Origin of the sequence: Amycolatopsis sp. NPDC023774 (assembly GCF_040639695.1) — a bacterium.
Lineage (GTDB): Bacteria > Actinomycetota > Actinomycetes > Mycobacteriales > Pseudonocardiaceae > Amycolatopsis.
This window is the reverse complement of sequence record NZ_JBFAAJ010000045.1, coordinates 1-43017: the sequence shown is the minus strand read 5'-3', so window position 1 is coordinate 43017 and position 43017 is coordinate 1. Positions and strand designations below refer to the sequence as shown.

Annotated in this window: 47 protein-coding genes and 3 pseudogenes; 25 read left to right on the top strand and 25 right to left on the bottom strand. The window is 70.2% G+C overall.

The genetic code is table 11. The annotated features are described in order from the left end of the window. Positions 1-106: 106 nt before the first annotated feature. On the bottom strand, positions 107-1453 hold the full coding sequence (locus AB0F91_RS43195) for an MFS transporter (RefSeq protein ID WP_360607663.1): 1347 nt from the start codon (positions 1451-1453) through the stop codon (positions 107-109). 238 nt (positions 1454-1691) lie between these two features. Between AB0F91_RS43195 and AB0F91_RS43190 the strand changes: the two genes are divergently transcribed. The 3 genes from AB0F91_RS43190 to AB0F91_RS43180 all read left to right on the top strand — a co-directional run bounded on the left by AB0F91_RS43190 (position 1692) and on the right by AB0F91_RS43180 (position 3862). Further along, complete coding sequence (locus AB0F91_RS43190; protein ID WP_360607661.1) at positions 1692-2189, top strand: pyridoxamine 5'-phosphate oxidase family protein; 498 nt, start codon at positions 1692-1694, stop codon at positions 2187-2189. A gap of 111 nt (positions 2190-2300) precedes the next feature. Continuing rightward, complete coding sequence (locus tag AB0F91_RS43185) at positions 2301-2708, top strand: YciI family protein (RefSeq protein WP_360607659.1); 408 nt, start codon at positions 2301-2303, stop codon at positions 2706-2708. Beyond that, complete coding sequence (locus tag AB0F91_RS43180) at positions 2705-3862, top strand: DUF6596 domain-containing protein (RefSeq protein WP_360607658.1); 1158 nt, start codon at positions 2705-2707, stop codon at positions 3860-3862. The genes AB0F91_RS43185 and AB0F91_RS43180 overlap by 4 nt, the downstream gene beginning before the upstream one ends. On the opposite strand, the gene AB0F91_RS43175 is transcribed toward AB0F91_RS43180, so the two are convergent. The 3 genes from AB0F91_RS43175 to AB0F91_RS43165 all read right to left on the bottom strand — a co-directional run bounded on the left by AB0F91_RS43175 (position 3840) and on the right by AB0F91_RS43165 (position 4969). Further along, a complete protein-coding gene (locus AB0F91_RS43175) occupies positions 3840-4301 on the bottom strand; it encodes a hypothetical protein (protein WP_360607656.1) in 462 nt (153 codons plus the stop codon). The two genes, AB0F91_RS43180 and AB0F91_RS43175, sit on opposite strands and share 23 nt — an antisense overlap. 64 nt (positions 4302-4365) lie before the next feature. After that, positions 4366-4794 (bottom strand): FAD-dependent oxidoreductase, encoded by a 429-nt coding sequence (locus AB0F91_RS43170; protein ID WP_360607654.1) that lies wholly within the window; start codon positions 4792-4794, stop codon positions 4366-4368. After that, the gene (locus AB0F91_RS43165) at positions 4700-4969 is read right to left on the bottom strand and encodes a hypothetical protein (protein ID WP_360607652.1); all 270 of its coding nucleotides are present in this window, start codon (positions 4967-4969) and stop codon (positions 4700-4702) included. Before AB0F91_RS43165 ends, AB0F91_RS43170 begins: the two co-directional genes overlap by 95 nt. Positions 4970-5066: 97 nt before the next feature. Between AB0F91_RS43165 and AB0F91_RS43160 the strand changes: the two genes are divergently transcribed. The 4 genes from AB0F91_RS43160 (at position 5067) to AB0F91_RS43145 (ending at position 6662) form a co-directional block, all read left to right on the top strand. Continuing rightward, a complete protein-coding gene (locus tag AB0F91_RS43160) occupies positions 5067-5198 on the top strand; it encodes a hypothetical protein (RefSeq protein WP_360607650.1) in 132 nt (43 codons plus the stop codon). Positions 5199-5268: 70 nt separating this feature from the next. After that, positions 5269-5586, top strand: a complete 318-nt coding sequence (locus AB0F91_RS43155; RefSeq protein WP_360607648.1) for a metalloregulator ArsR/SmtB family transcription factor — start codon at positions 5269-5271, stop codon at positions 5584-5586. Next, on the top strand, positions 5583-6035 hold the full coding sequence (locus tag AB0F91_RS43150; RefSeq protein WP_360607646.1) for an SRPBCC domain-containing protein: 453 nt from the start codon (positions 5583-5585) through the stop codon (positions 6033-6035). The genes AB0F91_RS43155 and AB0F91_RS43150 overlap by 4 nt, the downstream gene beginning before the upstream one ends. Before the next feature lie 21 nt (positions 6036-6056). Next, the gene (locus AB0F91_RS43145) at positions 6057-6662 is read left to right on the top strand and encodes a TetR/AcrR family transcriptional regulator (RefSeq protein WP_360607645.1); all 606 of its coding nucleotides are present in this window, start codon (positions 6057-6059) and stop codon (positions 6660-6662) included. Here the strand turns inward: AB0F91_RS43145 and AB0F91_RS43140 are convergent. Next, positions 6630-7448, bottom strand: coding sequence for an SGNH/GDSL hydrolase family protein (locus AB0F91_RS43140; protein ID WP_360607643.1), 819 nt, complete (start codon positions 7446-7448; stop codon positions 6630-6632). The genes AB0F91_RS43145 and AB0F91_RS43140 overlap by 33 nt on opposite strands. 125 nt (positions 7449-7573) lie before the next feature. Here AB0F91_RS43140 and AB0F91_RS43135 point away from each other — a divergent pair, with 125 nt between their 5' ends. Continuing rightward, a complete protein-coding gene (locus AB0F91_RS43135; protein WP_360607641.1) occupies positions 7574-8464 on the top strand; it encodes a trypsin-like serine protease in 891 nt (296 codons plus the stop codon). 1 nt (position 8465) lies between these two features. Here the strand turns inward: AB0F91_RS43135 and AB0F91_RS43130 are convergent, their stop codons facing one another. From AB0F91_RS43130 to AB0F91_RS43115, 4 genes are all read right to left on the bottom strand, one after another. Beyond that, positions 8466-8990 carry a CGNR zinc finger domain-containing protein gene (locus AB0F91_RS43130; RefSeq protein WP_360607639.1) on the bottom strand — a complete coding sequence of 175 codons (525 nt, stop codon included), beginning with the start codon at positions 8988-8990 and terminating at the stop codon, positions 8466-8468. Between the two features lie 188 nt (positions 8991-9178). Further along, complete coding sequence (locus tag AB0F91_RS43125) at positions 9179-9982, bottom strand: pentapeptide repeat-containing protein (RefSeq protein WP_360607637.1); 804 nt, start codon at positions 9980-9982, stop codon at positions 9179-9181. A 307-nt stretch (positions 9983-10289) separates the two neighbouring features. After that, positions 10290-11741, bottom strand: a complete 1452-nt coding sequence (locus tag AB0F91_RS43120) for an amidase (RefSeq protein ID WP_360607635.1) — start codon at positions 11739-11741, stop codon at positions 10290-10292. Between the two features lie 488 nt (positions 11742-12229). Then, a complete protein-coding gene (locus AB0F91_RS43115; RefSeq protein WP_360607633.1) occupies positions 12230-13489 on the bottom strand; it encodes a tyrosine-type recombinase/integrase in 1260 nt (419 codons plus the stop codon). Positions 13490-13622: 133 nt separating this feature from the next. Between AB0F91_RS43115 and AB0F91_RS43110 the strand changes: the two genes are divergently transcribed. Beyond that, positions 13623-14738, top strand: a complete 1116-nt coding sequence (locus tag AB0F91_RS43110) for a response regulator receiver protein (RefSeq protein ID WP_360607631.1) — start codon at positions 13623-13625, stop codon at positions 14736-14738. A gap of 277 nt (positions 14739-15015) precedes the next feature. Then, entirely contained in the window at positions 15016-16437 is a 1422-nt protein-coding gene (locus AB0F91_RS43105; protein ID WP_360607629.1) for a selenium-binding protein SBP56-related protein, read from the top strand. A gap of 30 nt (positions 16438-16467) precedes the next feature. On the opposite strand, the gene AB0F91_RS43100 is transcribed toward AB0F91_RS43105, so the two are convergent. The 5 genes and pseudogenes from AB0F91_RS43100 to AB0F91_RS43080 form a co-directional block, all read right to left on the bottom strand. Then, positions 16468-17214 carry a hypothetical protein gene (locus AB0F91_RS43100; RefSeq protein ID WP_360607627.1) on the bottom strand — a complete coding sequence of 249 codons (747 nt, stop codon included), beginning with the start codon at positions 17212-17214 and terminating at the stop codon, positions 16468-16470. A gap of 16 nt (positions 17215-17230) precedes the next feature. Beyond that, positions 17231-17413 (bottom strand): annotated as a pseudogene (locus AB0F91_RS43095) (TetR/AcrR family transcriptional regulator C-terminal domain-containing protein); the annotation flags it as partial. A gap of 94 nt (positions 17414-17507) precedes the next feature. After that, a pseudogene (locus tag AB0F91_RS43090) lies at positions 17508-17630 on the bottom strand (TetR/AcrR family transcriptional regulator); the annotation flags it as partial. Between the two features lie 885 nt (positions 17631-18515). Further along, positions 18516-19358 (bottom strand): TIGR03621 family F420-dependent LLM class oxidoreductase, encoded by an 843-nt coding sequence (locus tag AB0F91_RS43085; protein ID WP_360607625.1) that lies wholly within the window; start codon positions 19356-19358, stop codon positions 18516-18518. Positions 19359-19457: 99 nt separating this feature from the next. Continuing rightward, positions 19458-19943 carry a MarR family winged helix-turn-helix transcriptional regulator gene (locus tag AB0F91_RS43080; RefSeq protein WP_360607623.1) on the bottom strand — a complete coding sequence of 162 codons (486 nt, stop codon included), beginning with the start codon at positions 19941-19943 and terminating at the stop codon, positions 19458-19460. A gap of 172 nt (positions 19944-20115) precedes the next feature. Between AB0F91_RS43080 and AB0F91_RS43075 the strand changes: the two are divergent. Next, positions 20116-20718 (top strand): annotated as a pseudogene (locus AB0F91_RS43075) (ATP-dependent Clp protease proteolytic subunit); the annotation flags it as partial. A 54-nt stretch (positions 20719-20772) separates the two neighbouring features. Here AB0F91_RS43075 and AB0F91_RS43070 read toward each other — a convergent pair. Continuing rightward, positions 20773-21714 carry an AraC family transcriptional regulator gene (locus tag AB0F91_RS43070; RefSeq protein ID WP_360607621.1) on the bottom strand — a complete coding sequence of 314 codons (942 nt, stop codon included), beginning with the start codon at positions 21712-21714 and terminating at the stop codon, positions 20773-20775. Between the two features lie 82 nt (positions 21715-21796). Between AB0F91_RS43070 and AB0F91_RS43065 the strand changes: the two genes are divergently transcribed. Together AB0F91_RS43065 and AB0F91_RS43060 are read left to right on the top strand one after the other, a co-directional pair. Then, a complete protein-coding gene (locus tag AB0F91_RS43065; protein ID WP_360607619.1) occupies positions 21797-22618 on the top strand; it encodes an NmrA family transcriptional regulator in 822 nt (273 codons plus the stop codon). 29 nt (positions 22619-22647) lie between these two features. Then, positions 22648-23130, top strand: a complete 483-nt coding sequence (locus AB0F91_RS43060; protein WP_360607617.1) for an anthrone oxygenase family protein — start codon at positions 22648-22650, stop codon at positions 23128-23130. A gap of 32 nt (positions 23131-23162) precedes the next feature. Here the strand turns inward: AB0F91_RS43060 and AB0F91_RS43055 are convergent, their stop codons facing one another. The 5 genes from AB0F91_RS43055 to AB0F91_RS43035 all read right to left on the bottom strand — a co-directional run bounded on the left by AB0F91_RS43055 (position 23163) and on the right by AB0F91_RS43035 (position 27045). Further along, entirely contained in the window at positions 23163-23651 is a 489-nt protein-coding gene (locus AB0F91_RS43055; protein WP_360607615.1) for a GyrI-like domain-containing protein, read from the bottom strand. 20 nt (positions 23652-23671) lie between these two features. Next, entirely contained in the window at positions 23672-23992 is a 321-nt protein-coding gene (locus AB0F91_RS43050; RefSeq protein ID WP_360607613.1) for a YciI family protein, read from the bottom strand. A 10-nt stretch (positions 23993-24002) separates the two neighbouring features. After that, positions 24003-24809, bottom strand: a complete 807-nt coding sequence (locus tag AB0F91_RS43045) for an alpha/beta hydrolase (protein WP_360607611.1) — start codon at positions 24807-24809, stop codon at positions 24003-24005. Further along, the gene (locus tag AB0F91_RS43040) at positions 24806-26158 is read right to left on the bottom strand and encodes an RNA polymerase sigma factor (protein WP_360607609.1); all 1353 of its coding nucleotides are present in this window, start codon (positions 26156-26158) and stop codon (positions 24806-24808) included. Before AB0F91_RS43040 ends, AB0F91_RS43045 begins: the two co-directional genes overlap by 4 nt. Positions 26159-26274: 116 nt before the next feature. Beyond that, positions 26275-27045, bottom strand: coding sequence for a TetR/AcrR family transcriptional regulator (locus tag AB0F91_RS43035; protein WP_360607607.1), 771 nt, complete (start codon positions 27043-27045; stop codon positions 26275-26277). Positions 27046-27127: 82 nt separating this feature from the next. Between AB0F91_RS43035 and AB0F91_RS43030 the strand changes: the two genes are divergently transcribed. Both AB0F91_RS43030 and AB0F91_RS43025 read left to right on the top strand, forming a co-directional pair. Then, a complete protein-coding gene (locus AB0F91_RS43030) occupies positions 27128-27925 on the top strand; it encodes a hypothetical protein (protein WP_360607605.1) in 798 nt (265 codons plus the stop codon). Positions 27926-28002: 77 nt separating this feature from the next. Then, positions 28003-29097 carry a site-specific integrase gene (locus AB0F91_RS43025; protein WP_360607603.1) on the top strand — a complete coding sequence of 365 codons (1095 nt, stop codon included), beginning with the start codon at positions 28003-28005 and terminating at the stop codon, positions 29095-29097. A gap of 157 nt (positions 29098-29254) precedes the next feature. Here AB0F91_RS43025 and AB0F91_RS43020 read toward each other — a convergent pair whose 3' ends face one another. Beyond that, on the bottom strand, positions 29255-30532 hold the full coding sequence (locus AB0F91_RS43020; protein WP_360607601.1) for an MFS transporter: 1278 nt from the start codon (positions 30530-30532) through the stop codon (positions 29255-29257). A gap of 132 nt (positions 30533-30664) precedes the next feature. Here AB0F91_RS43020 and AB0F91_RS43015 point away from each other — a divergent pair, with 132 nt between their 5' ends. Both AB0F91_RS43015 and AB0F91_RS43010 read left to right on the top strand, forming a co-directional pair. Beyond that, complete coding sequence (locus AB0F91_RS43015; protein ID WP_360607599.1) at positions 30665-31612, top strand: LysR family transcriptional regulator; 948 nt, start codon at positions 30665-30667, stop codon at positions 31610-31612. A 76-nt stretch (positions 31613-31688) separates the two neighbouring features. After that, on the top strand, positions 31689-31865 hold the full coding sequence (locus AB0F91_RS43010) for a hypothetical protein (protein WP_360607597.1): 177 nt from the start codon (positions 31689-31691) through the stop codon (positions 31863-31865). Positions 31866-32320: 455 nt separating this feature from the next. On the opposite strand, the gene AB0F91_RS43005 is transcribed toward AB0F91_RS43010, so the two are convergent. Further along, on the bottom strand, positions 32321-33634 hold the full coding sequence (locus tag AB0F91_RS43005) for a relaxase/mobilization nuclease domain-containing protein (RefSeq protein ID WP_360607595.1): 1314 nt from the start codon (positions 33632-33634) through the stop codon (positions 32321-32323). 175 nt (positions 33635-33809) lie between these two features. Between AB0F91_RS43005 and AB0F91_RS43000 the strand changes: the two genes are divergently transcribed. Both AB0F91_RS43000 and AB0F91_RS42995 read left to right on the top strand, forming a co-directional pair. Continuing rightward, a complete protein-coding gene (locus AB0F91_RS43000; protein WP_360607593.1) occupies positions 33810-34106 on the top strand; it encodes a hypothetical protein in 297 nt (98 codons plus the stop codon). A gap of 145 nt (positions 34107-34251) precedes the next feature. Continuing rightward, entirely contained in the window at positions 34252-34605 is a 354-nt protein-coding gene (locus tag AB0F91_RS42995; protein ID WP_360607591.1) for a hypothetical protein, read from the top strand. A 318-nt stretch (positions 34606-34923) separates the two neighbouring features. Here the strand turns inward: AB0F91_RS42995 and AB0F91_RS42990 are convergent, their stop codons facing one another. After that, the gene (locus AB0F91_RS42990; RefSeq protein WP_360607589.1) at positions 34924-37194 is read right to left on the bottom strand and encodes a glycoside hydrolase family 2 TIM barrel-domain containing protein; all 2271 of its coding nucleotides are present in this window, start codon (positions 37192-37194) and stop codon (positions 34924-34926) included. A 449-nt stretch (positions 37195-37643) separates the two neighbouring features. Between AB0F91_RS42990 and AB0F91_RS42985 the strand changes: the two genes are divergently transcribed. Together AB0F91_RS42985 and AB0F91_RS42980 are read left to right on the top strand one after the other, a co-directional pair. Beyond that, a complete protein-coding gene (locus AB0F91_RS42985; RefSeq protein WP_360607587.1) occupies positions 37644-37889 on the top strand; it encodes a transposase family protein in 246 nt (81 codons plus the stop codon). After that, positions 37886-38113, top strand: coding sequence for a hypothetical protein (locus AB0F91_RS42980; RefSeq protein WP_360607585.1), 228 nt, complete (start codon positions 37886-37888; stop codon positions 38111-38113). The genes AB0F91_RS42985 and AB0F91_RS42980 overlap by 4 nt, the downstream gene beginning before the upstream one ends. A gap of 298 nt (positions 38114-38411) precedes the next feature. Here the strand turns inward: AB0F91_RS42980 and AB0F91_RS42975 are convergent, their stop codons facing one another. Together AB0F91_RS42975 and AB0F91_RS42970 are read right to left on the bottom strand one after the other, a co-directional pair. After that, positions 38412-38606: a hypothetical protein gene (locus tag AB0F91_RS42975; protein WP_360607583.1), complete on the bottom strand. Its 195-nt coding sequence runs from the start codon at positions 38604-38606 to the stop codon at positions 38412-38414. Positions 38607-38773: 167 nt separating this feature from the next. Further along, entirely contained in the window at positions 38774-38905 is a 132-nt protein-coding gene (locus AB0F91_RS42970) for a hypothetical protein (RefSeq protein ID WP_360607581.1), read from the bottom strand. A 154-nt stretch (positions 38906-39059) separates the two neighbouring features. On the opposite strand from AB0F91_RS42970, the gene AB0F91_RS42965 reads away from it, so the two are divergent. From AB0F91_RS42965 to AB0F91_RS42950, 4 genes are all read left to right on the top strand, one after another. Further along, positions 39060-39995, top strand: coding sequence for a hypothetical protein (locus tag AB0F91_RS42965; RefSeq protein WP_360607579.1), 936 nt, complete (start codon positions 39060-39062; stop codon positions 39993-39995). 265 nt (positions 39996-40260) lie between these two features. After that, on the top strand, positions 40261-40764 hold the full coding sequence (locus AB0F91_RS42960; RefSeq protein WP_360607577.1) for a hypothetical protein: 504 nt from the start codon (positions 40261-40263) through the stop codon (positions 40762-40764). Positions 40765-41383: 619 nt separating this feature from the next. Then, on the top strand, positions 41384-41737 hold the full coding sequence (locus tag AB0F91_RS42955) for a PadR family transcriptional regulator (RefSeq protein ID WP_360607575.1): 354 nt from the start codon (positions 41384-41386) through the stop codon (positions 41735-41737). Continuing rightward, positions 41734-42756, top strand: coding sequence for a hypothetical protein (locus AB0F91_RS42950; RefSeq protein ID WP_360607573.1), 1023 nt, complete (start codon positions 41734-41736; stop codon positions 42754-42756). The genes AB0F91_RS42955 and AB0F91_RS42950 overlap by 4 nt, the downstream gene beginning before the upstream one ends. Positions 42757-43017: the final 261 nt, after the last annotated feature.

Sequence of the window (43017 nt, the reverse complement as noted above, 5' to 3'; positions counted from 1 at the left end):
GTTTCTGTTCCTCGACAGCTCAGAAACCTAGACCCAGCAACGACGTGCCCTACTGCTACCAGGGCAAACCCACCCACACATCACTACGAAGAGCCTTTTTTAGTCGCTAACGACGCGCGTAGACGCTCACGTCGTCGATGTTCGCCTTCGACCGGTCCGGCAGCGCGATCACACACAGGATCGTGACCACCGCGGACAACACGATGTAGATTGACACCGAGTACGGCGTACCGGTCAGGTGTAGCAGCCACGTTGCCAGCAGTGGTGCGGGCCCGCCCGCGAACACCGACGCCAGCTGGTACCCGAGGCCGGCGCCGCCGTAGCGCAAGTGCGTCGGGAAGCTCTCGCCGATCAGCGCGGCCTGCGGTCCGTACTGCATCGCGTGCGCGACGAGCGACACGATCACCGCCGCGAAGATCAGCGTGTGCCCGCCGTGACTGAGGATCGTGAAGTACGGGAACGCGATCACCGCCGTGAGCGCCGCGCCGGTGAGGTACACGCGCTTTCGGCCGATGCGGTCGGAGAACTGCGAGAACACGGGGATCAGCACCAGCTCCACCAACGCGCCGGCGAGGACGGCGTTGAGGATGAACGTCTTGCTGAACTCCGGGCGCTGCACCACATACACGAGCACAAAGCTGGTGAACAGGTAGAACGGCATCTGCTCGCTGAAGCGCAGACCGGCCGAGAGCAGGATTTCCCGCCAGTGGTGGCGCACCGCGTCCTTCACCGGTGCCTTCGACGTCTTCTTGTTCGCCACGACCGCCGCGAACATCGGTGTTTCGAGGATCCGCAACCGGATCACGAGACCGATGACCACGAGCACCAGGCTCAGCAGGAACGGGATCCGCCAGCCCCACGAGTCGAAGTCCTCCTGCGACAGCGTGGCCGACAGCAGCGTCATGCCACCGGTTCCCAGCACCAGCCCGACCGGCACACCGACTTGGGCGAAACTCGCGAGCAGCCCTCGCCGGCGTTGATCGCCCCATTCCATCGCGAGCAGGACCGATCCGCTCCATTCGCCACCGATCGCGATGCCCTGCACCAGGCGCAGCAGCACCAGGATGATCGGAGCCGCGATCCCAATCGACGCGGTGCCCGGCAGCACCCCCACGAGTGCCGACGCCAAACCCATCAGGAGCAGCGTGACGATGAGCGTCGCCTTGCGCCCCAGCCGGTCACCCCAGTGCCCGAAGATCGCCGCACCGACCGGCCGTGCGGCGAACCCCACGGCGTAGGTCGCGAACGACTGCATCACGCCCGCGTAGCCGGTCGACTCGGGGAAGAACAGGTGGGGGAAGACCAGCGCCGCGGCAGTGTTGTAGAGGAAGAAGTCGTACCACTCGATCGTCGTGCCGATCGACCCGGCGAGCGCCGCCCGCCGCACCTGGACTCGACGGTCTCCGGAGGACGCTGCGACTGACTTGGTGACTTCGTTGTCGCCTAGAACCATGATGCACACCTCTCGTGACTGGCGTCACTCAATAGTGTGAGGCACTTGCACTGGTTCGGCGATTCCTGACGAACGATACGGGAAAGTCGTTTCGTCCCGTCACCCTTTGTGGCCGTATTCCGCCCGACAAGCCACGGTCTGCGATTGTTCCGGAAACTTCACGACCGGAAGTCGGGAACCCGTGCGCGGCTCCGTCCCCGCACCGAACACAGACCGAACCTCGCCAAGGAGTAACCCCGTGGACCAGCACGAGATCACCGAGATCCTCAACCGCCCGCTCAGCCAGCAGCTGCTGGCGCGCGACCTGACCCGCCTGGCCTACGTCGCGAAGGACGGGACGCCGCGCACCGTGCCGATCGGATTCACCTGGAACGGCACCGAGATCGTCATGTGCACCACCAAGAACGCGCCGAAGCTCCCTGCCTTGCGCGCCAACCCGATGGTGGCGCTCACGATCGACACCGAGGTGCACCCGCCGAAGATCCTGCTGGTGCGGGGCCACGCCGAGCTCGACGTCGTCGACGGGATCCCCGAGGAGTACCTGCAGATGAACGGCAGTTATGAGATGACCGCCGAGCAGCGGGTCGAGTGGGAGGCCGAGATCCGCTCGCTCTACGACGGCATGGTCCGGATCGTCGTGACCCCGACGTGGGTGAAGCTCATCGACTTCGAGAAGACCCTGCCGAGCGCCGTCGAAGAGCTGGTCAAGCAGCGCGCCGCGCGTCAGCAAGCCTGAACACCCCACCCGGGAAAAGTTCCGCCGCGGGATGTCGAGAACCCGCGAACGGCTGCGTCCCCGTACCGAACCCGGCCAGAATGGGCCCGGACCACACCAAGGAGAACGACGATGGCCAAGTACCTGCTGCTCAAGCACTACCGCGGCGCGCCGTCCGCGGGCAACGACGTGCCGATGGACCAGTGGACCCCGGACGAGGTCACGGCCCACATGCAGTACCTGCGCGACTTCGCGGCCAAGCTCGAGAGCACCGGCGAGTTCGTGGACAGCCAGGCGCTCTCGCAGGAAGGCACGTGGGTCCGCTCGGGCGGCGAGGGCCGGCCGCCGGTCACCGACGGGCCGTTCGCGGAGACCAAGGACCTCATCGCCGGCTGGGTGATCATCGACGTCGAGACCCACGAGCGCGCGATCGAGCTCGCCGGCGAGCTGTCCGCGTCACCGGGTGCGGGCGGGAAGCCGACCCAGGAGTGGCTCGAGGTGCGCCCGTTCTACGGCGAGTGCCCCGCCATCACCGAATGACGACGTCGGTGGACGAAACGGTGCTGCGGACCCTGACGCCCACCGTGATCGGGATCCTCGGCCGCCGCGGAGCGGATTTCGCGGCGGCCGAGGACGCGGTGCAGGAAGCGTTGGTGGAGGCCGTACGCGTGTGGCCGGGCGACCCGCCGCGCGACCCGAAGGGTTGGCTGGTCACCGTCGCGTGGCGCAAGTTCCTCGACGCCGCGCGCGCCGACTCCTCGCGGCGCAACCGTGAGCTGCGCGCGGACGAGGAGCCCGAACCCGGCCCGGCCGAGGTCGCGGACGACACGCTGCAGCTGTACTTCCTCTGCACGCACCCGTCGCTGACCCCGGCTTCGGCCGTCGCGCTGACATTGCGCGCGGTCGGCGGCCTGACCACGAAGCAGATCGCGCAGGCCTACCTCGTACCCGAGGCGACGATGGGCCAGCGCATCACCCGGGCCAAGAAGACCGTGGCGGGCGTGCGCCTGAACCAGGCCGGTGACGTCGCCACGGTGCTGCGGGTGCTGTACCTGGTCTTCAACGAGGGCTACTCCGGCGACATCGACCTCGCCGCCGAGGCCATCCGCCTCGCCCGCCAGCTGGCCGCCCGGATCGACCACGAGGAGGTCGCGGGCCTGCTCGCCCTCATGCTGCTGCACCACGCCCGCCGCCCGGCGCGGACCGGCGCCGACGGGCGGCTGGTCCCACTGGCCGAACAAGACCGCAGCCAGTGGGACACCGGCCTGATCGCCGAGGGCGTCGGCATCCTGCAGGCGGCGCTCGCGCGCGACCGGCTGGGAGAGTTCCAGGCCCAGGCCGCGATCGCCGCGCTGCACGCCGACGCGCAGTCGGCCGAGGAGACCGACTGGGTGCAGATCGTCGAGTGGTACGACGAGCTGGTGCGCCTCACCGGCAGCCCGGTGGCCCGGCTCAACCGGGCCGTCGCGGTGGGGGAGGCCGACGGTCCCCGCGCGGGCCTGGCCGCGCTCGCGGAGCTCGACCCCACCCTGCCGCGCTACACCGCGGCGTTGGCGTACCTCCACGAACGCGACGGCGACCCCGCCACCGCGGCCCGGCTTTACACCGAAGCCGCCGCGGCCGCACCCAACCTGCCAGAACGCGACCACCTCACCCGGCAGGCCGCGCGCCTCAACGCCCTGTTGCGCGAGTGAACCGGCGGTCAGGCGGTCGCGTAGCTGTCGCGGTGGAGCTTGAGCGCGCGGCGGGTGAGGTCGTCGCCGTCCTGCCCGGCGAAGCGGCGCAGCGTGTCGAGGTGGGCACACCGGGGTCTTCCCCGCGCAGCAACACGGCCAGCGCCGCGGCCGACCCGGCGGCGTGCGTGACCTGGATGGCCTCGGCCGGCCACAGCGCCGCGACGTGCTCGACCGCGCCCAGCAGCGGAAGGTTGTCGGGCGTCATGGAGAACCCGCCGTTGAGCGGCTCGGCCGGCACGAAGCGCGTGGCCTCGGGCAGCAGCGCGAGCGCGGTGGCGATGGGCGGGTCGACCTGCTCGGTGACCCACGGCTGTTCCGCGGACTCGCCGGGCGTGACCGGCACCGGACGGTGGTCGTAGGTACCGCGCCCCAGGCGCTCGCCGTGGTACTCGGGCACACGATCCGGCTCGCCGGCCCCTCGATGTGCAACTACCCGTAGACGTAGGGGTGCGACACCGGGATCAGCGGCAGGTCCACGCGCCCGCCGACGCGGCGGCCGAGCGGCCCCAGACCCCGCACGCGAGTGCGATGTCGTCGGCGGCGATCCGTTCGCGCGCCCGTACCCGGCCGCCCTCGACGTCCAGGCCGACCACCGCGGTGTCCGAGCGGAAGCGCGCGCCGGCGTCGACCGACCGGTCCACGAGCGCGGCCGTGCGAACCTGCCCCAGCGCGGTGCCGTCCTGCGAGTACCGCACCGCGCCCACGCACTGATCCGGATCCACGAGCGCCGGCACGTACGCGGCCGTCTCCGCCGGGTCCGGCACCCTGGCCGGCGGCTTCGGCGGCGCCCGCCCGTCACTCCAGATCCCGCATCCTGTCCACAGTGGTCGCGACCTCCAGGCCGCCGACGCAGCTGAACCCGGCCAGGATCTCGTCGTAGCGCGCGGCACCGGCCCTCGCCAGCTCGGTCAGCACGCGGGCCTCGTTGAACAGCGCGATGAACCTGGGCGCGTACCCGGTCGAGCCGGTCAGCGTCTTCTTCACCTCGACCGGGAAGTCGGCCGCGAGCTCCGCGGCGAGTGCGGCCCCGACGATTCCCGCTCCGACGATGACGACGTTGCGCATGTGCGCCCTCGGAGTCCGTGGCCGACCGTGACCACCCACCCTGGCGCAGCGCCCCGCGACTTGACACGTAGGATTTATCCTACATATTGTGAGTGGCATGACCGCCACCCGCATCCAGTTCGTCACCGTGCCCGTGGCCGAGAAGGCGAAAACCCGCGATTTCCACGTCGAGAAACTCGGCTTCGAGGTCGTCGCCGAGCGCGCGACAGCCCGGCCGGCCGGTTCGTGATGGTGGCGCAGATCAAGGTTCCCGAGCCGCAGGCGAGGCCGGCGTTCGGCAACCGGGGAGGCTGAGCGACGTGCCCGTCAACGACGACGTCTTCGCCGCGCTCGCCAACCCCGCGCGGCGCGAGGTGCTGCGGCTGCTGCTCGAAGGTCCGATGGCCGCCGGCGATCTGGCCGAGCGCTTCGACATGCGCCGGCCCAGCCTGTCGGAGCACCTGCGCGTGCTGCGGGAAGCCGGCCTGGTCACCGAGCAGCGCGTCGGCCGCAACCGCCTCTACTCCCTGCAGGCCGCGCCGCTGGAGGAAGTGACGACGTGGCTGCACCCGTTCGAGCGGTTCTGGCGCTCGAAGCTCACCAACCTGCGTGACCTGCTCGACGAGGAGGACCTGTGACCGAGGCCGTGCCGAACCCGGAAGATCCGACGGCGGTGCACGTCGACCAGTTCCTGCCGCACCCCGCGCGCAAGGTCTGGCGCGCGCTCACCGAACCCGAGCTGCTGGAACGCTGGCTCACGATCCCCAACGACATCAAACCCGTGGTGGGACACCGCTTCGAGCTGCTCGCCCAGCCCGTCCCGGCGGCCGGGTTCGCGGGCGGGCCCGTGCAGTGCGAGGTCCTGGTGGCCGACCCCGAACGCGAGCTGAGCATCAAGTGGGGTCCGAAGTGGACGGTCACGTGGCGGCTCGTGCCGGAGGGCACCGGCACCCGGCTGTTCCTCAGCCACGAGGGCTTCGACCCGGACGACGAGTTCGAGCGCGTGTCCCGCCGGATCATGGGCGGCGGCTGGCGCTCGCACGTGCCGCGGGCCCTGGAACGCGTGCTCAGCGCGCTGCCCGGCTGAACCCGGCTACGATCAGGCACCGTGACGGAGTCCAAACCGCTGCGCGCCGACGCCCGGCGCAACCGGGCCAAAGTGCTCGAAGCCGCGGAGACGGTGTTCGCGGCCAAAGGCACGGGCGCCCCGACCGAAGAGGTCGCACGCGAGGCGGGCGTGGGGGTCGGCACGGTGTTCCGGCACTTCCCGACCAAGGAGGCGCTGCTCGAAGCGGTGCTCTACGCGCGGCTGCACCGCTTCGTCGACGAGGCCGAGGCCGTCGTCGCGCAGCACTCGCCCGACGCCGGCGCCGCGTTCTTCACGTTCCTGACCAGCTGGATCGAGATGTCCAGCGCCAAGAACGCGTACTTCGAAGCCCTCAGCGCCGCCGGCGTTCACGTGCCGAAGGCAGGCTCGGACGTCGCCACCCACCTGCTGGAGGCGCTCGGGGTGCTGCTGCGCCGCGCGCAGGACGCCGACGCCGTGCGCGCCGACCTCACCGTGGCCGAGCTGATCCCGGTGATCATCGGCACGGCCAAGGCCGCCGAGCACATCGGCGCCGACTGCGCCCTACGCGACCGCGTGGTCGCGATCCTCTTCGACGGCCTGCGCCCGGCCCTGTCAGCCGCGCACGCTCCGCGCGTCGGGGCCTGACCCGCGAGCGCCTGACTCGAGAACGCCTGGCCCGAACGGCTCCAGCCCCGGGCGCTTCGGGCTCATCGTGTCGCCGGACGACTCGCCACGTAGCCTGCGCTGCACCCACGGCCACGCGTGCTCGCGGCTCCACCGCAGGTTCTCCTCGCGGCGCTCGCGGGCCGACAGGCGCGGGCGCGGCCCCAGCTCGGCCGAGACGAGGTCGTGGGGGATCCCGAGCACGCCGAGCACCGCGATCGCGATCTCCAGGTGGCCCCGGGAGTTGAGGTGCAGGCGATCCGGTGCCCACAGCCGCCGGTCGCGCAGTTGCCGCATCGACCACATGTCCACCAGCAGCGTGCCGTGGCGGGCGGCGATACCGCGCACGTTCTCGTTGTAGATCGCGACGCGCCCGCGCATCCGCCGGAACAGCGCGTCCTCGACCCCGTCGACGCCGGTGAACAGCACGACCCGCGCGCCGGTCCCGCGCAGCCGGGCGACGGCGAGCTCGTAGGAGTCGGTGAGGGCGTCGATGTCGACCTTCGGGCGCATCAGGTCGTTACCGCCCGCGTAGAGCGTGACCAGGTCCGGTTCCATCGCGATCGCCGGCTCGATCTGCTCGGCGAGCACCTGCGGCAGCAGCTTCCCGCGGATGGCGAGGTTGGCGTAGCGGAAGTCCGGCTCACGGGCACCCAGCACCTCGGCGACGCGGTCGGCCCAGCCGCGCACGCCGTTCGGCACGGCGGGGTCGTCGTCGCCGACACCTTCGGTGAAGGAATCGCCCAGGGATACCAAGCGGTTGGTCATAACGGGAACCCTAATGCAGCCCGAATCGTCCCTTGATCGGCTTCGGTGTCACAGAGTGACGAGATTCGCTGAGATTTCTCCACGGATGGATGAACTTCTCGGGGTCCCCGTCCGTTGTTGCGAGTGTGAAGTCACGATCCGGTCACCGTCGCTCCCGGCACGGCGCGCTGGCACTCGCCATCGTTGCTGGTGCCGGCCTCGCGGGCGGCTACGTTACGGTCCAGAAGAGTGCGCCAGCATCCGCCGAAGGGCACGACAACGCGGCCGAAGCCGCGCACACGCGGGCGGGTGCCGCCGGGCAAGGCTCGTCGGCTCAGCCGAAGCCGGCGTCCAGCAGCACTGCTCCGGCGCTGCCGCCGAGCGTCATGCCGTTCAACGCGAAGCTCACGTCAAAGGACATCCCCGTCGAGGGCGGCGGCGTGCGCGGCGGCGGCTGCAGCGGCTCGCTGATCGCACCGGACTGGATCATCACGGCGGGGCACTGCTTCCACGACCTGGCCGGCACCCGCGTCGGCGGCGCACCGCGGTACCACATGACGGTGGCGGTGGGGAAAATCAATGACGAAGACCCGCGCGGGCACGTGGTGCAGGCGGTGGACGTGCGCCAGTCGCCGGTCAACGACCTGGCGCTGGTCAAGCTCAGCGCCCCGATCACCGACATCGCGCCGTTGACGCTGCCGACCGGGCCGCCCAAGGTCGGCGAGGATGTCGACTTCGTGGGCTGGGGCTCGCTCTCGGCCACGGTCGTCGCACCGGCCGACCACATGAAGCGCGGCCACTTCGAGGTCAGCGAGATCCGCCACACCGAGCTCGACATGAGCCCCCGGGAGGCGCGCACCGTCGAGAACAGCCCTTGTCACGACGACTCGGGCTCGCCGTTCTTCGTCCCCGAGGGCGACCAGAAGGGCCGGCTCGTGGCGATCGAGGACAACGGCCCGGACTGCCCCCAGCCCGGCGTCGAGACCACTGCGCGGGTGGACACGATCCTCGACTGGATCCACGAGCAGATGAGCTGAGTCAGGCGCTGAGCTGCCGGGCCCGGTGGTCGGCGACGTTGACCCGCGTTCCGCACCGCGTCGAGCAGAAGCGGCGGCGGCCGTTGCGCGAGGTGTCCACGAACGCGATGCCGCAGCCCTCGCGCGCGCACAGGCCGAAGCGGTCGGGTGCTTCGCAGACGAGGTGGGCGAGCCCGCCGGCCGAGTGCGCCTGCACGCGTTCCACCGCCCCCGCGTCCTCGCTCGCGTAGTGCAGGTGCGGGGGTTTGCCGTCGTGGCCGGAGATGTGCGGGCGCGCCGCCGCAGTGAGGAGCAGCCGGTTCACCAGCTCCACCTGATCCGCTTCACCGGCCGCGAAGACCTCCCGCAGCCGCCGGCTCCAGTCGAGGATCCGGGCGCCTTCGTCGTCGGTGAGCCCGGTCAGCGTCATGCCGTGGGCCCGGCAGGTGTCCAGCACGTCGTCCGCCGAGACGCAGTCGTCCTGGACCAGAGTGGCCAGCGCCGCCGCTACCTGGGCGCCGGAGCCACCGTAAGGGTTGAAGTGCACTGAGTCATTACAGCACGATCGAGGCATGGATCATAACCGTTGCCCCCGTTGTGGCTGGCCCCTGGCCGAACTGCCCCCGTCCGCCGTCCTGCCCGCCTCTCGCGGCAGCCGAGCCGATTACGTCCGCTGCCTGTGCGGCAGCTGGGTCGCGCGGCTCGGCGGCGTGGTGGTCGGATCGACGCGGCCGGCTACCAGTGGGCGGGCCTGCTGAGGCGCTCGGTGAGCTGGGTCGTGGCGTCGCCGCGGGCGGCGTTGACCTGCGACTGCGTGAGGAACAGACACGCGGTCAGGTTCGCGCCGCGGACGTCGGCGTCGCGCAGGTCCGCCCCGATCACGTCGGCCTGGCGCAGATCGGCGCGGCGCAGGTCCGCGGCGATGAGGTAGGCGCCGCGCAGGTTCGCGCCTCGCAGGTCCGCGTTCGCGAGCTTGGCTCCGATGAGATCGGCACCGCGGCGGTCCTTCTTCTTGCCGCGCACGCCCTCCCGCACGAGCCGGCTGGTGGCCTGCAGCAGCACGTCCGCGCGGGCGCGTTGCTCGGCGACGTCGAGTGCGAGCAGGGTGTCGGGATCGGTCAGTGTCAGCTGCTCGGTCTCGGCGAGCGCGGTGTCGAGGTCGGCGTGCAGCTCCCGCGTGAGGTCGAGGCCGCGGGCTTCGCTGAGGTACCAGAGCAGTTCGTGCAGCTGGCGCATCACGGGCAGCGCCGCGAACATCTGCTTCGCACCACCCGGTTCGCTGCGCCAGTCTCGCCCGGCGAAGGTGATCTGCGAGATCTTCTGCCCGGCGCCGAAGCAGTCGTAGACGGTGCAGCCGGAGAACCCCTTGTCGCGCAGGCGATCGTGGATGCCGCACCCGAACTCCGGTTCCAGGTTCGGGCAGGGATCGCCGGCCTCCTTGTCCATCGCGAAGTCCGCGGAACGCGTGAAGGTGAGGGCAACGCAGCACAGCCCGAAGCAGCTGCCGCAGTCGGCGGTGAGCGAATCGTGGTGGGGCAAGAGTTCTCCTGGCGGCGAGGTGCTCACCAGGGTATCGGCGCTGCCGTTGCCGCTCGGCGCAACCGGTGTACGGCGGCTGCCCGGCCGGGTTGCCGCTGGTCGGCGGAAAGACAACATCCTTCGTGGACTTCCGGTGTTCGCATCGGACGCGAAGGCTTCGCGTCCGATGCGAACACGATCCGGCTGTCGAGGCGACGGGACAGCCGGCATGGCCGGTCCCGAGTGCCAGCCCGCGAGCGTCAGGCCAGGCTCCAGCCCTCGCAGGTCATCCGCACTTCATCCTCGACGGACACCCCGGGAGTACGCCCTACCTCGGTGCCTGGAAGCCGCCGATCTTCTGTTCGAGCAGTTCGGCCAGCCGCAGCGGGGTGCGATCCTCGAACATCGGGCCGATGAGCTGCACTCCCACCGGCAGGCCGTCGGGGGACGGGCCCGCTGGTATGGCGGTGGCGGGCAGGCCGGGCATGGTGGCCAGACCGGCCCAAACGAGCTGGTCGAAGTACGGGTACTCGACGCCGTCGATGTCGATCCGGCGTTCCAGCGGATTGGGGTGATGGTCGTGACCGAACGCGGGCGTCGGCGTGATCGGACACACCACGGCATCGAACTCGGCGAAGAGCTGCCGCCAGCCGTGGCGGTGGAGCTCGCGACGGTTGTTGGCCTCGATCCAGTCGCGGTGGCTGAACACCATGGCGCGCAGCCGCGTCGCGTCGAGACTCTGGTCGTCTGCGCATGGTCCGACGGCGCGGGTCTGCAACTGTTCGTGCGATTCGACGGGAAAACGCGCAACGGCGCCCGAAATCAGCAACTGCATGTAGAGCGTCGCGGCTTCGGTCAGATCAGGCAGCAGCCGACTGTGCCGTTCGACGCGGGCGCCGCCGTCGGCAAGCGCGTCGGCCACCCGGTTCACGCCCGCCCGCACAGCGGACCCGGTCGGAAGGAGCGGATGCTCGTCGAGGACCAAGACCCGGAAGTCGCCGAGCCGCTCGTGGCGCGGTAGTGGCAGCGTCAAGTCGTGTGCCTTGCCGAACGTCAGCGGGTCCGGTCCGGCCATCACGTCGAGCAGGAGCGTGAGGTCTCGGGCAGTGCGCGCCATCGGACCGACGACGGCGAGGTCGAGGTCGACCGGCAACGGCGGTGCCGGCGGCGCGACCATGCCGCGGGTTGCCGCCAGTCCGAGTGTCGGCTTGTGCGCATAGACGCCGCAGAAATGCGCGGGAGTGCGCAGCGAACCGGCGAGGTCGGAGCCGATGGACAGCGCGCAGAATCCGGACGCCAGCGCCGCCGCTGATCCGCCGGAGGATCCGCCCGGCGTGCGATGGTGATCCCACGGATTGTTGGTGGTGCCGTAGATCTCGTTGAAACTCTGGATATCTTGCAGCCCCAAGGGCACATTGGTCTTGCCCAGCACCACCGCGCCCGCGGCCTTGAGCCGCGACACCTGTACCGCGTCCTCGGCCGGCACGTAGTCCCGGTGTTGCGGCATGCCCCAGGTCGTGGGCAGCCCGGCCATGTTGTAGGACTCTTTGACCGTCACCGGAATACCGAGCAGCGGCCGGACCTCGCCGCGGGCGCGCGCCTCGTCGGCGTCGCGCGCGGCGGCCCGCGCACGGTCGAAGTCCGGCACACAGATCGCGTTGATCACCTTGTCGTCGCGCTCGATACGGGCGATCGCCTCGTCGGTCAGTTCCGCCGAGGTCACTTCACCGGCACGCAACGCGGCCGCCAACTCTTCGGCCGGCTGAAAGCTCCATTCCATGAATCCGACCGTAACGGCCTCTTGAAGAGGTCATAAAATGTCGATTCGCACAACGGAATAGATGTCTCAACTCATCACGTTGCTGTCCGGCCACCGAAAATTCGCCCGACCGCTGGCCATGGCGACGCGCAGCCGAAGATCCCCCGGTCGCGATTCGCCCGACACCCCTCGGCGGCCGCCCGCACCTTCGCTGCCTCCTACTCCACGCCCAGGCGCTCACGCACGAACTGCCCAGCCGCGTCGCGGAACGATCCGCGTCAGTGTCCGCCGACACCTCATCCGGCAGCCCCAACACACTGCGGACCTGGTCGACGACCACAGCGGGCACGCCCGTCGGCTTCTGGGAAGTAGCCGAGCCCTGATACGCCTCACCCGTCACCCCAGCAACATCACAACCCGGGCAGCAAACCCTGGCGACCTTCGCCGCCCTCACGACACACCGGAACCTCACCGCCCCCCTCTCGGTGTAGTCGGTTTCCACCCCCACGTCAGTCCGTGGTGGTGGCGTCGGGGAACCAGCTGTCGGCGACGAGGTCGACGGCGCTGCGTTCGGGCGCGCGGGCGGCGTGGTCGTAGGTCTGCTGGGTGGTGTCGATGCTGCTGTGGCCGACGTCGGCCTGGACGTGGACCAGCTGCGCGCCCGCTTCGACGGCGGTGGTGACGTAGAAGTGGCGCAGCGCGTGGGGGTGCATGGCGCCGGCGATGGGTGCGAGGTCGGTGCCGCCGGCGGCGGTGATACGGCGCAGCAGCTGCCAGATCGCCTGGCGCTGGTAGCGGTTGCCGGTGCGGGTCTGCAGCAAGGGCGACGGCGGGGCGTGCCGGGACTGGGTGCGGCGTTCGACGGTGGTCTCGCGTGAAGCGGCCGCGGCGTCGCGGGCGGAGAGGTAGCTCATGAGCGCGTTCTCCGCCGGGACGCTGAGGTAGACCACGCGGGTCTTGCCGCCCTTGCCGAGGACGCGCAGGGCGCGCCGGCCGCGGGTGACGTGCAGGTCGGTGCGGTCCAGGCCGCACAATTCACTCACACGCAGCCCGAGCGTGAACAGCGCGACCACCGCCACCGCGCGTGCCGTGTCCAGTGGGCCGGCGCCGCGCCGGGGCGTGCCGGCGGCGGTGTAGAGGGCGCGGACCTGGCGCGTGGTGAGGGTGACGGTGCCGGACGTGCTGCTCGCGGCGGTGGCGAGGCCGAGCCGGCGCCGGTTGAGTGCGGCGGGGTTTCCGGTGACGAGGCCGGTGTCGGCGAGGTAGCCGTAGAGCGCTTTGACGGTCGCGAGCATCCGGTCGCGCGTCGCGGGGGCGGCGCTGGCGGTGGCGAGCGTGTCGAGCCAGCTCTTGACGTCGGCCGAGGTGGCGGCCATCGGATCGAGGCCGCGGGCAACGCACCAGCGGAACCAGTGGTGCGCGCGCAGGCGGCCGCGCGGTGCGGGCGGGGGAGCGCTGGCAGGCCTCGGGCGCGGGGTGAGGCGAAGGGCGTCGGCGTAGCGGAGGACGGCGGTTCGCCAGGTGTCGAGGTGGCGTCCCGGCTCGGCCCACTCGGCGAGGTCGGCCGTGGTGACGGGGAGGCCGAGTCCTTCGGCGTAGGTGCGGCGGGTGGCCTGGTTGCCGTAGCCGGCCAGCCACTCCGCAATGGCGTCGAGCAGCGCGCCGGGGTCGTCGACGCCGGGCCAGACGTCGTGGTCGGCCGAGAGGGGGTACCCAGTTTTCGAGCGGGGTTCGAGGCTCACGATCTCACTCACAGCTGCCAGTTCCATCACTCTCCGTCAACCGATCATCTCCTCTGGAAGCTTAGCAACAAAAGCTCTCTTCTGTAGCTGACCTATCTTTTGGGTTAGACAACCACAACCTCGGTTATGAGTTACATAACCAATCGGATAGGCTTGCGCGATGACTGAGGGAGCTGTGATCGAGGACCGGACGGCCGCACTGTGTGGGTTCCGGCAGTGCCGGGCGCCGTTGCCGCCACCCGGACCACGTGGGGGCCGGCCCTTCGAGTTCTGCCCGGACCGCCGCTGGCCAGGGGACCGCACGTGCAAGCAGCTCGCCGCCGCCGACCAGGCGCTGCGCGAAGCGCTGGGCGACTCGGTCTCGCACGCGGGCCTGACGGACGCGGCCGCGGAGTTCGTCCGCGCCGCCACGGAACTGGGCGGGCCGCTGCAGACGCTGCGCAACGCCCTCGACAGCGTCGCCGCGCGCGCCCAGGACGAGGTGACCTCCGCTCTCACCCGCGCCGAAACCGCGGAAGCCCGTGCCACCGAGGCCGACGGCCACCGTCAAGCCGCTGAAGCCCGCGCGCTGGAAGCCGAACACGCGACCGCTGCCGCCCGGACCCAGGCCCAGGAGCAGGCCGACCTGGCGAAAGCCGCCCGGGAAACTGCCGCGACCGCGGTGAAAGCCCGCAAGGCAGCCGAGCTCGACCAAGCCCGCGCCGAAGCGTCCGCCACCGCCGCTGCCGAACGCGCTGACCAGGCCGCAGCCGACACCCGCAGCGAACGCACCCGCGCCGACGCTCTCGCCGCGGAGCTCGCGCAACGCTCCGAGCAGCTCGCCGTCCGCACCACCGAACGCGACGCCGCTTTCGAAGCCCTCACCCAGGCCCACACCCGCGCCGAGGAAACCCGCGAAGCGCTGACCACCCAGCTCGGGTCCGCCACCGCGGAACTCGCCCGCGCCGGCGAACTCCGCGAAGCCCTGACCGCGCGGCTCACCACCTCCTCGGCGGACCTCACCGCGGCTCGCGCCCGGGCGGACGACCTGGACGCCCGCCTGCAGGCCGCGCTGCGCGAACTTCAGGACGAACGACGGGAGGCCACCGTCCTCGCGGGCCGGCTGGAGGCTGCCCGCGCCGAGCTGGCTCGGGCAGCCGAACACCACGACGGCCTGCGTGCCCGGCTCGAGCGGGTACACCGGCTCGCCCTCGCGAACCCCACCGAAAACTTCGACCTGCGGGCCGGCCTGCTCGCGGAACTGCTCGACCTTCCCGGCGGATCCCCCCGGGCCTGACGGCGAAGTTTTCACCCACGCCGTGCACCGGTACCCGAGCGGATCGGGCGCCGCGGGTCACCAGCTCACAACCCCGAGGCCGGCGACCTCACGGTCACGTTTTCCCCTGAGCAGCAAAGGAATCCCTCCGTCGCGGGCCGGGCTCACGACGGAGGCGCAGCCGCTCGGCGGATCCCGCCGAGCCAGGGCGGTCGGCATCCGGTCCGCGCGCTCGTGCCTTGCGGCTGCGCCCGCGTACGCGGGACATTGGCGGCGGGGAACCGGGATGGAGGGCGTGATGACCGGACAGTCAACGCAAGCACAGCCGGATCCGACCTTCTACCGCAGCCCGGGCGACGCGATCGCGGCCCCGCCGGAGAAGCTCGCGTATGTCGTGGCGTTCGACCGGACGGCCGCCAAACCGGATGCCCTGGCGACGGTCGACGTGGATCCCGACTCAAACACCTACGGCCACGTGGTCGGCTGGTCCGAGCTGCCGACCACCGGCGACGAGCTGCACCACTTCGGGTGGAACGCGTGCAGCAGCGCGTTCGCGCACACCGGGCACGACCCCGACGGGCTGCGCCGCCGGTTCCTGCTGCTGCCCGGGCTGCGTTCTTCGAACATCCACGTGTTCGACACCCAGCCCGACCCACGGCAGCCCGTGCTGCACAAGACGGTGACCGCGGCGGAGCTGGCCGAGAAGGCCGGATACTCGCGTCCGCACACGTCCCACTGCGGACCGGACGGGGTGTACCTGTCGTGTCTCGGCGCCGGGGAAGGCTCGGGCGGGCCGGGCGGCATCGCGCTGCTCGACCACGACACGTTCGACGTGGTGCGCGCGTGGGAGACCGAGCGGGGCCCGCAGTATCTGGCCTACGACGCGTGGTGGCACCTCAACCGCAACACGCTGATCAGCAGCGAGTGGGGTACACCCTCGATGATCGAGGACGGGATCGATCCGGAGCTGCTGCTGGGCCACAAGTACGGGCACGCGCTGCACTTCTGGGATCTGGCCACGGGCCGGCACCAGCAGCGGGTCGATCTGGGCGAGCAGTACCAGATGGTGCTCGAGCTGCGCCCGTCGCACGATCCGGAGGCCGAGTGGGGGTTCGCCGGCGTGGTGGTGTCCACTGAGGACTTGTCGGCGTCGGTGTGGCGCTGGCACCGCGACGGCGACAGCTGGGCCGTGGACAAGGTGATCACCGTGCCCGCCGAGCCCGCGGATGCCGTGGACCTGCCGCCGGCACTGCGGCCGTTCGGCGCCGTACCGCCGTTGATCTCCGACATCGGTCTCAGCGTGGACGACCGGTCCCTGTACGTGTCGTGCTGGGGCACCGGCGAGCTGAAGCAGTTCGACGTCAGCGACCCCACCCGGCCGAGGGAAACGGGCTCGGTGCGCCTCGGCGGCATCACCGGCCGGGTCCCCCATCCGTCCGCGCCGTCCCTGCAGCTGTCGGGTGGCCCCCAGATGGTCGAGGTGAGCCGCGACGGTCGCCGGATCTACGTCACCAACTCGCTCTACGGCGCCTGGGACGACCAGTTCTACCCGGATGGCGTCGGAGCCTGGATGGCGAAGCTCGAGACCGATCCCGCCGTCGGCGGGCTGCGCGTCGACGGGCAGTGCTTCCTGCACGGCGACGACTTCCGGGGCCTGCGCCCGCATCAGATCCGGCTGGCGGGCGGCGACGCCTCGTCGGACTCGTACTGTTTCCGCTGACCTGAGCGTGCCCCCGGCCCGCCGAGTCGGTCAGTTCGCGGTTTCGGTGAAGGGGGACTGGCAGAGACCGCAGGTGATCGGGCCCAGCTCGAGAACCGACCGCGCCGCGCGGATGCGGCGCGGCTTGTCGCACCCGCACACCGCGGCCACGTAGTTCGGCCCACCGCGGTGTGCACCGCGGCCGTCCACGGGCGCGAGCACTGTCGGAGTCGGGGCCGGCATGACAACATCGGGCTGGTCGGGATCCATGGGCGGCTGCGGGGCCTGCGCACGGACCGCGACCTCTTGCTCGGTGTGCCGCCAGATCGTCAACGCCCGTGCGAGAACGCGCAGCGAATCCGCGTAGGCGTCGATCGTCGCGGGCAAGGCGGTGGTGGCCGACCACCCGATCCGATCCGCCTGCTCGGCCCGCACACCCAGCTCGTGGGCGAGCGCCGCGAACCGCTTGTTGTGGTACCGGCCGTCACTCACGTCCACGATGTCCCGGGTCGCGGCGAGACCGTGGGCGGCTTCGTGCAGCGTGGTGGCCAGGATGTCCGCGGCCGGCCGGCGCAGGCCTTCCGCGCCGAGGAAGAACTCCGCGCGCGGATCCTCGCCGGGACCGACGTGCCAGCGGGAGCGGGCGAAGTGGCCGTGGATCTCCGTGGTCGTGCCCATCGTGCCGGACGCCAGGACGAGGATGGCCTCGGGCACGTCGGGGTGGCGGCGGCGGATTTCGGCCCACAGTTGTTCCATCGCGTGCATGACGCGGGTCGTCGGGCCGAGCTCGGGAGTCACGCCGTGATCTTGCCGCTTAAGCGGTAACCAGGCCACCGGCACCGTCGAGGACGCGGGCGAAGCCGGTGTCGAACGCGGTGTCCGGGTCGGGGTGGGCGCCGAGGTCGACGGTGCGGGCGAGGGTGGGGTAGCGGCCGGTGGCGAGCCTGCGCCGCAGGTAGGGGGCGGACGCGCGTTGCCAGTGCGTCGTCCTGGCCGCACTCGCGTTCGCGGCCCAGCTCGGTGCTCTCGCCGCGGGCGGCGCCCGTCACGTAGGAGTGCACCGCGTGCACCGCGACGAGCGCGTCGTCGATGTCGCCCTCGTCCGTGGCAACGAGCGACGCTTCGAGGTGGGTGAGCGCGTTCGGGCCGAGCCCGGGGCGCCCGCCGACGAGGTCGGCGACCCATTCGTGCCGGTGCGCCGCCGTGCGGACCACGTGGGGGAGCGCCCGTAGTCCCGCGCGACGGTCGGTGCCGGGTTCGGGCAGGAGCAGTTCGCCGTTAGACGGCGTCGGACATGAGGTCGAGCAGCTCGTCCTTGGCGGCGAGCGAGGTAGCCGTAGTGGCGCATCGGCCCGGCCGCCCGCATCCAGGGCGGCACACTCGACCTGCACCCGCCGGTGGCGAGCTCGCGCTGCGTGAGGCAGCGCTGACGGCCGGGTTCGGCGCCGTCGCCCGGCCCGAGGGCCAGGACCTGGTGACCCACGACCACACGGGCACCCTGCTGCTGCGCGAGGACGCGCCCGACGACGCGTTCGGCCGACCGGAGCCGGCCGTCCCGCGCTACGCAAGCAGCTGTTCGACGTCCTGCCGCCGCAGACCCTCCACTGAGGACGTGACGTGGAAGGCGTCACGCCGCTCGCCCAAGGTTTTCGCCTCCACCTGGCCGACGGCAGCAGCGCCGACTGCGACCTCCTGGTCGACGCGAACCGCGCCGTTCCCACGTCCGTCCGCTCGTCAGCGCGGCCGAACCGGCGCACACCGGCGTCAACGCGATCCAGCTCGTGATCCCGGACATCGCCCGACGCCCAGCCCGCGGTCTCGGCGGGCTCGGCGTCGGTATGCCTGGAGCTGGTCGCCGTGGGATCCGGTTTCGGGCGTGACCTTGCTGGGCGACGCGGCGCACGCCGTTCGCCGGGGCGGGCGCGAACCTGGCGATGCTAAACGGCGCCCGCCACCCATTGCCCTCGTGTCGAGAAGAGACACATGGCCGCCCGCGCGGCCGAGGAGGCGCGGGACTCGGCGGCGAACCTGGAGAAGTTCCTGTCGCCGCGCGGCGCCCAGGGGTGCTGGAGCCGATGTGGTCCTGGGCGCCGCCGACGTCAGCGCAGGTGCTTGATGACTTCGGCGAACGCGGCGAGGTGCGGTTCGAGCACGCTGATGTAGGTGGTGCCGAAGGTTTCGCGGTAGCGCTCGAGCCGCTCGGCGATCTCGCGCGGCGAGCCCACGAGTACGCCGGGCAGCTGGGTGAGCTGCTCGTCGGCCAGGCCGCTGGCCTGCCGGATGATGCCGAGGTCAAGCTCGTCGACGCTGTCGCCGACGGCCGCGACGAACAGGTTCAGCTCGATGTCGCCGAAACGGTCGCCGGCGGCGTCGCGCAGCACCTGCACGCGGTGGGCGAACGCGTCTTCCGGGGCGGTGCCGGGGGCGACACCGGCCATGATCGAGAAGCTGAAGATGTCGGCTTCACGGCCGCCGAGCGCCACCATGCGGTCGCCTGAGCCCGACAGCATGATCGGCGGCACGGTCGCGTCGGTTTCCGCGGCGAGCAGCTCGCGTGTGGCCTTAAGCGTGGACTCCAGCTTGCGGACGCGCTCGCCGCCGGAGCCCATCGGCACGCCAACGGCCTCGAACTCGTTCGGCATGTAGCCGGTGCCGAGACCGAGCTCGAGCCGGCCGTCGGTGAGGCGCTGCACGTCGGCGACGTCGCGCGCGAGGTAGGCGGGGCTGAGGATCCCGGCGTTGAGCACGTAGGTGCCCAGCCTGATGCTCGTGACGTCGGCCGCGGCGACCAGTGCGGGGAACGGCGAGGCCATCCCGAGGTGGTCGGGGACCTGGAGCACGTCGTAGCCGCGGTCCTGCACCTCGCGCGCACGGGCGCGCCAGTCCGTGCGGGAGCCGACGTTGATCAGGGAGACCCCGAAGCGGAAGGGGTGGTCAGTCATGGGGGCGGATCCTTCGCATGCGGACGAACGGAGAAAGCCGGTATGGCCTGCGGCTCACACGTGCGCCACGCTGGTCCGGTTCAACGCCCATGATCGAGATCACGAGATTGCGGGATCCTTACCGGTGACGCGCGGTTCGCGCAGGTGGTCGAGGACGCGCCCGAGCTGGTGGACGAACTGCTCGCGCTCGGCCGCCGGCAGGGGCGCGGTGAGCTCGTCCTGCACGTCGTCGAGGGTCCGGGTCATCGCGGCGAGGTGGATGTGACCTTCGCCGGTGAGGGTGACGACGTTGCGGCGCCGGTCGGCCGGATCGGGCGCGCGCAGCACCAGACCGGCGGCCTCCAGCTCGCCGACGGCCTCGACGACGTAGCTGCGGTCGATGCGGCAGCGCCGGCCGAGCGCGGCCTGGCTCGCGGGGCCGAACTCGTCGAGCGCGGCGAGGAGCGCGTAATGGTAGCGGCGGAACCCGGCGGCGTCGAACGCTTCGCCCACCAGCCGCGTGACCTGCGTGGCGAGCTGGGTGACGAGCCAGCTGGGCTGGCTGCGCAACAGGGCGGGGACGCGGTCGTCCCCCATGTTCTGCATGGGCAGAGGGTAACGGCGGCCCGGGTGGCGACGCGGGAAGTGGCTGCTTCGCGCAGCTACCTCCGGGTGATCGCCAGGAGCGAACCGCGCACGCCGTGAGCGAACGCCGCCCCCGCGGCCTCGCCCACGCTCCTACGTTCGGAGTGGACAGGGCTCTCGCGAGGAGAAGGAGAAGACGATGACATTGACGGTCGTTCCCCAGATGCACGCGGCGGGGCAGCAGCCGAACGAGTCGGTCTACGAGCAGCTGCTGCGCGACCGGATCGTGTTCCTGGGCGCCGAGGTGACCGACGAGGTGGCGAACCGGATCACCGCGCAGCTGTTGCTGCTCGCCGCGGACGACCCGGAGAAGGACATCACCTTCTACCTCAACTCGCCCGGGGGTTCGGTCACGGCGGGGATGGCGATCTACGACACGATGCAGCTGGTGAAGCCGGACGTGGCGACGTGGGGGCTGGGGTTCGTGGCGTCGATGGGGCAGTTCCTGCTCTCGTCGGGCACACCGGGCAAGCGGCACCTGCTGCCGAACACGCGGATCGTGATGCACCAGCCGTCGGCGGGGATCTCGGGGGCGGCGACGGACATCGCGATCCAGGCCGAGGTGTTCGGGAAGATGAAACGGCGGATCGCGGAGCTCACGGCGGCCCAGACGGGGCAGCCGGTGGAACGCATCACCGCCGACGCCGACCGCGACCGGTGGTTCGACGCCGAGGAGGCGCTGGCCTACGGGTTCGTGGACCACATCGTGGGTGCGGAGCGGGTCGCGATGGCCTGACCGTCCCTTCCGGACAGACGCTGGAGCGGCGTTCGGGGACGGGCTCCAGCGTCTTCACGCCGGTAGGCGCGTGCGGTACTGCTGGGGGCTGCGGCCGTATTCGCGTTTGAACGCGGCGCTCAACGCGAACGCGCTGCCGTAGCCGACCAGGCGGGCGATGGCGCCGATGGTGGTGTCGGGCTGCTGGCGCAGCAGGTCGGCGGCCAGGGCGAGGCGCCACGCGGCGAGGTAGGCCATCGGGGGTTCGCCGACAGTGGCGGTGAAGCGGCGGGCCAGCGCGGCGCGGGAGACGCCGGTGCCGGCGGCGAGCTCGGCGACGGTCCAGAGGTGGGCGGGCCGGTCCTGCAGCAGCCGCAGCGCGCGGCCGGCCACGGGGTCGTCGTGGGCGCGGTACCAGGCGGGCGCGGGTGAATCGGGGCGGGCGAACCAGGTGCGCAGGGCGGCGATGAGCAGCAGGTCCAGCAGCCGGTCGAGCACGGCTTCCTGGCCGGGCACGTCCTTGCCGATCTCGGTCGCGAGCAGGGGCACGAGCGGGCTGTCCCAGTCGGCGGCGCGAACGAGCAGGGTCTGCGGCAGGGCGGCGAGCAGCCGTCGCGACACTTCGCCGACGCGTGGGTAAGTGCCGGTGAGCAGCACGGTCGTGCCGCCGCCCGGGGTGCCCCAGGTGCGGACGCCGACGTCGACGAGATCGACGAGGTGCTCACCGTCGGGGGTGCGGCATTCCTGGCCGGGCAGGATCACCGCCTGCGGTGGGGTGGCCGGGTCGTCGGCGAACAGGTACGGGTCCGGGCCGAGGGTGATCGCGATGTCCCCTGCCGCGAGGTGCGTGGTGTCGCCGCGATCGGGCACGAGCCACGCGTCGCCGGCCACGACGGCGACGACGGTGAGCGGGGCCTCGTCTTCGATGCGCAGTGACCACGGCGGTGTCAGGACCGAGCGGAGCAGGAAGGCCCCGTGCGCGCGGGGCCCGTCGAGCAGCGCGGCGAGCGGATCCATGCCTGGCATTGTAGACGCTGGAACATGGGATCAAGCCGATGAACCATGGAGAGTCTCACCTGCCGCGGCTTCACTGGTTGGCATGACGAAAACGACGCTGGTTCTTGGTGGTACAGGGAAGACGGGGCGCCGCGTGACGCAGCGGCTGGCTGCGCGCGGGGCCGAGGTGCGGGCGGTCTCGCGGGGCAGCGACCCGCGGTTCGATTGGGGGGACGACACGACGTGGGTGCCGGTGCTCGACGGGGTCGGCTCGGTGTACGTGACGTTCTACCCCGACCTGGCGGTGCCGTGGGCGGCGCCGGTGATCCGGGCGTTCTGCGCGCGGGCGGTCGCGGCCGGGGTGGAGCGGATCGTGCTGCTGTCCGGGCGCGGCGAGCAGGACGCGGCGGTCAGCGAGCAGGTGGTGCGCGAGTCGGGTGCGGCGTGGACGGTGCTGCGGGCAAGCTGGTTCTTCCAGAACTTCAGCGAGCACTTCTTCCTCGAGCCGGTGCTGGCGGGCGAGATCGCGTTGCCGGCCGGGCAGACCACGGAGCCGTTCGTGGACGCCGACGACGTCGCCGACATCGCGGCCGAGGCGTTGACCACGGGCGCGCTCGACGGCCGCACGCTGGAGCTGACCAGCCCGCGGCTGCTGACCTTCGGCGACGTGGCCCGGGAGATCTCCGCCGCGACCGGGCGAAATGTCCGCTATCGTCCGGTCGCGGCGGACGAGTTCGCGCGGCTCGCGACCGACGGCGGAGTGCCGGCGGAGGAGGCGCAGGTGCTGGTCGAGCTGTTCGCGCGGGTGCTGGACGGGCGCAACTCGCACGTGACCGGTGACGTGGAGCAGGTGCTGGGGCGCCCGGCGCGCGATTTCGCGGACTACGCGCGTTCGACGGCGGCGACGGGTGCCTGGACGCGGTGAGCCGTGCCGGCTGGGGAAGGGAGCACGTGATGTCCACAGTGTCCGGAGTGGTGCTGGTGGTCGCGATCCTCGCGGCGGGACTGATCGCGGGGTTGTTCTACTCCTATGCGGTGTCGGTGATGCCGGGCCTGGCGCGCACGGACGACCACACGTTCGTGACGGCGATGCGCGAGATCAACGTCGCGATCGTCAACGGCTGGTTCCTGCTCACGTTCATCGGTGCGCCCCTGCTGGCGGCGACCGCGATGGTGCTGGATCTGGTGGCCGGCGGGCGCGGCGCGCTGCCGTGGCTGATCGCCGGGTTCGCGCTGCTGCTGGCGATGATCGTGATCACGGCGGTGAAGAACCTCCCGATGAACAGCGCGCTGGACCGAGGCACGGCGACACTCGCCGAGCTTCGGGCGCGGTTCGAGACGAGCTGGGTCCGGTGGAACCTGCTGCGCGCCTTCGTCTCAACGGCCGGGTTCGCATGTCTGCTCGGCGGGTGGCTGGCGCGGCGCGGGACCGGCTGACCGCTCGGCCATCCGGTCCCGCGCCGCGCTCGTCAGTCGACGAGGCGGAAGTACAGGTCGGTCTCCCACTTCGTGGCGTCGGGCTCCACGCGCGGGTCGGTGCGGTAGACCTCGAGGCGCCCGGTCCAGTGCTCGCCGTCGGCGGCCTGGCTGCGGTCCCAGCGCACTCCTTCGGCCGCACCCCATTCCAGGACTTCAGCGGCGGCGGCGGCGAGTCCGTCCGGCGCGCCGCGGTGGGTGGCTTTCACGTACTTACCGCCGGGTACGACGTCGTCGACGTAGTCCTCGCCGAGCTCGACCGGTGCGGCGACCGGCACACCGGCTTCCACCGTCAGGCTCGACATACCGGGGCCGAGCACGAGGTAGCGGAAGAACGGCGCGCCCGCCGGCGTGACCCCGCGTTCACCGAGGGCGCCGGCGATCACGGCAAGGCGATGCGCCACCTCGCGCAGCCCGTCGAAGCCGACGGTCGCGCGGTAGCCGACGTACGGCTGGTCTTCACGGTCCACCAGGGACGGCATGGGGTTCTCCTCCTGTCGGGTCAGCTCAGCATGGGGCGGACTTCGATGGTGCCGTACGCGGCGGCGGGGTGGCGGGAGGCGATGTCGACGGCCTCGTCCAGGTCGGCGCAGTCGATCATGACGAAGCCGCCGATCTGTTCCTTGCTCTCGGCGAACGGGCCGTCGGTCAGCAGGACGTCGCCGCCGCGGACGCGGACGGTGGTGGCGGTGGCGGGCGGGTGCAGGCCGCCGCCGCCGACGAGGATGCCGCGGGCGAGCAGGTCGTCGGACCAGCCGCCGCAGCCGGCGATCTTCTGTTCTTCGGTGGGCTCTTCGCCGGCGATCATGAGCAGGTATCGCATGAGCGGCCTCCTAGGCGTGGGTGAGGACTTCGGTCAGGCGCTTGGCGAAGGGGCCGGGCTCGCCGGCGAACCCGCCGTGGTCACCGGGGAACTCCACGGCTTGCTGCCCGAGTGCGCGGGCCAGCTCGAGCCCGGCGGTGTGGGCGGGGGTGCCGGCCGCGGCCTTGCCGACGGCGACCACGAGGCGGGTGCCGGTGGCGCGCAGGGCGTCGAGGTCGGGTTCCCAGGCGCCGACGGCAGCCATGAGGTGGCCGAAGAAGAAGGCGAAGTTGCCTTGCATCCGTTTGCCTTGCGCGATTTCCTCGGCCGACGGGTCGGCCGGTGGTGGCGGCACGTCGAACCCGGACGCCGCCATGAACGCGCCGAGCGCGGCCTCGACGCCCTGTTCGCGGTAGATCGCCGGGATGTCGGGGAAGTCGGCGAGCATCTCGCCGAGGTAGCGACTGACCGGCGGCTCGTGCGCGATCAGGATCGCGACCTCGCCGGGGTGGCGCTGGGCATGCTCCAGCATGGTGATGGCGCCGCCGCTGTTGGCGAACACGTGCGCGGGCCCGCCGCCGAGCTCGGTGAGCAGGCGGTGCACGTCGTCGGCGTGCTCACCGACGAGGTCGCTGCCGGGTTCGCCGGCGATCGGGCTGCGGGAGATGCCGCGCGGGTCGAACGTGACCACGGTGTAGTGGCCGGTCAGGTGCGGGCGCAGGCCGGTGAACGCCGTGGCGTCGGCGGGGCCGCCGGGCACGAGCAGCAGCACGGGGCCGCTGCCGTCGACGTCGTAGGTCAGCTCGGCGCCGGGTACGCGCAGGGTCTTGGTGATCATCGCGGTCCTTCCGGTTCGTGGATCGGTTCGTCCAGCCGACGAACGGGTGGCGCCGGGACCGACACTTCGGCTCCGGAATTGTCGGGAGATGTTTCGGCGAGCCTGCGCCGCAGGTAGCTGCGCTCGGCGTCGGTGCGGGCGAGGTCGAACGCTTCGCTGTAGGTGGCGTGGGCTTCGGCGGTGCGGCCGAGGCGGCGAAGGAAGTCGGCGCGGGTGGCGGGCAGCAGGTGGTAGCCGGCCAGCGTGCCGCGGGCGGTGAGTTCGTCGGCGAGCGCGAGCCCGGTTCCGGGCCCGTACGCCATTCCCGCGGCGACCGCGTGGTTCAGCTCCACGACGGGGGTGGGCAGGTGCCGGCGCAGCTCGCGGTAGAGGCCGGCGATCTGGGCCCAGTCGGTGTCGGCGGCGCGCGCGGCCGTGGCGTGGCACGCGGCGATCGCGGCCTGCACCTGGTACGGCCCAGGGCTGCGGCGGCGCAGTGCGGCTTCCAGCAGGGCGGTGCCCTCGGTGATCGCGGCGGCGTCCCAGCGGCCGCGGTCCTGTTCCTCCAGCGGTACGAGCTCCCCGTCGTCGGCGACGCGGGTGGCGCGGCGGGCGTGTTGCAGCAGCAGGAGTGCGAGCAGGCCGGTGGCCTCGGGTTCGTCGGGCATCAGATGCGTGAGCACGCGGGCGAGGCGGATCGCTTCGGCCGCGAGGTCGGGGCGTTGCAGGTCGGGTCCGGCGCTCGCGGTATAGCCCTCGTTGAACAGCAGGTACAGCACGCCGAGTACGGCGGCGGTGCGTTCGGGCAGCAGGTGCGCGGGCGGCACGCGGTACGGGATGCCGGCGCTGCGGATCTTGCGTTTCACCCGCACGAGCCGCTGCGACATCGTGGCCTCCGGCACGAGGAACGCGCGGGCGATCTCGGCCGTGCTGAGCCCGGTGAGAGTACGCAACGCGAGCGCGACCTGCGCTTCGACGGCGAGCGCGGGGTGGCAGCAGGTGAAGATGAGGCGGAGGCGGTCGTCGGGCACGGTGTCGCGGTCGGGCGTGGTGCCGTCGTCGGTCGGTGGTTCGTCGGGGACGATCATGCGCGCGGCCTCCCGGAGCTTGCCCGCGCCGACAGCGTCGCGGCGGATCCGGTCGACGGCTCGGTTGCGGGCGGCGGTGGTGAGCCAGGCCCCGGGTTTGGCCGGGATGCCGTCGCGCGGCCAGGTGCGCACGGCGAGGGTGAAGGCGTCCTGGGCGCACTCCTCGGCGAGGTCGAAGTCGCCGGTGACCCGGATCAGGGTGGCCACCACGAGCGACCACTCTTCCCGGAACGCCCGCGCGACGGCGGCGTCGACCGCGGCGTCTCGCCCGTGCTCCTCCACCCGTGCTCCCTCCGGTGCCGGCTCGTACCCGCTCGACGAGCGGACCACGGCGAAACCGACACCCGGGTGCGAACCTAAACCGGGGGACCGACAGTCTCCAGGCCTTCAGCAGGCCGTCAGCGGCGCTCGACGAGCAACGTCACCCCGTCGAGGATGCGGGCGAGACCGAAGCGGAAGTGGTGTTCGGGGTTGGACGCGGCGTCGTGGGCCTGGCCGGCGGCGGTGCCGACGCGGCTCGCGCGCGGGAAGTTCGCGGCGTCGGCGGCGGGGATCTCGGCGAGGACGGGCGCGCTGCGTTCCCACCACTCGGCGTCGGTCAGGCCGCTGCGGCGCGCGAGCCGGACGGCGTCGATGGAGCCGCGCGCGGTGCCCTGCACGAGCCCGATGACGAGGCTGACGACGGCGTCGAGCTCCAGCTCGTCGAGGTCGACGCCGTCGAGTGCGCTGAGCTCGCGTTCGTACTTGGCGAAGGTGTTGGGCCCCAGCGGCGGGCGGCCGGTGGTGATCTGCAGCAGCCAGGGGTGGCGGTGGTAGAGGCGCCACAGGTCCTCGGCCACGGCGGTGAGCGCGTCGCGCCAACCGGTGGTGGGCAGTTCGGCGGTGAGCTCGCCGTGGGCGTGGTCGAGCATCAGGTCGATCAGCTCGGCGTGCCCGGGCACGTAGGTGTAGAGCGACATCGGCGCGACGCCGAGCTCGTCGGCGACGCGGCGCATGGTCACGGCCTCGAGCCCGTCTGCGTCGGCGAGCCGGGTGGCGGTAGCGACGACGTCGGCCACGGTGAGTTTGGGTTTCGGCCCGCGCCGCGGGGGTCCGGGGACGCCCCAGAGCAGCTCGATCGTGCGCCGCGGGTCTCCGCCGCCGGTGTACTCCGTGCTCATCCGCGTCATTCTGCCCTGCATTTCCTCGTACGTTGTACAGAGTTCTGGTAATGTCGGCGGACGGCGTACGAGGCCGACGGAAAGGGGAGTCGTGGGGAGCGCATCGCCGGGGGCGGCCGTGGTGGTCGAGCCGTTTTTCGTCGTGTTCTGGCACCCGGACGGCACGACACCGGTGGGGCCGGGCGAGCCCGGGACGGTCGACGTCGTGCTGCGAGACGGTCTGCGCACGGTTCCGGCGCGGCGGGTGCTGATCGCCGACGCCATCGAGCTGCTGCCCGGAGTGTGCGGCGACGCGTCGGCCGAGTTCTGGTCGGTCGCCGCACAGGCGGGGACGCGCCTGGCCGAGGCCGGGTGGACGGGACCGCTGGCGCCGGAGGAAGAACAGTGGCTGCGCCGGCTCGCCGACGCGATGCCGCCGCACGCCCACGCCACCCCGTTGCCCGGCGACCCGGCCCGGCTGCCCGAGCCGTTTCCCCTGCTGCTGCGGTTCCTGCGTGACGTCGCCGGCCTCGCCGCCGCCACCCGGGTGTCGCTGCGGCTCGAACGCTCACGCCGGCTCCTGAGGCCCTGCTTCGACACCCCGAACCTGGGCGCCGATCGTCGCGAGGAAGTGCCCGAGTTCGACCGCGCGGTCCAGCGCCCACTTCTCGCGCCGGCGGTCCTCCCACCACAGGTGGTTGTTCAGGGTCAGGGCGTCGAGCACGTCGGCTTGCCGGCCCCTCGCGGGAGGTGTGGACCATCGAAGCGGCGGAGGTACTCCAGGACGCTGGCCGCGTCCTCCGGCATCCGCTCCAAGTACGGGTCATCGACCTTCGCGTGCCGTCGGGAGATCGGCCGATCACCCGATCTACCTCGGCTAAGGACGGTCAAGGACGTGCCACACAATTGAGATTATGTGGTAACTTCGGCCCCATGCTCCCGGAAACGACTCCCGGGAGCACAGTCGCCGATCGACGGAGATTCCTGATGTCCGACGCGGAGCTGACCCCAGCCATGGAGACGCACCTCGCCCCGCGCGACGTGCGCACCGTGCACGTCGCGGTCATGGAGCAGATCACCGAAGACCTGGGCGTCGTCAAGCAGTACGGCGAACCCGTGGCACGTGTGGACCTGCTGCGTTCCCTGGTCGACGACCTGACGTTCTCGGTGGCGCTGCACTGGCTCTCCACCGGCCGGCGGTCCTCGCTGGACACGAAACGCGGCTACGCCGACGACCTGATCAAGGTGGCCGAGTGGGCGTGCGCGCACTTCGGGGAACGCCCGATCGCGCTGCTGCACCGGCTCGACCACTTCACGGTGACGACGTGGACGATCTACGCGAAGAGCCAAAAGCGGTGGGCGGTCCGGACGCAGCGGCGGATCCTGTCCGCGGTGTCGAGCCTGTTCACCTACGCCGCCAAGCACGGCGTGCCCGTCTCGAACCCGGTCGACTTCGAGGAGCACGCCCAGCAGGTCGGCACCTCCAGCAACGGACGCCCCGTCGACGCCACCCGCGTGCTCGCGTTCAGCGAGCTCGCCGCGATCGAGGCCGCGGCCGCGACGCCGGAAGACAACCTCGTGTTCGACCTGGCGGTGCTGCAAGGCCTGCGGGAGAGCGAGATCGTGAAGATAAACGTCGAGAACATCGACCGCGACGCCAGCCCGTATCGGCTGAAGCTCGAACGGAAGCGAGGCAAGTGGATCACGCGTGAGCTGCCGCCCCGCACCGAGCAGTACCTGGAGACACACCTCGACGGCCGCGACGACGGTCCGCTGCTTCTCGACCCCAAAACCGGGCAGCGCAGGAACCGGCACCAGGTCATCGACATCACCCGCCGGCTCGCCCGAGCCGCCAAGGTGCCGAACCCGAACAAGGTCACCCCGCACGTGCTGCGCGCCAGCGCCATCACCGACCTGCTGGAAAGCGGAAAACCACTCCAGGAAGTCCAGAAGTGGGCAGGCCACTCCGACCCGAGCACCACCCAGGGCTATTGGGAACGCCGCAACGAGGTCAAGCGTGACGCCGCGCTGACCAGCGCTCTCATCGCAGACCTCGCCGAAGCGGCCGCACACAACCTCTGACCAGCGACGGCACCACTGATCGGATTTGACGACCCGGCACGTGATCACCGCGCGGGCTAACTCGAGACGCTGTCCTATGGCTTCGAACCGAGCTCGTCGAGTCGGCAGAACGTGGTCAGGTCAGGGCACGCGAAACCCGCCGCCGTATGGCGGGCGGTCACATCTCCTCAGTGACGAGCGGGCTGGTTTGGCGCTCGCCAGGTGCGGCGGTGCGCGCAGGGGCGCTGTCGCGCGATGTCGCAGCCCGGCGCAGGAGCAGCGGCGTGGCAAGCAGCAGAAGGCCGGCCAGCCCGATCGCGATCCTCGTCGACGTCAGCGCTGCCAGGACGCCCCAGGCGAGCGTGAGCAAGGCTGTGGCGAGGCTGCTGCTGATCTGCCACGCCGACAGCGTCCGTGAGAGTCGCTCGTGCTCGATGTGTTTGAGCCGGAAGGTCGCGACCACCGGGTTGAACAGGCTCATCGGCATGATGACACCGAACTCGATGGCCATGACCAGCAGCAGTCCGGCGATGCCGGTGGGAATGAACGCCAGTCCCATCGGCCATAGGACCGCGCCGATGGCCGCGAGCCACATGACCTTGTGCTCGCCGTACTTCGCGACTGCTGGGCCCGCGAGACGCGAGCCGACGAATCCGCCGATGCACGGTACGGCGAAGGCGAGTCCGTACTGCCACGGCGCGAAGTGGAGGTCACGCAGCATGAGCACCGCGACCAGCGGTTCCTGCGCCATGATGAGGCCGCCTACGGCGAGGCGGTTCAGGAATACTGGACGCAGCTGCGGGTGGCTGAGCAGGTACCGCCAACTGTCAGGCAGATCCCGCAGGGTGACCTTCTTCGCCGCATCCTTCACGGGAGTCGGCTCGCGGCCGCCGATGGCGGTGATGCCGAGCGCTGAAAGCAGGTAGCTCAGGCCGTCGGCGACAACGGTAGTGGTGTAGCCGAACAGCCCGATCGCGGCGCCGCCCAGCGGCGGGCCGATCGCGATCGAGCTCCACCATGTGGATTCGAAGCGGCTGTTGGCCGCCAGGAGGTCATCGCGGGCCACGACGGACTTCAGGTAGGCGCCGCTGGCGGTGGCGAACCCGATCTTGGCAGCGGCAACCACGATCGCGACGAGCAACAGCTGCACGTAGGTCAGCCAGCCGAGCCAGTAGGCCAGCGGAATGGTCGCCATCGCGGCGAAGCGCAGCAGGTCCATCGTGACCATGACGGGCCGCTTGCGTCGAGTCTCGATCCACGGGCCGGTCGGGATAGCGACGAGGGCACCGACGATGAGGCTTGCCGACGAGAGCACGGAAACACTGGCGGGGCTGGAGTGCAGGACGCTGATGGCGATCAGCCCGAAGGCGCCGAACCCGAGACCGGAGCCGTAGGCGCTGACCGCGTACGCGGCCCACAGCCATCCGAACTGCCGCCCGAGCTTCCTGCGTGCCACGTCGTTCCTCCATCTCGTGTATCCACAACCGTCGGTTCTGCTCGGGCTATGCAATCCCGAGCGGCAACGTGGGAGGTAACAACCGATCGGGCGGCGCGCCACAACTCTCCGTTGTGTCACTACGGTGAGTGGGTGGACCTCGACGCGGTGCGGACCTTCCTCCAGGTCGCTTCGGAAGGACAGTTCCAGAGCGCGGCCGACGAGTTGGGCGTCACTCAGCAGGCTGTCTCGAAGCGCATCGGCATTCTCGAGCGTGAGCTCGGCGTGGTTCTCTTCGCCCGCGGGCCTCGCGGCGCCACGCTGACGGTCGACGGCCAGGCGTTCCTGCCGCACGCCCGCGAGCTGCTCCAGGCCGAGGATCGCGCTATCGCATCGGTGATGCCCGGTCGCCGTGCGCTCCGGGTCGACGTACGGAACCGGCGAACCGCACCGGCCACCCTCCTGCACGCCTTCTATCAGCAACGCCGCGCGCTCGACCTGAACGTCGTCGCATTGGCCGACCTCAACCTCGAGGCGGCGCTCGCGGCCGTCGCGGGCGGCGCCGTCGACGCCACCTTCCGCGGCCTGACCGACCCGAAAAAGCAACTCTCAGGCACGGGACTCTCCAGCGCCCTGGTCATCGAGGACCGCCACGAGTTGCTGGTCGGCCCGAAGCACCCGCTTGCCGATGCTCCCTCAGTGACCCCACGCCAACTCGCCGGCCACCCGATCTGGATGCCGGGGCTGCCCAGCGGGGACGAAGTCTCGGCCTACTACGACGAGCTCGCCGCCACCTTCGGGATCACCATCGACGTCCTGGGCCCTGCCTTTGGGGCCGAGGTGCTGATGACCGAGATCGCCGAGTCGGCGACACTCGCGAACCTCGTCGGCGAAGGCTCCCGCTATCTCTGGCCCGCGCACTACGACCTACGACGCATCCCGATCGTCGACCCCACACCGGTCTTCCCACTTCGGGTCATCTGGCGTACCGACAACCGACAGCCCGATCTGGCCGAGCTGCTCGCCTTCCTCGAAGCCGACTTCGCCGGCCGACAAGACCGCGACAGCTGGCGCCCGTCCTGGGCGCGCCACGGCCACTAGTTAGAGCTGCCGCAACTTTCGTGAGCAGCTGCGACGCCGTCGCCGTGTCAAAGTTCCCAGTCCACCCTCATCTGTGATGAGCCGTTTTGCGACGTACTGGAAAGGCGCCTCGGTCGAGCATCCGGGCGCGGCTCTGTGGAGCACCGATCCCGGTGAGGCAGCGCGGTTCTCCACGGTCGACGATGTCGCGGCCGCGCTGGAGGGGCTGATCAGCCGATACAAGATCGTCGGCTTTCAGCACTGCCTGTGGTGATCACGGGCGGGTCAGCTCCGACCCGAGCACTACCCAGGGCTATTGGGAACGCCGCAACGAGGTCAAGCGTGACGCCGCGCTGACCAGCGCTCTCATCGCAGACCTCACCGAGGCAGCCGCACACAACCTTTCACCAGTCCAAAGAAACCCGATGGCCCAACCCTCGGGCACCTCGCGCGCCGGCCGAACTTCACCGTGCAGGTGATGTCGATCGACCATAGTTGAGCCGGAAGCGCAGCTCACGCTGATGCTGCACGATGCGTGAGACCACCGGTCGAGCACTCCCTGCGGAGGAGACGCCAGGCCTTAGCTGTTGCGACCTGTGCGGCTGATGACCACTTGCCTGCTCCGAATATGCGTGGCCATCATTTGTATGCGTTCTTCCAGTGCTGACGCTTGCGCGATGGTTCAAAAGGAGGGCGCGCCTACCCCGAGCGTTCAGGTGTCCGTCATGATCACGACCGTCGCACATAGCCGCGTCGGTCATCGTGTGTTTCGTGCGGGTTGTGGTCAACTCGCCGCGCTGGCCGCTTCTGCCCTGGCTCGTGATCGATCGCCATACGGTGTCGCCCGTTGCTTACCCGTTCGGCTGCAGCGGGCGGGAGGCCCTGGTCGTGGGGTCGCCCCTGCGTTCCGCCCGCCGTCGGCGGCGTGACCGGACGGGCCGCGGCGGGAGGTCGGCCGCCTCCGGGAGGCTGCGCCAGACCCGGGAGCGCTCTGGCCGCCCGACGTGCGGCTGCGGCCTGGTGAACCCGCCCGCGCATCTGCTGCCACGCGGCGATCTCCGCGACCAGGCTCGCCAGCGCGAGCAGCAACGCGATCCCGGCGAACTTCTCCTTGCCCCGCCCGGACAGGGCACCGGCGGCCGCGATCCGCCGCGACGCCTGCCGCAGATCACGCGCCACCGGGCCGATCCGCGCGGGCAGAACACGGTGCGGTGTCCGCGCCGCCCGGTCATACCGCTCGGCAATCTCGGCCAGCGGCCCCAGTTCGCGCCCTTCCCGGCCGCGGGCCAGCGTGGTCAGCACCTCGCCGGTGGCGTGCGCGATCCCGTCCACGTCGCCGCCGCCGTCGCGGATCTGCTCGGTGGCGCGCTCGACGACGGCAGCGGCGTGTTCGAGGGCGTCATGCCGTTCGGTGCGGGAGACGCGGCCGTCCTCGGTGCGCTCGACCGGCGCGGCGGTCGGGGTGCTCGCCCAGCGGGCCATCAGTTTCGGCCAGGTCAGGTCGGCCGCGAGTTTCGTGCCTGAGTAGGTCACCGGCGTGCCGTCGGCGGTGACGTCGCCGGGCCGGGACACCGTGTAGCCACGGACTTCGCCGTCCGCGCCTACCGTCGTCTTCGGGTTCAGGCCCTCGCGGCGCAGTTGGCGCAGGAACTCCTCGTCGCTGCTGGTGCTGGCCGCGCACTGGGAGACCACCCGTCGCAGCTCTTCCCGCGCGGTCATGGCCCAGCCCTTGCGTTCGGCCTTGCCCTTCTCGCGGCGGGTCGGTGCCGGCAGCGCGGTCTTGTCCGCGCCGGCGGTGGCCACCAGCCCGAGCTCGCGCTCGATCTTGCGGCATTCCGCACGCAGCTTCGGCCAGTCCCGATCCGGGTAGATCCGCTTGCCGGTGCGTTCGGAGACCAGCGTCGCCACCAGGTGGATGTGGTCGTCCGCGTGACGCACGGCGATCCACCGAGCGCCGGCCTGATGGATACCGGTGGCCTTCATCAGCCGCTCGGCGATCTGCTCCCACTGCTTGTCGCTTAGCGTGGGGTCGTCGGGGTGCAATCGGACCGGGCAAGTGCCAGACGTAGCCCTCCCGCAGCACAACCGCCTTCTTCTTCTCGTCGTACCGATAGTGCTTGACCCAGGACGGCGCGTCCGGCGGCAGCGCACCGCCGGCGCGCAGCTGCAGAGCCCACTGCGGTGTGATCCGCGGCGGGTTGTTAAGCGGAAGCCCGGCGTGCTCGGCCAGTTCCTGCATCGTCTGGGTCAGCGGGCCAAGGTCGAAGTCGAACGCACCGGGCTCGAGGATCTCGCCGTCGAGTTTGACCGCGGGCAGCTTGTCGGGGTGGTGCAGCCACGGGGCGCCGTCCCAGGAGCCGACCACGCGCGGGTTCTTGTGCTCCTCGAATTGGCCCGGCCCGAACAGATACCTGATCAGCCCAGCGGGCCTGTAGCCGCGGACGACTTCCTCGCACACCACGGCGAGCACGACCCGGCGGTCCCACCGGTCCGCGACGACCCCGGCGATGGGTAGGCCGCGGCCGGCGAGGTTGTGCATCGCAGGCAAGGGGAAACGGTGAAACCGCGACTCCCTTATCTCGGCAGCCAGCGGGTGTCGTGGACGGGGCCTGCCGATTGGTCTGGGACGTTGCTGGCACGAGGAGAGATGAAGATCAGCAGTGGACGTCGCGCCCTCTAAACGCGTCGCATCGCTGTACGACGCCGTCCGCAGCGAAGTGATCATCACCAACCCGGCCACAGCCGAACTAATCGGGCACGCGACGGCGCACCACGATCTGCAGACGGGCCGCGTGGTCAGCGACGAGGACTCCACCGGGATGACGTACCTCGAGTTCCTCAGCGAGGCCCTCGGCATCTTCGAAGCGCTCTCGACACCCGGGGACTACGTCCTGTTCGGGCCCGCGCAGGCGCACCGGTGGCACGCGCTGGGCGCGGCCACCATGCTCACCGTCCGCTGGCCATCCGCCCGACCGGGCCACGCACGCGACTCCGGCCAGCGAGGCCTGAAATGACAAAGGGCCGGTGGGCCACACCGTGATGGTGTGGCCCACCGGCCCTTTGCGGTGGTTCAACAGCGAGCTGAGCGGTGCACCGTCACGAGGCCCTCATGGGTCTCTGCAGGTCAGCTTGCATGGGTTGCTGCCAGGGTGTGTGGTTCAGGAGACGAAGGCTGCTGGTTGGTGCCGCCGTTCGCGGTCCACTGTTGCAGCTGCAGTAGTGGACCGCGAACGAGGAGCCGCCGTTGACGTCGAGCACCTTGCCGCTGCCGGTGTAGGCCAGAGTGAAGGTGCCGCCGGGAGCGGTGCTGATGGTCCAGGGCAGCCGCCGCTCTAGGTGCCGGGCGTGGGGCCGCTGCTGGAGCCCAGGGTGAAGTACTCGGCCGAGTCGCTGAACATGGTGGTGCCGGACTTGCTGGTGGACAGCACCAGATATATCCGCGAGCCGGTGGCCGGAGCGGTGAACGAGACCGGCTGAGTGACGCGGGAGCCGAGCGGGATGGTGAGAGTGGAATTGCCGGACGCGATGACCGTGCCGCCTACCTGGTTCAGGTACGCCGTCCAGGCGAAGGCGACGGAGGTGTTGCTGAAGTCGTCGTTGAACACGGTGACGTTGCGTGTCACCGTGCTTCCGGAGGAATAGGCGGGAACCGCCTGGGGGAGCGGGAAGTCGCCGTTCGCGTCCGAGGCCCCGGAGGCGGACCAGTAGGGCAGGTCGATCGCGGCGATCGGGTTGAATGCGGCCTGGATCCGCTGGATCTGCGGGTTACTCCACGGGTCGGTGAGGTTGTCCGCGCCGTAGAGGGGGTGGCGGCCTTCCTCGGTGGTCAAGTCGGTGGTCCGCACACCGGGCACGAAACCGGCCCAGCCGGACAGCAGGGTGTAGGGGCGTAGGTCGCTGGCGTCCTTGCCGCGCTTGGCGGCGGTCGCGGTGGCGAACCATTCGAAGCCTTGCACGGTGCTGCACGCCGGCCAGATGTACTCGCCATCGCCGAGGGGCCGACCTGTCCCGGACCACAGATGCTCGCCGTACTTGCCGAAGCCATCCAGATAGTGCGGGACGATGTTGAAGTTGGCCTGCGTCATGCTCGGGTACTGGTTGGGCGACGCGCCAACGCCTGCATCGACGCTGACGGGCCTGGTGCCGTCGCTGCCGTTCATCGCCGCGTACAGGTCCTGCTCGAACTGGTCGGAGTCCTGGCCGGGCTGGCCGTTCGGCTCGTTGACCTGGCTCCAGCGGATGACCGCGGGGTGGTTGCGGTCGCGCAGCACCAGGGCGCGGGCGTGGTTGACCATGTTGTCGTGCCCGGCGGAGAAGTCCTGGAGGCCGCTGGAGCCGCGGATCGCGGTCTCGCCGATGATCATCAGGCCCAGCTCGTCGGCCACGTCCAGCATGTAGGGACTGGCCGGCTCCTGGTGGACGCGGATCACGTTGTAGTTGAGCCGCTGGAGGTTGTCCACGGCCTGCGGCCAGCCGCCGTTCGTGCTCGACGGCGGCAGGAAGCCGGGCAGCGTGTCGTAGGCGTCGCCCTCACCGCCGTTGTTGATCCGGTCGAAGTCGGCGCCCTGCAGGTTGTCGCCGCGCAGATTCGCCCGTACGCCGTTGAGGGAGTAGTACGCGCCGTTCTGCGTGAACTCCCGGAATCCGAACCGGTACGTGGCGCGGCTGTTGTGGCCGTGGTGGGTGGCGGCGTGCACTGCGAGGTGATGCAGTTGGGCGCGGTATCCGGAGCGGTAGGGCACGTTCGGCCACCAGTAGGACGTGGTGCCGAGGTTCCAGGCCACCGGGCCGATCGTCACCGTGCTGGTCGAGTGTGCGGCCACCGCGACGGTCTTGGCAGGCAGCGACGGGTACCTGAACGAGGTGCCGTTGTCAGAGGAGAGCGACCCGGTCAGAGTGACAGTGCGCGCGCTTGCGGAGGTGTTCGTCACCGACACGTCGTAGCTCAGGGTCTTGTTGGCCACCGAGGTGCGCACGAACGTGTCGCTGATGTACACAGCGGGGTACACGCGCAGGAACGCGGAGCGGTAGATGCCCTGCGGGATCGCTTCGCACCACTCGGCGGCGTCGGGCACCAGGTACTTGCCGTTGGACGGGTTCTTCAGCGCATTGCGGCCTTTAACGTCCACGCTGATCGTGTGCGTGCTGCCGGGCGTCACATACGCGGTGATATCGAAGTTCGAGGGGGTGAAGGCCGTGGTCTGAGTCGCCACTGCCCGGCCGTCCACCGACAAGGTCGCCTGGTGGTTGACCGCACCGAACTCGATCCACACCGACTGCGGCTGCCCCGAGTCCGGCACGGTGATGGTGCGCGAGTACACCGCTTCGGCCACATTCGTGAAGCCCTGCTTGTACCACCCGCCGCCGGGCACGGTGATCGACGTCGTGGCCTGGCCTGCGGGTGTGAAACTCCACGACCCGGACAGGTCGACCGACGCGATCGAGGCGTCAGTCGTGGTGTAGCTCTGCGCTCTTGCATCCGCAGAGGCTGCGGGCGCGAAGCGCAGCAGGCCGAATGCCGTAGCTGCGCCGGCACCGGCCGTCAACAGCCTTCGGCGCGTGAGCTGATACGAGTGCGACGGGGACGGGGATGAATCGGGCATGACGCAGGCCTTTCAGGGCGTCGGGCGCATCTCTGGCGTCTGATGGTGCTTAGGGAGTTTGGCTGGCCGGTTCCGGGCCCTTTCGTGGTTGCCGACGCTGTTCCGGGTCAACAGCGCGACCATCGCTCCGGCGGGTTCCACCCCGCAGCATCCACAGAGCCCTGATTGAGTCGTTGCACGTGCGAGACCTTCTCCTTGACGGCTGCGGAGCGATGCCTGCGGTCACATACGCAGTGCTGCGCTGGACGAACTGCGTGCCGGATAGACGCGATCTCGCACAGTGAAGGGATGTGTTCACGTTAACATTGAAGGATGTTGCCAGCGCATGACCGAGGTGTCAACGTCGGCCGAAATTTGGCTCTGGCACCACTCTTGTGGTCCAGTCCGGCGTGTCGCGCATGGGGCTGTTGCGGCTTCTGTGAGCATGCGGGCGGTGCGATCTCGATGCTGTGAAAGCGCTTCTGCCGCACCTTGCGGGCGTGCAGGTGGAAGCGGTGGAGCGGGCAGGTCAGGCAGTCCGGATCACGACCAGGGCGGTTGCGGCGTCGGCGGCCTGCCCGGGCTGCAGGTCGGTGTCGGACCGGGTTCACGGCCGCTATGAACGTCGGCTGCTGGATACGGCTGCAGGCGGCTGCGAGGTGGTCATCCGGGTGGAGGTCCGGAGAGCGGCCGCCACACCGACGCGGTCGAGGTGAAATGGGCTAACCACCCCGCCGGCGACGCACGCGACGCGTGGAGCTCAACGGCCGACGCCCGCACGCTCACCCTGCTCGTCGCCGGCGGTCCCTTTCGCATCGACGTCGACGACGAGAGCGTGGTGCTGTGCGACTTCGGCGACTACGTCGTCTTCGGACCGGACCAGGCGCACCGCTGGCAGGCTCTGGGCGAGGCGACCGCACCGGCAGGTTTTCGACCCTGAAAATGAAGGGCCGGTGGGCCACACCGTGATGGTGTGGCCCACCGGCCCTTGGCGGTGATTCAACAGTGAGGAGTGGCGGTCGGTCCAGATGCCGTCACGGCCGCAGCCTCGCAGTTCGGCGATCGGGCCAACGTGCTCAGGCCCGTTTACGAGCGGCCTCATTGCGTGCGTCGGCGCGCTGCTGGGCCTCGTCGGGCGTCGGGCCAGTCTCGACGAACTAGTGTTCAGCGCTTTCCTTTGAGGCGGCGTGTTCTGTGGACGGGTTGTGCGGGTGTGGCTGCGGGGATGAGCAGAAGGGTTAGTTCCGGAGGAAGGAGCGGATGCGGTCGAGGTCGGCGGTGGCGAGCAGATCGGCGAGCTGGTTCAGCCGGTGCGCCCGGAACTTCGGCTCCAGGTCACGGACGGCCTGTTCGTCGCCGTCGGCCAGGGCGTTGCCCAGTTCGATGTCGAGGTCGGGCAGGTCGGTCGGGTCGGGGATGGTGGCGTGGGCCATGGCGGTGACGTCCTTCCGGTTGTAGTGGTGGGTCGTGCGGGTCAGTGATGGTCGGCGCTGGCGAGGATGTCGTTGTGGTCGAAGGCGAGCAGTTCCTCGAGGGCTTCGGGGAGCGGGACCCATTCGGCCGCCGCGGCGTCGTCGCGAGCTGAGGCATGTCTGTCCTTTCAGGAGCGGGTGAAGGCGCCGGGCGAGTAGCCGTCGGGCAGCGTGGGGTCGTGGTCGGCGAGCTCGGCGGCGGCCGCGGCTTCGTTGGCGCAGCCGGCGACGCCGTAGAGGGCCAGAGCATCTGGCCGCACTCGTCCACGAACTCGGAGTGCCCACCATCGCCGGCCGGGGGCCGCGATCCGACAGCATCTGCTTAACATGCCCGCCCCGCAGTCCAGCGCCCTGATCTCGCATCGGCGTTCGAAGGTCACCGCCGTGTCCTACGGACCACATACAGTTGCACTCATGCAGGTCATCAGTTCCCGCCGGCTACGGGACGCCATCGCGGAGCATCTCAAGGATGGAATGACGAGGCAGAAGATCGAGAACTTCTTCGAGGATCTTGGTCTGGCCCCTTGGCCGGACGAGTACGGCTCACTGACCAAGGCCGCGTTCGTGTGGTCGATCCTGTCGAACCACGACCTCGTAGAGTTGGCAGACGTCGCGCGCCGGGTGTCGGATGAGATAGAGGCCCCGGAGCTGGCGAAGTTGGTGGATCGCCTTGGACCCACCGGCGTGGCCGGAGACCTCAAGAACCTGATCTTCGCCGCTGACGGACCGAAACCGAAGATCGTGTTTCGGGACGCCATCAACAACGACATTGACATCGTAGAGAACGCACAGTACTGCCTGGTCTACGACCGCCCGCTGGGATCGACCGGGCTGACGTGGGGAGAGCTCACGGCGTGGTGGGCTGAGCGACAAGACATGGCCAGCGCACCTGCGATGGAGGTCGCCCGCAGCTTGTACCGCCGCTTGGACCGATCGCTGGGCGACAACGGGGCCGAGCGCCTCATCCTGCGGACCTACGGCGATCGCTATGTCCAGCATGGCCCGGAAACCCCGGCCCTGATTCCGCAGGTCTACCTCCACTACGACCCGTATACCAAACGGCAGGGTGCTGCGGCCCTGACCCGCCAGCGGATGGATTTCCTGCTACTACTCCCCAATCGGGCACGAGTCGTGATCGAGTGCGATGGCATTCAGCACTACGCGAACGACGACCGCAGCGCGAGCCCTCGTCGCTACGCGGAGATGGTCGCCGAGGACCGCGAGCTGCGGCTGCGCGGTTATGAGGTGTATCGCTTCGGAGGCCAGGAGCTACAGGAAAAGACCCAGGCGACCAGGGTGATCAGCAGCTTCTTCGACTCCCTGGCCGAGCGGCACTCGGGCACTGCTTGATCGGGACCTTGAGAATGCCGCCTATGGTCTGGTCGCCGACGCCTGACGCTGACGTCAGCAGTCAGGCGTCACTACTGACACAACAACGCGGCGAGCCGAGCCCCTGAGCAAGCACCGCGATCACTGACATTGAGTGACGTCTACCTACTGACAAGCTGTGCGGCGCTATACCTGATCGACGGGTAGACCGGCATCACGCCACCGGCGATGGTCCTGGTCGTGGCGAAAGTCGAGGTCGGTTTGCCGGCGGCGGCATTCTTCGTCGGTGTGCTCAGCGGTGTTCGCCGATCCGGAGCGCTGCGACGGTGCGCTCGGCGAGATCGCCGAGCTGGCGGTCGTGCTGACCTGGCGCACCGGCACCGATCCGGCCGGGCCGCGGTGGCGAGTGGGGAGCGACCAGCTCGCCTACGCGGCGCGGCTGACCCGCCCGCGCCGACGCGGCGAGGCTCGCGCGGTGCTGCACACCATCACCGCGCTCACCCGCGCGCTGGCCACCGCCGACGATCCCGCGCCGCTGATCGCGCTCGCTCTGCTCGCCCTAGCCGCGTACACAGCGGCCGCGGTGGTGGCCTACCGCGCTCAACGGCGCCATGATCGCGTCGTCGACCACGTGGAGGCCGCCGCCGCGGCGTATCCGACGCCGGCGACGGCTGCGCCGGAGTCCGCGACGCCGGCGTCGCGGCCGCGCGCTGTCCGAGTCGGTACGGCCCGGCGCCTCACCCCGGTGTGCACGGCCGCCCCGCAGCAGCACGGCCATGGCCGGCGATGACCAGCCACAGCGGGTGCGACCGCCGCATGTGCCCCGGTGCCGTGGCCGACTGGTGCTCGCGGCGGAAGGCGCAGCACACCCGCCTCGAACGGCCGTGTCGGTGTGCGCATGACGCACGCCATGATCTCCATGTGAGATTGACGGGATGGCGGCTTGCGCGGTTCGCGGGCAAGGCGGCGGGCAGGCAAGCGCGCTTCATGGTTACGACACTGGTCATCGGTTTAATCGGCACGGGAATGTTGTGGCTCACCGGGTGGCTGCTCGACGTAGGGATTCCCGCATCGGTAGGTGGCGTCCTCGCGCTGGTGGCGATCGGGGTGCTGGGTTTCTCAGTTCTCTACCTTGCGCTCTGGGTTCCCAAGGCAGCTCGCGATGCGGTGGAAGAGGGCCTTCCGGTAGCGGGCGCCGAAAAAACAACGCTTACGAGTGCTCGGCGATCAGGTCAGTGTTCAGCTTGCGGGTCAGCAGCGGCCCGGGCAGCGGGAACGCCGACTCGGCCGCCGACTTCGGTCCGGCCCGGTAGAGGGTGATCTATTGCCCCCCGGATCCGCGGTAAACGCAACCTCGCTCGACGTCACGTGAGAAATGATACTCAACATGACGGTATATACTCGTGCCCATGAGTAGTAGAGGTCTGTCCGAGCAGGCGTTTCTGGTGCTGACCGTGTTGGTGGAACATCCGCAGCATGGCTACGCCGTCTTGCGCATGGTGGACGAGCTGTCTGATGGGCGCGTCCAGTTGAGGGTGGGCACTCTCTACGGGGTACTGGACCGGCTGGCCAACGATGGTCTGGTCGAACTTGACCGCGAGGAAGTGCACCAAGGTCGGCTGCGGCGCTATTACCGCGCTACCGACAAGGGCGTCCGGGTACTGGGCGCCGAGACCCATCGCTTGGCCGCCAACGTCAATGCGGCTACCGCTGTGCTGGGCGCTCGTGGGGTGCAGCCCAAGGCGCTGGGAGGGCTCGCGTGACCAGACTCGAGCGGCGGTATCGACTGCTATTGCGTACTCTGCCGCGCGGGTATCGGCAGGAGCGCGAGGAAGAGATGGTCGCAACGTTCCTGGCCTACCGCGACGAGCACCGGCCCGGCGAGGACGGCTGGCCAGCGTGGCCCGAGGTGTACTCGACCGCAGGGCTCGCGCTGCGCACCCGTCTCATCGAGGCCGGCACTCCCCGTTCCCAGGCGCTCGGGCACGTGGCCCGGTTGATCGCGCTCCTTGGCCTGGTCACCCAGTCCGCACTGGCGATCGGAGGCTTGCAGCGCGGGCTGGTGACCGCGCTGACCTCTTCGCAGTCGCTGTCCTGGTCGTGGCAGGCACTGCTCGTCGGGCCTGGACGGTCACTCGTCATCGTGGCATCGGTGGCGCTGCTGATCATGGGGCGATGCCGCTGGGCCAAGTTCAGCGCACTCGCGGCGGCCCTGCCGGGCCTGGTTCCGCTCACCGGCTGCGCGATCGGTCAGAGCACCCTGCTGAGCTGCGGCGTATCCGCGAACCCCACAGCCGCGGGAAGTGTGATCATCAACAACCTTCCGCTGTGGATCACTATCGGTTGCTTGTACCTCGGGTTCCGTCGCGAGGCACCATTGCCTAAGCCGGGGCAGTGGTTGCTGACCCTTTTCGCGGCGGCCCAGGTTCTGTATCTGTTCGACCTGTTCACCGTCGCCCGGCCGATCTGGGAACTGGTCAGTATCCCGGGCTGGGCACTGTCTGCCGCTGCTACGGCATATTTCGCGCTGGTCGCGGCCCGAAAGGTCGAGTACAGCACGGCGTGGGCGGTCGCGCTGGCGGTGTCCGCGGCCGCAACGCTGCCCGCGCAGTACGCATCGTGGCATCACGTGCTTCAGTGGCCGACCATGCTGGCGAGTTCGCTATCGCGAACCCTGGTCGATACCCAGATCGCCGTCACGACCCTCGCCGTGCTCGCGCTGGCGGCATTGGCGGCTTGCACGTTCCGCCGGACACCGTCTGCCCGTATCCATAACTCGTGACCGGACGAGTCTTTGGCGCCTCCTGCCGCCGCCGCTAGTCACTCGATGGCACGGCGTACAGGCCAGCGAACCGGTCCAAACCTGAGCGGGACATCGCAGAAATGCGGATTCCGCAAACCTCCCGAAGGACGGTCCCGACTGTCCTAGGGTGCTGTCGTGACCACGGCGACCCAAGAGGCGTTCCTGCGCGATTTCCATGCCAGCTACCCGGCGGTGACCTTCGGCGCGATGGGGCGGGGCAGGGCACCGGACGGGCGGTCG

Excerpts from the sequence above, each read along its gene's own strand:
- AB0F91_RS43195 (WP_360607663.1), bottom strand. The coding sequence starts at position 1,453 with ATGGTTCTAGGCGACAACGAAGTCACCAAGTCAGTCGCAGCGTCCTCC.
- AB0F91_RS43185 (WP_360607659.1), top strand. The coding sequence starts at position 2,301 with ATGGCCAAGTACCTGCTGCTCAAGCACTACCGCGGCGCGCCGTCCGCG.
- AB0F91_RS43180 (WP_360607658.1), top strand. The coding sequence starts at position 2,705 with ATGACGACGTCGGTGGACGAAACGGTGCTGCGGACCCTGACGCCCACC.
- AB0F91_RS43165 (WP_360607652.1), bottom strand. The coding sequence starts at position 4,969 with ATGCGCAACGTCGTCATCGTCGGAGCGGGAATCGTCGGGGCCGCACTC.
- AB0F91_RS43160 (WP_360607650.1), top strand. The coding sequence starts at position 5,067 with ATGACCGCCACCCGCATCCAGTTCGTCACCGTGCCCGTGGCCGAGAAG.
- AB0F91_RS43140 (WP_360607643.1), bottom strand. The coding sequence starts at position 7,448 with ATGACCAACCGCTTGGTATCCCTGGGCGATTCCTTCACCGAAGGTGTC.
- AB0F91_RS43120 (WP_360607635.1), bottom strand. The coding sequence starts at position 11,741 with ATGGAATGGAGCTTTCAGCCGGCCGAAGAGTTGGCGGCCGCGTTGCGT.
- AB0F91_RS43115 (WP_360607633.1), bottom strand. The coding sequence starts at position 13,489 with ATGGAACTGGCAGCTGTGAGTGAGATCGTGAGCCTCGAACCCCGCTCG.
- AB0F91_RS43110 (WP_360607631.1), top strand. The coding sequence starts at position 13,623 with ATGACTGAGGGAGCTGTGATCGAGGACCGGACGGCCGCACTGTGTGGG.
- AB0F91_RS43105 (WP_360607629.1), top strand. The coding sequence starts at position 15,016 with ATGACCGGACAGTCAACGCAAGCACAGCCGGATCCGACCTTCTACCGC.
- AB0F91_RS43085 (WP_360607625.1), bottom strand. The coding sequence starts at position 19,358 with ATGACTGACCACCCCTTCCGCTTCGGGGTCTCCCTGATCAACGTCGGC.
- AB0F91_RS43080 (WP_360607623.1), bottom strand. The coding sequence starts at position 19,943 with ATGCAGAACATGGGGGACGACCGCGTCCCCGCCCTGTTGCGCAGCCAG.
- AB0F91_RS43070 (WP_360607621.1), bottom strand. The coding sequence starts at position 21,714 with ATGGATCCGCTCGCCGCGCTGCTCGACGGGCCCCGCGCGCACGGGGCC.
- AB0F91_RS43065 (WP_360607619.1), top strand. The coding sequence starts at position 21,797 with ATGACGAAAACGACGCTGGTTCTTGGTGGTACAGGGAAGACGGGGCGC.
- AB0F91_RS43060 (WP_360607617.1), top strand. The coding sequence starts at position 22,648 with ATGTCCACAGTGTCCGGAGTGGTGCTGGTGGTCGCGATCCTCGCGGCG.
- AB0F91_RS43055 (WP_360607615.1), bottom strand. The coding sequence starts at position 23,651 with ATGCCGTCCCTGGTGGACCGTGAAGACCAGCCGTACGTCGGCTACCGC.
- AB0F91_RS43050 (WP_360607613.1), bottom strand. The coding sequence starts at position 23,992 with ATGCGATACCTGCTCATGATCGCCGGCGAAGAGCCCACCGAAGAACAG.
- AB0F91_RS43045 (WP_360607611.1), bottom strand. The coding sequence starts at position 24,809 with ATGATCACCAAGACCCTGCGCGTACCCGGCGCCGAGCTGACCTACGAC.
- AB0F91_RS43035 (WP_360607607.1), bottom strand. The coding sequence starts at position 27,045 with ATGACGCGGATGAGCACGGAGTACACCGGCGGCGGAGACCCGCGGCGC.
- AB0F91_RS43025 (WP_360607603.1), top strand. The coding sequence starts at position 28,003 with ATGTCCGACGCGGAGCTGACCCCAGCCATGGAGACGCACCTCGCCCCG.
- AB0F91_RS43010 (WP_360607597.1), top strand. The coding sequence starts at position 31,689 with ATGAGCCGTTTTGCGACGTACTGGAAAGGCGCCTCGGTCGAGCATCCG.
- AB0F91_RS42990 (WP_360607589.1), bottom strand. The coding sequence starts at position 37,194 with ATGCCCGATTCATCCCCGTCCCCGTCGCACTCGTATCAGCTCACGCGC.
- AB0F91_RS42975 (WP_360607583.1), bottom strand. The coding sequence starts at position 38,606 with ATGGCCCACGCCACCATCCCCGACCCGACCGACCTGCCCGACCTCGAC.
- AB0F91_RS42965 (WP_360607579.1), top strand. The coding sequence starts at position 39,060 with ATGCAGGTCATCAGTTCCCGCCGGCTACGGGACGCCATCGCGGAGCAT.
- AB0F91_RS42955 (WP_360607575.1), top strand. The coding sequence starts at position 41,384 with ATGAGTAGTAGAGGTCTGTCCGAGCAGGCGTTTCTGGTGCTGACCGTG.